Consider the following 57,671-nt stretch of genomic DNA (forward strand, 5'->3'; position numbering starts at 1 on the left):
CTAAAGTTCAACTTATATATATAAGTAGGTTAATAGATCTCAGCGAATGAAGCTGTCCATCTGCACAAGCCATCCTCTCACTCCTTCATAGAGTATAGTATCTGCAATGAAGGAGTGAAACGATCGCCGCAATCAGGCCGGAAGGATAAACTTGAAGTTAATCATAAACACAATTAAAGCGGCGGCTCCCATAGAGAAGGCGATACAACTGGCGCCAAGCACTCTGCGGCGGTCTTTTATAAACTTGAAGCCGAGCGCGCAGACAAGGATGGTGGTACCCGCCAAGACAACAGACATGCCAATCATAGCCACCCAATACAATACCTCGAACAATTGTGCCACTAAGGATCCCTCCTCTTACCGCAATAATACAATGAATTTTAAGATTATTCCAGTCAGTCTGCAGAAGCTCTACATCGAATCATTTCTATTGAATCGTCAAAATAACCGCGCTGTTGCCGTCGAAGAAATGATTGTCGGATGATGCGGATGAATACAGCGCAGTGCGGATAAAGTCCCAGGACATACGGCCCCGGAGCCATATGCCCTTTTTTGCTGTGAACGCCTTCTTACACGGACAATCATACAGGAAGGCGGGGCCGCTCCTGAGTAATGTATAGGGTAGGCTGGGAATCGAAAGGAGCGGGATTAAAATGGCGGGAAGACAACTGGCCAGCAAATGGCTGAAGACCGAAGCGCTGCTTAGCGATGCGCGGGTTGCCGGTTACATTCCGAGAACAAGGGAATACAGTGCTGCCGGGCTGCTTAAAATGCTGAGAAGTTATGGGAATGTTGTGATTAAACCTGTCGTAGGCGGCGGGGGTTACGGGGTAATTAAAGTGTTTCTGGACGGGCGTGGGTACGGCTTCACGTATATGGACAAAACACGCGTGTACCGGGATTTCTCTTCCATGAGGCAGGCGCTTGAGCGTGTGAAGGTAAGACGGAAATATTTGATGCAGCAGGGTATCTCACTGGCCCGGATTGCCGGGCGCCCGATTGATTATCGGGTTAAGGTAGTAAAAAACGGAGCTCGTTGGGAGTTTCGTTCCATGGTTGGAAGATTAGCCCGTCCGGGGCTGTTCGTGACCAACTTGTGCAAGGGCGGAACGATGATGAGCTGCCGTGAAGGGCTGAGAAAATCGTTGCCACGCAACAGAACGGCTACCAAAAAAGCGGAGATGCGGCGACTAACCTTGGTATGTACAGAGCTGATGGAACGTCATTTTCCGGGAATAGGTGAGTTGGGCTTTGATTATGCTATAGATAATTCCGGGAAAATTTGGATTCTGGAAGTAAATACAAGACCACAATAAATAAACATTATTTTAAGAATTGACGATAGTAATAGTAATAAGATAGAATAGCGTTTAGTTATGCCACTCATGAGGTAATATGAGGTAATAAATGTTAAATATTTGAACATAACAAAAATATTTTTGCTGAATATCCTGTGATTTGTTCCTGTGCATAACTATTATCCCCATATTCCACTGCGGAGCATGGGCCTTCGCAACCCTTACTCACATATTATGCACAGGATTTCCACAGTTGGCTGTGGATAATGAGAACGCTTGTTCGAAAAATGATAGTTTGCTATGATAGATTCAGATCCAAATAAAGGAAAGGTAGGTGAACGTTATGGTTGAATTGTCGGATGAGATGTTGTTGGACTCTTATCAGAGAGCTATAGAGCTCCAATTAGAGCATGATTTCATCGCTCTTTTACTCGCTGAAATTCGCAAACGGAACTTACACTCTCCAGTACACGCGGTTTTACATTAAAGATCATAGAATATTTCTGCAGCAGCTGCTTATCTTTAACCGCAAGCGGCACTAAATAGGGTATCTTTTCAAGTTGAAGTGGAATCAACCTGAAAGGATACCCTTTTATTGTGAAAGTATTGGCAGTTGGCTTAGAGCTTAAGATTGCTGCTATGTCCCGGTGAAAGCTTGGCTTCAGGATCGATATATACCTTGGCATTGTTCACAGCGGTAGGCGCCTCGCCGAATCCTACAGCGATCAGCTTCAGCTTGCCCGGATAGGTGGTAATATCGCCGGCAGCGAAGATTCCCGGAATGCTTGTTTCCATACGCGAGTCAACAACGATGGAGTTGCTCTCAATCTTAATGCCCCACTCGGCGATAGGTCCAAGAGAAGAAACGAAGCCGAAATTGACGATTACGCTGTCGACTTCAATTTCCTGTGTCTCTTTGGTCTTAATATGGGACAAGGTGACCTTGGTAATAAATTCTTCACCATGCAGCTCTGTGATCTCCGAAGGGGTAATTACATTCACCTTGGAGGCCATGAGATTCTCTACACTGTGCTCGTGGGCGCGGAATTTATCGCGGCGGTGAATCAGGGTTACCTGCTCGGCGATCGGTTCAAGCATAAGTGCCCAGTCCACTGCAGAATCTCCGCCGCCGCTGATCAGCACCTTTTTGCCTTTAAATGCATTCAAATCGTTTACAAAATAATGCAGATTGGCTTTCTCAAAACGCTGTGCATCTGCTACCTCCAGACGACGCGGTTCAAACGCGCCTACGCCGGCGGTAATGATGACAGCCTTGCTATGGTATTCCGCTTTATCGGTAGTGACGACGAAATGGCGTTCGTCACGTTTCTCGACAGATACGACCTTTTCTTCCAAACAGATGTTAGACTGGAACAGGTCCATTTGCCGTGAAAGGTTGTCAACCAGTTCCTGTCCGGTAACTTTGGGGAATCCTGCCACATCGTAAATATATTTTTCGGGATAAAGAGCAGCGAGCTGCCCTCCCAATTGGGGCATACTTTCAATAAGGGTTACTGATGCCTGACGCATTCCGCCGTAGAAGGCAGCAAACATGCCGGCCGGACCGCCGCCTATAATCAGAAGGTCGCTCATAGGAACGCCGGATTGCTCTAGTGTCACGTAATATTACACCTCCGAGTTGATATATTCAATTTGCCATACTAGGGTACTTACTCATTATAAACATTGTGGGACCACCCTGCAAAGGCTTTAAATGACCTGAAAATTGTGACGTTTTTTTGCATGATTATATTTGATTAAAACGATACTAAGGTTTACAATGGATATGGTTATTTTAGAAATCCTTTAAGTTTAATTGGAAATTCTTCTGAATTTAAGTGTATAAATTCACAAAAGAACGCTAAATATTTTTACAAAAAATAACACATAGACAGATTTACCTGTTGGAAGGAGCCGGAACATGAGCAGTATTCCAAAAATCGTTATCCTAGGCGCGGGATATGGAGGTATTTTAACTGCCCAGCGGCTGCAAAAGGCTTTGAATTACAATGAAGCCGATGTGACGCTAGTTAACCGACATGAGTATCACTATTTCACTACCCACCTGCATATGCCTGCTGCGGGAACGGACAGCATTGAACATACACGCGTATCTATCTCCAAACTGATTGATGAATTTAAGATTGATCTCGTGAAATCTTCCGTGCAGGAAATCCGTACCCAACAGAAAAAAGTCATTCTGGAGGACGGTACGCTCTCGTATGATTATCTTGTGATTGCGCTAGGCGGCGAGCCTGAAACGTTCGGCATTCCGGGACTTGATAAATATGCGCTGACGATTCGCAGCATCAATTCGGTACGGCTGATCCGCGAGCATATCGAATATCAATTTGCCAAATACAAGAATGAGAATAATGCACAGGAGCATATTAATTTCGTTGTGGGCGGCGCGGGTTTCAGCGGCATCGAATTTGTAGCTGAGCTGGCTGACCGTATCCCTGCGCTGTGCAAAGAATATGATGTAGATCCTAGTATGGTGAATATCTACAACGTGGAAGCGGCCCCGACGGCGCTGCCGGGCTTTGCCCCTGAACTGGTTGAGCATGCGATGACGGTGCTTACGAAGAAGGGGGTAACCTTCAAGATCGGAGTAGCCATTAAGGAATGTCTGCCGAATGGCGTTATTCTCGCAACCGGCGAGGAAATCAAGGCTTCCACAATCGTCTGGACCGGCGGAATCCGCGGCAACCGGCTGATCGAAGCAGCCGGTTTTGAAGCGATGCGCGGACGTGTGAAGATAGATGAATATCTGCGCGCACCGGGACATGAGAATATCTTTATTATTGGCGACGGCTCCCTGATGATTAATCCGGAAGGACGCCCGTATCCGCCGACTGCACAAATTGCCATGCAGCAGGGCGAATGTTGCGCATTTAACCTGGTGGCGGCGATCCGCAGCCAGCAGCCGAAGAAGTTCTCCTTCAGCAACAAAGGCACCGTAGCCTCCCTTGGAAAAGGACAAGGCATTGCCGTTGTAGGCGATAAGACGTACAAAGGCTGGACCGCGGCGCAGCTGAAGAAGGTTGTGGATATGCGTTACCTGTTCATTATCGGCGGCATCCCTCTGGTGCTCAAAAAAGGAAGATTCCTTTAAGATGCGCCACTGCAGCGTGCAAGTTCGCGGACTGTTGACGCGTGAAGAGCTGGACCGCTATAACGGCCTGATTGAGGCCGGTTCCTATCTCGAGGATCAAAGCCGGTATGATCTGGCTTATCATGTCCAGAAGGAAATTGATGTGCTCATTCTCCCGGCAATCGAACGCCTGAAGGATAAGGGCCGGGCCCGCGACCGGGCAACGGCTGAATATCTGGAGAGCTTGCGGGAAGATGACGCGGACGAATAGCAACAAGCCTAATATGAAACGGAAAGCTTCCGGTGACGGGGAGTTTTCCGTTTTTTTCTGCGCACTAACAGATTCATGCCAGTGTTAACAATACACCCTATCGTATTTTATTCTCTCCTGATGTTCAGCACATAAGATGTACCCTATGAGATTGTCCGAATTTAGACATAATGCGACAACCACTGGGAGGGTATAACGAAGTGCAAAGACATCTGCGAAAGTTCAATCCGGCAATCATTTTTCTGTTGCTCTTATCTATGTTTCAGCCAGGTGCAATGGCGAATGCTGCAATTGCTGAACTGCCAGCCAGCGAATACGGCACGGTTATGGATATGCGCAAGACGGAGTTGGCACCGGGTGCGATCTATACCTGGATGGATATTAAAGATGAAAGAGGACGGCAAAAAGTACATACTGTGGAGTTCAATCCGCAGAATACAGGGCTGCAGCTGCGGGCCGGAACGAAAAACGGCAAGGTATACGGAATGCAGGGTGTAACAGGTATGGCAACGTATGCGGATGCACCGGGTAACCGTGTAATTGCAGGCATTAACGGTGATTTCTATGAAATATCCGGCTATGCCACCGGTGTTCCGAATGGCCTGTTTATGGATGAGGGGGTTATCCTGAACAGCGGAGGCTCATATGCTTTTGGGTTAAAAGCGGATGGCACCTCCATTTATGGACAGCCGGAGCTGTCAATGAGCGTGACGCTGAACGGGAAAACAACGCCGCTGAACAGTATCAACCGTTACCGGAATACGGATCAGCTTGTACTCTATACGAAGGATTATAACAGCTCAACGAAATCAACTGCTGATGGCGATGAAATCGTACTGGATATCGCTGAAGGCGAAGTCAAAAGCGGACAAACCCTGAAGCTGAAGGTATCGGAGGTCCGGACAAGCCAAGGCGATACTCCGCTTGCCCAAGGCAAGGTGGTGCTGTCCGCACATGGCGCCTCCAGGGCCGTTTTGCAAGGATTGGCACCCGGCGATGAAGTCACCGCCGCATTTGCACTGAAGGGCGAATGGAAGGATGTCGCACTGGCAATCGGCGGGCAGGGACCGCTAATCAAAGACGGGGTTGTACAAACGGGCGTAGGGCCGTCAGGAGTGCATCCGCGGACAGCCATTGGTACGAAAGCAGACGGCAGTGTGGTGCTTTTTGAAATTGACGGCCGTTCTCCCGGGTTCAGCGAAGGGGTGGAAACAGAGGAACTGGCAAGAATCCTCAAGGATCTCGGTGTCGTATACGCCATGAATCTGGATGGGGGAGGATCTTCGACCTTTGTGGCGAGAATGCCGGGGACGAATGGAGTCAAGATGCTGAATCAGGGGTCGGACGGCTTTGAACGGCAGACCGGCAACGGATTGCTGCTCGTCAACACCGCTCCTGAATTGGCCGTGGCCTCGAAGCTGGCGATCCAGCCGAATGCTGAGAGGATTTTGAAAGGTTCCAGCTTTACCTTCACTGCTGCAGGCATGGATGAAAATGGCCACCCTGCTGCGTACACGGGGGCGTTGAATTGGCAGGTTGATCCGGTTCTGGGGACTATTAATGAACAGGGTGTCTTTACTGCCGGCTCTACAGCCGGAGTAGGCAAAATTAGCGCAGGAGCCGGGAATGCGCAGGGAGAAGGCGAGATTGAAGTCGTCGAAACGCTGACGGAGCTGAAATTCCCCGATGAAATCAAGACATACACATCCGGCCAGTCCGCTCAGTTGTCGGTAAAGGCGCTGCGGGGCGGACAGACCATCCAGGCTGACAACCATAGCTTTGAGTGGCGTGTAGAAGGTGAAATTGGCACGGTGGATGAGAACGGGTGGTTTCAGGCAAGCCATGAGAACGGAAAAAATGGTAGGATTTACGTGAAATATGGCAGTGTGGAAACCTCCTTTGAAGTGAATGTCGGTTTGCCGCCAGTTATGCTGGAGAATTTTGAAGCGGGGATCGACAAATATAAGGCAGCCAGTGCGGCAGCCAACAGCGTAACGCTGGAGGAAGTGACAGATCAGGACTTTATCCGCAGCGGAGACAGGGCGCTGAAGCTGGAATATGATTTTATTGGAAAAACAGGCACCTCAGGAGCTTATGTCGCGGCAACGTCGGTAGAGAACAGGATTCAGATACCGGGTTACCCGGAGAAAATCAGTATGTGGATCTATGGAGACGGGCAGAAGCACTGGCTGCGCGGCCAGATCCGCGACGGCAACAATGCCGCGGTTCCGGTAGATTACACTGATCAGGTGAACGGTGTGAATTGGACAGGCTGGAAATATGTCGAAGTGGCGGTGCCTAAAGGTAAAACAACCCCGTTGTCGATGGATATGCCTGTCCGTTATATGGAGACCAGCAATCTGAAAAAAACAAAGGGTGCCATTTATGTGGATGATATCCGTGCCCTCTATGGCCCCTTGGAAGAAGACCAAACACCGCCGGTCATTAAAAATGAGTATCCTGGCGCTAATGAGATGGTCAAGACGGCAACGCCGGCCCTTTCGGTGAACGGAGAGGATGCCGGCTACGATCCGGTTGCGCATCCGGGAACTACTTTAATCGATGCCTCAAAAGTGCGGTTATTTATTGACGACCAGCTCGTAGAGCATGGCTTCTATCCTCCCAAGGGACAAATTACGTACAAGCCCAAGCTTCCGCTTGCGGAAGGCCGGCATAAGGTGAAGCTTGCAATCCGCGACCTCAGCGGCAATCAGACGATTAAGGAATGGTATTTCACAGTGAATCTGGGATCTCCCTTCTATAAATATGTCACGCCTGAGGTTGTATACGCCGGGAATTCGTACACTGTGGATATAACGGCGGAGAAGGCGGATAAGCTGAAGGAGGGTTCAGTTGCTTTTGCCTTTGACCCTGCGGCTGTCCGCGATCTAAAAGTAATTGCAGGCAGCAAGCTGACAGAAGGCCAGCTCGAACCGGTTATCGACGCGGCCAAGGGTACAGTGCTGCTGAAATTAAACCGAATTCATGAAGCAGGGCTTGAAGACAGCGACCTTCTGGGCCAGATTCAATATACGGTCCGCAATGATTATATCGGGCCTTATACATTGGAACAGCTTGGAGGACAGCTAAGTAAACCGCTGACCATTGAGAATACCTCCGGCTCTGTCACCTCGACAGAGGGCAGCGGAACGGCGATCAGCTTCATTGGTGCTTCACTTGTAAGTACAGTGACGGCGCAGCTTAAGCTGACCTGGAATCATTATGAGATCGCCAAAGGCCTGGCGGCTTCCTTCTCGGTAAGTGAAATGGAGGGGGGAGCGGCCTTCCAGGGAGCCGAACTGCTGATCGACGGTGTAGAAGCAGAGGAAGTATCCGGTGAGGATGGACTGCTGACCACGAAGTCCGCTACTGTAGCAGAAGGGACGTTCAAGCTGCAGGCGGTAAAAGGCAACGCCTATAGTCCGGTGATGACGTTTAAGGTAGCGCCTTATGACGGGACAGCAGCCCCGCGCAACATCAATGTGACCATGGGTGAGGATGCCGATACCAGCCGGCGTTTTGCCTGGCAGACTCAGCCGCAGACGGAGGGCAGTGTAGTTGAATTGGTCAAGCAAGCTGAGTTCACCGGCTTTGAAGACAGCAACGTGCTCAGAATTGAAGGCGCGAGCACCATCTACAACAGCAATAACGACGGAACGATGCGTGTGCATAAAGCGGAAGCGGCTAATCTTGAACCGGGAACGGCCTATGTATACCGGGTGGGGGATGGAGCGGCGAATGTAAGTGCCCAGGGTACATTTGTAACGAGCGGTGGAGACCGTGAAGCCACCAAGTTCCTCTTTATTGGAGATTCGCAGGCGGATTCGCAGGCAGGCTTCGAGCTATGGAAGAATACTGCGCAGCAGGCTTTCCAGTACATGCCGGATGCGGAAATGCTTGTGCATGCAGGAGATATGGTCGACAAGGGCTTCGAGCAGGAGCAGTGGAACTGGTGGTTCGGAGCTGCACAGGAACAGCTGCTGCACACTTCGCTTGTGCCGATTATCGGGAACCATGAAGTGATGGGCACGAACGGTGACGGGGATTATCTGGCCCAGTTCAATAACCCGCAGAACGGTGCGGCGGGTGCCCTGGGAACAAATTTTTCATTTGATATCAAAGACACCCATTTTGTGGTGATGAACACGGAGCATGGCGAGGCGGAGTATAAGGAGCAGGCCCAGTGGCTCGATCAGGATCTGTCAGCCACGGACAAGAAGTGGAAGATCATTTTCTTCCATCAGGGACCTTACGGCAGCATCTATGCCAATGAACGGGTGCAGCAGGTCTGGGTGCCGGTATTTGACAAGCATAAAGTAGATCTTGTGATGAACGGACATGATCACATCTATATGCGCTCCTATCCGATGAATGGAGGGCAGCAGGCTGCCGAAGGCGAGGGCACCCGGTATGTCATCGGCGGATCATCCGGTCCCAAATTCTATGCGCTGACCGAAAGGTTCTGGCAGGAGAAAATTTATGACGAGGACGAGCAAATCTTTACTGCGGTTGAAATAAAAAATGACGGGATTACCGTCACTGCCCGAACGGTTGACGGACAGGAGATTGATCAACTGGTCATTGCTAAAGTGGCTCCGGAATCCGTTACACTGGACCGTACGGAAGCATTGCTTGAGCCTGGACAAAGTATGCAGCTGCATGCGCAGGTGCTTCCTGCCAATGCCTCCAAGGTAAAAATCCATTGGTCTGTTGTTTCCGGGCAGCCGGAGAACACGGTAACGGTTAATACTTACGGATTAGTGACCGCCCTTAAGCCGGGGACGGCAGTCGTAAGGGCAGCCGTTGAAGGCTACCCTGCTATATATGCGGAGAGCAAGATAGACGTGGATGCTCTAGAGTCGCTCTCTCTGCAAGGCAAGCAAGTATTACAGGCGGGAGATACCGATCAGACGGTAACTGAAGCTGTGTATGCCTCCGGAAAGCGGATAGCCGTAGTTGAAGGGCTGAGTTATTCCAGCCAGAATACTGATGTGGCCACGGTTGACGATCGAGGACAGGTTCAGGCGCATGCTGTTGGTTCAACTGTGATCTCGGTAACGTACAGAGAACTGGCCGCCCAGTACAAACTTACGGTGTCAACGGACGGTGCGCCAGTGTTGATCGGTCTGAAGATTGAAGGCCCGGAAACACTGGAACAGGGAAGCAAGGGCGTTGCAGTAGTTCAAGCCGTGTACAGTGACGGCAGCCTTGTGAAGCTGGCCAAGGGGGTTCTGTTCGAAACCTCTGATTCTAAAGTGGCGGAAATTAGCGAGTCTGGGGAAATACACGCGCTAAGTGCAGGAACAGTAAAAGTCCGTGGGGAGTATAACGGGATGAGTGCAGAGTACGGGCTGGTGGTGACCGCTGCCGGACAAGAGCCGACGCCAGTACCAACGCCGATACCGACGCCGATACCGACGCCGATACCGACGCCAACACCAATGCCGAGCTCACCCCCGGCACCTGGCGCGGTGATCTCCCCTACTCCTTCTCCGACAGCTGCGGCAACGCTGGAACCCGGAGTCGTGGAGATTGCAGCTGCCCGGTTATCCGGAGAGCGGAATGCGCAAGGGGAAGTTGTAATTACGGCTGATCCAGCCTGGACGGAATTGATCCTGCCAGGGAATGCCGGTGAGTTGCTTGGCAAGGCTCCGCTTAGAGTCCAATCGGCCGCCTTGTCCGTGGTGATTCCCGCCGGAGTGCTCGCCGAATTAAGCAGCAAGGTACCCGAAGGAGCAATCCCTGGCAGCACCATCTCATTGGCTGCTGAAGCGGTTGGCAGCGATAGCGCACAGGCCTTGATCACCCGTGCAGCGCAAATGTCGGGAGCACGGCTGGAAGCGGCAAGTGAAGTGAGGGAATGGAAGCTTAGCCTTACAACGAAGCAGGGTCAGGAATATGTCTTATCGCAATTTGCACAACCGGTTACTATTGCTTATGAGGCAATTCCACAGGGGAATAAAGAGCTGCTGGGTATTTACTATATTGGAGAAGACGGGGCGCTTGTGTATGCCGGCGGTAGATGGACCGAAGGCAGGCTGAGCGCAGCCGTGAGCCATTTCAGTAAATATGCCGTTCTGCATTACGACAGAAGCTTTAGTGATTTGCCTGCAGAGCACTGGGCAACCGGTGCAGTGAAGCAGCTGTCTGCCAAACAGCTTGTGCAGGGAGTGTCTAGAGAACGGTTCGATCCGAACCGGGCGGTTACCCGCGCAGAGTTCACAGCAATGCTGGTGCGTTCACTGGGACTCAGCGGGCATACGGCTACAGGGTTTGCCGATGTGCAGCCGGACAAGTGGTACGCAGAGGCAATTTCTGCGGCGCAGCAGGCCGGAATTGTGAACGGTTTGTCGGGTTCCGTCTTTGGGCCGGAAGCTGAAATTACCCGTCAGGAAATGGCAGTTATGCTCATTCGCGCTTACGGGTATGCAGCGGAGACACAGGTGACCACAGCCTCGACTGCGGCAGTTTTTGCCGATACAGCAGACGCTCCGAAATGGGCCAAGACGGCTATTGAAGAGGCCGTGCACCTAGGTCTTTTGCAGGGTCGTGCCGCAGGACGCTTCGAGCCGAAGCAGAACGGTACACGTGCCGAAAGTGCACAAATGATTATGAATCTGCTCCAGTATATGAAATAGGCAGTAACAGAAAGCAAACACACAAACAGACCGCAGCGGTTAGGCTGCGGTCTGTTTGTGTGTTTCTATGAACCCGGCATAAAAGCCATGATATGAAATACAGTGTGCGGCTGTCCGCGGGATTACAGCTTCAGCATCTCTTCGAAGCTCTCCGGAGTCAGCAGATTGCCGACATAGAAAGGGCCGAATTCACCGTAGCGGGCACTGACTTCGTCGAAACGCATTTCGTAGACCAGCTTCTTGAATTGAAGCGCATCCTCGGCGAACAGTGTAACGCCCCATTCCCAATCATCAAAACCGACGGAGCCGGTAATAATCTGTTTTACCTTGCCGGCGTAGCCGCGTCCGATTAGGCCGTGGGAATACATAAGCTCACGGCGTTTCTCCATATCGAGCATGTACCAGTTGTCAGCAAGCTCGCGTTTCTTGTTCATCGGATAGAAGCAGATATGCTTGGCTTGCGGCAGAATCGGCTTCAGGCGGGCTGCCACATGCGGATTCAGCATGGGATCACTGCCATCCCCGGCGCTTCCGCCGGCAGCATAGTTGCTAAGTTCAACAATACTGACGTAAGAGTAGGACTTGGTCGTATATTGGGCAAAGGCGATTTTGTTGAAGGCGGTCTCAAGGCTATTCAAAGCTTCCAGGCTTTCGCGCAGAAACATCATCACGAAATCAGCCTTCTGGCCGACAATGGCGTATACAGCGGAGCTTCCTTCCTTGGCTTCTTCAACCGGGCCCCATTCCTGCATAAAAGCATGCAGCTCCTCCAGGGCAACGGCACGCTCTTCATCGTCGGCAGCCGTCCAGGCCGTCCAGTTCAGCGAGCGGAAGTCATGCAGTGCATACCAGCCTTCCAGTGTCAAAGCGGCTTCGTTCATGTTCTCACTCCTTAAAAGTAGAAATAACTTTGCTTAAAACCAGCTTCGAAAGCATACGCTTCTATGTATGATCCGATTGATCTATTTGCATTGTATCGCATGCGGGAGGCCCAGAGCAAACCCTGACACCGGCATTTGAGTTGAATGGAGCGTGAGCTGCAATAATGTTCATTGCTTCGTTACATTTTTTCTAGTAAACTTACTATTAATTAAGGCTTAGTGTGCGGTTCTTTATAGAGAGAGGGGATGGCGGTACGATGGGATTTATTCCTGTGTTGGTTCTGGCCGTTTTATTCTTTGTCATGATGTTCGGCATTGGCTTTATCCTCAATATGTTAATGAAGACCACCTGGTTTCCTGCATATCTGTTCGTGATTGTCATTCTGCCGATCGTAATTTATTCTATCTGGGATAGAAGCGCCATGACGCTCTGGGAGCATTTGTCCACCTTTCATATTGTGGATTATCTTACGGGGATTGCCGGACTTGCGGGTGCGGTGCTCAGCGGCTGGACGATCCAGAAACTGCGGCTTGGCGGCTATAAAATGTTCTGATAAAGATTACATCACACAGAAACGGCTGCACTCAGGCCGTTTTTTCTTTTTTGCCCGCTATCGCCAGCAAGTGTTCATAAGGGGACGATAATGCGGCGAAATGCGCCTTATTTGGTTCTTTTTTTACATTTCCGGCCGGGTGTTTTGTGATAGAATAGAAATCTATATGAATTCGTGTAGAAAAGGGGGAGGTATCCGCAGATGCGTATGAGCAACTTGCATCATTTCACCGAACATCATCGGTACTGCGTTTCCCGCGAATTCGGTCTAAGCAGTGTGGATGGACGTATGCTGGGTTCGGTCTATCAGCCGATGGTCGGAGCCTTTGCAATCAGCCTTTACAGGCTGTTGTTTGAACATATTCCGGCTGAAGCAATCGGCTACTCCACAGTGGAGCAGCAGCGCAGGCTGTTTATGACGCTTGGAGTTGAACCGAATGAGAAGGGCCGCAAATATTTAGTGGATCAGGCTTCCCGGCTGGAAGCGGTGGGGCTGCTTCAGACCTGCCGGATCTATGTAGGGGAAACCGAGGATTATATGTATGAATACGAGCTGCTGCCGCCGCTGTCGCCGGCTGACTTTTTTGCAACTCAGCATTTGACGCTGCTCCTGCGGGACAAGATCGGCAAATTCGCTGTGCTGTCGCTGCGCGAGCAGTTCTGGAACCGCGAGCCGGAGGAATGGAGCCGCCGGTCGATTGGCAAAGAGAATATTTCCCTGCCCTTTTATGATATCTTTCAATTGAATACCCATGTGATAGATTATGAGCTGGAGCAGGCGCTGGCCGAGGTAGCTACAGTCCGCCAGCCGGGGACGCGCGAAAGCGGCGAGCCGGCCATCGGCTACAGCGATATTATTTTGCGGTTCCCCAGGGAATCGGTCAACCGGGTTCATGTTGAGAAGCTGCGTTTTGATCATACCCAGATGGGTGTCATTAATTATGTGGCCCATAAGTATGAGCTGAGTCCCCAGGATTTAAGCCGTCTGCTGGATGAGGACGGGGTCTTTACGCCGGACGGCGAGGTCATTCTTGATACGCTGCAATACAAGGCGAGCCAGCATTTCCGCCAGGATATGAAGCGGCAGGAGAAACGGGAGATCGCTGCGGCCAAGGTAGTCTCGCTGCGCTCAGCAGCGGCTGAGGAAGGCGATGATTCCATTGCTCCGCCGGAACAGTCGGTTGAGATGGAATATTATGTGGAGGTTCCTCCGCAATTCATGTCCAAATGCGATATTCACCAATATAATATGATGCTGCGCAACGAGCCTTATACACGACTGCTGCAAACCTTTTTTCCGGGTGCGGTGCCGGGCCAGCTGATGGATATTTTTGAGAAAATAGATCTGAACTACAAACTCAGCGGTGAAGTCATCAATGTGCTGATTCACTATCTGATGACGATGGTGGCTTCGGGCGGCGATCAGCGGATGAACCGCAATTTCGTTGAGGCTATCGCCTCCAATATGCTGGTGAAGCAGGTGAACACTTATGAGAAGGCGGTGCGCTACATCCGTGACCAGTCGAAGGTCAAGGGCAAAGGTGCGGCATCCGGCTCCACCGGCGCGTCCGGGACACGCCAGCGTTCTTATGCGAAGAACGGGCGCTCCGCCAAGCCGGAAATTCCGATGGTGCTGGATGACGGCAGTGCCGGAACCGTATCGGAAGAGGAATTCGCGGCGATGATGAAGAAAGCTGCAGAGATTAAGGCCAGTAAGAAAAAGGGCGTTTCGAAGACGCCGTAAAGAAAGCGAGGTGCGGAAATGGCAATGGAGTCTATGGGCGAAGTGCTGCGTTCGATGAACAATTCCGCTCTGCGCCAGCGTTCGCGCGATCTTGAGCAGAATCTGCTGAACCATCCTTTGGTGAAGCAGCTGCAGGCTGAGCATCCGGAGCTGGAGGAGTCGCGGCTCAAGGTTCACTTGAGCCGGTTATATCAATATGTCGAGGAGAGCCGCCACTGTGCAAACTGTCCCGGCCTGGAGAAATGCCCGAACGATTTCCCCGGGCACTACAGCAAGCTTACAGTTGAGACCGTTAACGGCTCGTCGGATCTATATGAACGCAAGACAGCCTGTAATCTTAAGGTGGCACAGGATAATCAGGACAGCATCCGCAAACGGATCCGCAGCTTCTATGTAGACGAACGGGTGCTGAACGGCGGTTATGACGAGATGGATATTATGGGCAAGGACCCGCGCAGGGCCTCAGCCGTGAATAAAATATTTGATTATATTGAAAGAATCAAAGAAAACGGACTTACTTCGCAGGGGATTTACCTGCACGGCACTTTCGGAACAGGCAAAACGTTCCTGATGTGTTACCTGCTCCATGAGCTGGCGGTTGCAGGGTATAGCGGCGTAATTGTATACATGCCCGATTTTATCGAGGATCTGAAGTCGATTATGCTGGACGGCCAGAAATTGAAGGAAACCGTCGATACCCTGAAGAATTGCGATTTGCTTATTTTTGATGACATCGGTGCGGAGAACCTGAATCCGTGGGCACGCGACCATGTGCTCGGGGCAATCCTCAACTACCGGATGAACCGTAAACCTACCTTCTATACCTCAAATTATCCGCTGGACGGTCTGGAGAAGCATTTGAGCTTCACCAGCAAGGACGGCGAAGAGCTCTACAAAGGCCAGCGGCTGATGGACCGCATCGCTCCGTTTGTGGAGGTTATTCCCCTGCACGGGGAGAATCAGCGCGGAACAGGCCGATAAGGCGAAGAGCCAGCTTTATAATAAACATACAAACAGCGGCAACCTGGGACGTTAAGTCCAAGGCGCCGCTGTTTTTTTGAAAATATATGAATTAATATGTTTCACACGGTAACTTATCCTTCTATTTCCCGCTGAAACGGTACAGTCCTTAAAAAGGACGGCAAAGCCGTTTCCGCTTGGGCCCTAAACCGGATTGACGCAAACAAACCTCCAGCGTTTCCTTGTGGGAAAGGCTGGAGGTTTGCGCTGTGATAAAACCTGCCTGTCTATTCGGAGAGAATGAATTTGACGATTACCATTCCGAAGAAAACAAGCGTCATAAATCCCGTCATTCCAAAAAAACCGGCCAATAAATCACCTAAATCGTTGCGGGGCTCCTCATTGAAGTGCTCCCGCGGGTCCCGGACCTTAGCATTGACATCCATAGCTTGCTCCTCCTTGCGGTTGCATGCCTGCACTTAAATAGGTTACAGTTATACATGTGAGAGAAGTCATTGACAATTAATGCGCTTTCCTCAAGTATACGAACTCAGCGGTGAGATGTAAAGATGAGTTTCTCTTACAAAAAATAGATTTTATACAATGTAATTGTCTAAAACATTTCCCAAAAGCATTGTATATATGTTATACTGTTGATGTGTCGGTAAATGGTAATTTGGTTATCATATTACATGAAACATTTTTATCCCGCTAACATTTCGGAGTGAATTCGCTCGAACTAGCGTACGCTATAGAAGCGGATATTGCTTCGCAAAACTTAAAGGAGGAACAATATCATGGCTATCGTGAACGTGTCTGACCAATCCTTCGTCGGCGAAGTGGAAGGTCAAGGTACTGTTGTAGTAGATTTCTGGGCACCTTGGTGCGGCCCTTGCAAAATGCTTGCCCCTATTCTGGAGGAATTGTCCACCGAGCTGGGAGACAGCGTTAAAATTGCTAAATTGAATGTAGATGAGAATCCGGAAACGGCTTCCCGTTTTGGAGTAATGAGCATTCCTACGCTGATTTTCTTCAAAGACGGCCAACCTGTGGATAAAGTTGTAGGACTGAACTCCAAGGATTCCCTTAAGAATATCGTAGCTAAACATCAATAATTTCATTTGATGCTGCTGTACTTGGGCCGTTTTCGGCCCAATCGCCAAAGCGCCTCCGGTTTATCCGGAGGCGCTTTGTGTGCTAAACTTACCTTATAAGCTGCAGCCAAGTCTAGGTGGGGGAGAAATCATGGACTATAACGATAATATCCGCAATAAGCTGGCACTGCTGCCCGACCTGCCCGGGTGCTATCTGATGAAGAATGAAGAAGGCACCATCATTTATGTGGGCAAGGCCAAAGTGCTGAAGAACCGCGTCCGCTCTTATTTTACAGGCAGCCATAATGGTAAAACCCAGCGGCTTGTCGCCAATATTGTTGATTTTGAATACATTGTGACCTCCAGCAATATGGAAGCGCTCATTCTGGAGTGCAACCTGATTAAGAAGCATATGCCGCGTTACAATGTGCTTTTGAAGGACGACAAGACGTTCCCGTATTTGAAAATAACGAATGAAGCTCATCCGCGCCTTGAGGTTACGCGCCGGGTGATTAAAGATAAAGCGAAATATTTCGGGCCCTATCCGAATGCTTATGCGGCCCATCAGACAAAAAAGCTTCTGGACCGGATGTATCCGCTGCGCAAATGCGGAGTAATGCCGAAAGAGGTCTGTCTCTATTATCATATGGGCCAGTGCCTGGCACCTTGCGAGAAGGAAGTGCCCAAATCCGCCTACGAGGAAATCACGCAGAATATTGCCGCTTTTCTCGGGGGCGGCCATGAAGCGGTTAAGAAGGATTTGCAGCAAAAGATGCAGGAAGCCGCAGAGGAGCTGTACTTCGAGCGGGCCAAGGAATTGCGTGACCAGATCATCCACATTGATGCCCTGATGGAGAAGCAGAAGATCAACACTGCGGATACCAAAGACCGCGACGTCTTCGGCTATGCTGTGGATAAAGGCTGGATGTGTGTGCAGATTCTGTACATACGGCAGGGTAAAATGATTCAGCGCCATTCGTCTGCTTTTCCGTTCTACGGAGAGGCATACAGTGACTTTATGTCTTATGTGACGCAGTATTACAGCGACAATCCGGCGTTGCCGCAGGAGATCCTGCTGCCGGATAAGCTGGAGGAAAACACGGATAAACCGGCTCAGGCCACGGCTTCCGGTGACATTGGGATGACCGGTGCGGGTGCGTTCACAGCGCTTGTTGCCGAGGCGGCCTCCGCTGATGAAGCTGCGGCGGAGACTGGTCAGGTAACGGCGCAGGATATGGCAGAGGATGCAGAAGAGCGTGAAGCCGCAGCGGCCGAAGCTGCTGCAGCCGGCACCGTGGATGCGGCCGGAGGAGCGGCGGCCTTGCAGGAATGGCTGAACGTCAAGGTGCTTGTGCCGCAGCGCGGGCTCAAGAAGCAGATGGTCGGCATGGCCTGCCAGAACAGCCGTGTGGCGCTTGACGAGAAGTTCCGTCTCATTGAACGGGACGAGGAACGGACCTCTGGAGCGGCCCTCAGCCTCGGCCAGAGCCTGGGTCTGGAATCGCTCAGCCGGATAGAAGCCTTCGATAACTCGAATATTCAGGGAACCAATCCGGTGTCGGCGATGGTGGTATTCATTGACGGCAAGCCTGCCCGGAAGGAATACCGCAAATACAAGGTCCGCACGGTCCAGGGACCGGATGACTATGAAACGATGCGCGAGGTGATCCGGCGGCGTTATGAGCGGGTGCTGAAGGAAGATTTGCCGCAGCCTGATCTGATTGTGGTCGACGGCGGGAAGGGGCAGATCTCCTCGGCTATCGACATCCTGCAGAACGAGCTCGGTCTTTACATCCCCGTCTGCGGTCTGGTCAAGGATGACAAGCACAAAACCGCCCAGCTGCTGATCGGCGACTCTGCCGAGCCGGTGCCGCTGGCGCGGGACAGCCAGGAATTCTATCTGCTGCAGCGTATCCAGGATGAAGTCCACCGCTTCGCGATCACCTTCCACCGCGAGCAGCGCGGCAAGTCGATGGTCACCTCGAAGCTGGACTCCATTCCGGGCATCGGTGATAAGCGGCGGAAGCTGCTGCTGAAGCATTTCGGCTCACTCAAGAAAATTAAGGAGGCCTCGATTGAGGATTTCCGCCCCCTCTCCATTGGCGAAAAGCTGGCGGGGCAGATTCTTGAGGCGCTTAAGGACGAGGAAACGTCCGTGTAGGTGTGCCGCTTCCATTACAGCGGACTCCAGGCTGACCCCTACGGGTCGGCCTTTTTTTGAGGGTTCAGATAAGGGTTGCGTCTCGGGGAGAGCCGAGCAACGGCGGGCATTTGCGCGCCATCTTTTTATCGAATAACATCATGACTTGATGTATTATGTATTTAGTTGTTTTTTATAGAAATGAGGAGGGTTATCGTTTGTTTACAGTAAGAAGGGCCGAACTGTGTCCTAGTAAAAAAATCAGTCTCACATGGCTGCTTACGGGCCTGGTGACGCTGGTGGTTCTGCTAACCTCAAGCATTCTGCTGATTGGCTCTTACGAGTCCAAGAAACAATCTTTGATAGAGACGACACTCCAGCTGAATTACTCCAGCGCTGAACGAATGTCTAAGACGATGGATTCCTTATTCCTGTCCATGCGCAATAGCCTGAAATACAATGCTGGTGTACTCTCTGATTTTGATGCCATGGCTCCGAAACGAGTGGATAATTATTTGGAACTGATACGCAACAGCAGCAATTTCTTCAATTCCATCTCCTTAGTTGATGTCGACGGGGTGATCCGCAACGTAGTTCCTGCAAAAGTGGGAACGGCCGGCAAGCTTCTTACCTCCAAAGCCGGTCAGGAGGCTCTGGCGCTACAGAAACCATATCTCTCCTCCCCTTACCTAACCCCAAACACTAAGCGGTTAATCGTATTTATGAGTCAACCGGTTTTTAGCAGGAACGGAACATATCTCGGTATTTTGAGCGGGACGCTTTATCTGCAGGAGGACAATATCCTGTCTATGATTTATGGGAATAACAACGTGGACGAGTACGGTTCTTATTTTTATATTGTGGATTCCAAGGGGCGGCGGCTGTACCATCCAAACAAGCAGTTTATCGGGAGAGATATCAGCACCAACAAGGTTGTGCAGAAGCTCATGAAGGGAGAGCACGGAAAAGAGCGAGTAATTAATACCATCGGCATTGAGGTGCTTGCGGGGTACTCCAGTGTTCCAGCCAATGGATGGGGGATTGCGGTCGTATCGCCGATTAGTATCATCCATCAAAAGCTGATGGGCCATCTCCGGACAATTATCGCGTATTCGATCTTCCCGTTTCTTATGCTGCTGATGGGCGTTATTTTCATAGCATACAAGCTGGCCCGGCCGTTTGTGCATCTGGCAAATTTGGTGAGCAGGATAGGCAAGGAGAACATTGTAATTCCGGAGGTAAGGCCACAATGGAGCCGGGAGGCAAAGTTGCTGACCGATGCTGTATTGCTTGCTGTAACAGATATTCAGAAACAGACGGATCAGCTTACTCAGGAGGCCGCGACGGATGCGCTGACGGGCTTAATGAACCGGAGGTCGCTTAAATATCAGATGGGTCATTGGATTGACTCCGGGCTGCCGTTTTCGCTCATTGTACTGGATGTAGACAGATTCAAACTCGTAAATGATACCTATGGCCATGTTACTGGTGACGAAGTACTGAAACACGTTGCCGGAATTATAGTATCCTCGCTTCGCCCAAGTGATGTCTGCTACCGCTACGGAGGTGAAGAGTTCGTCATTCTGCTGGCTGAAACAAGACCAGAGGAAGCTTTTAATGTAGCCGAAAGAGTCCGGCTGGCCCTTGAACAAAGCGTGGCTCCCATTCCAACACGGCTTACGGTCTCTCAAGGTGTAGCGCACTATCCTTTACATGCGTCAGAGCAAGAAGCGCTGCTGGAGATGGCGGATCGGGCGCTGTATCTGGCCAAGAAAGGGGGGAGAAACAGGACTGTGATTGCTGAGCCTAACGATTGAAGATTATAGTGAAATTTACCGGTTTGCGAAGATAAGGGGAATCCGGGAATCATGCAGAAATGTTATATATTATTAAATGTTATTATAATCAGTAGGGGCAGTTTCTAATTCAGGTGTTTACCATATTGGTTGCATTGGTGCTCTATGACCGCTTCTTTAAAAGGAGATAAAACGAGGTGTTCCGCAGGCTGATGGCAGCCAGTTGGAACACCTCATTTTATTATTGAAAGCTTAATTTAAGTTGCCAGCAGGCTGAAGCGATTCTTCGGGTTCCCGTGGTTTCGGTTGACCTGGCTTGTTCGGGGGGTTAAACCGGTACACGATGTAACCGACCACGAATGGCAGGATGAGCGTCACGATTCCGGCACCTACATTTACGCTCTCCTTCATGAAGATCAGCGTGGCTCCCATCAGAATGCTGTCAAACACGACATGGCTGAACATGACGGCGATAAAGCCGTAGCGCAGGAAAATATAGCTGAACAGCAGCCCGATCACTGTCAGCTCGATCGGACGCGAGCTGATCGGGTAAATCGGATACAGTGTATGGCCGAAAGCCCAAATGAGCGTCGTGATCAGCGAGGCGATGAAGGTGTTGCGGACGATTTTTTTGAGCATCCGGATGCCGAATAGGCGGTAGACGGCTTCCTCGGACAGGCCGGCAAGCCAAGCGACGATCGGCAGCAGCCAGGCATATCTCATATTGTAGGGAGATTGGCTGGCGTCCGTGGTGGACCAGTTATGCAGCGTGAGCGACAAGATGATGAACATAATTGTCTGCACACCAAGCAGGATAAAAGCCCAGATATAACCGGTACGCATGCTGTCGAGCACATATTTGCCGTATCCCGGCTCCTTGGCGCGGGGCCAGGGATTCAGGCCTTCCTCCTTGCGCCATAAGCCGTTGCCTCCAACGAGCGAGAAGTAGAGCAGGGAGGACATCAGCAGGCTGTACAAGGCGTAAATGACGAACAAGATGGCAGCGGTTATCCGGGCCTCAGGACTGTCGCCGGATTCCGGCAGCATATTGTAAGTGCTGACCATCATGATTACAAAATGGGCCAAACTTAAGAAGATGCCGCGCACAAAGGAAGTATGGCCTCTTCGCAGAATGCTGTAGATCAAGGCGAGAATGCCAAGAGCCAGTGTCGGCAGGCCGTAGCCAAAGCGCGTCAGCGTTTGGGCCAGCGAGGTCTGGTCCTCTACATACGAAGTATGCCAGGAGGGAGCGGAAAATCCGGCCCGGAAGTAAGAAACCTCACCATCCTGGAAATTAAAGTTATAACGCAGCAGAGTTTCTCCGACTTTGACCGAATGGTCTGTATAGACAAGCCCGTATTCATTTGTACCGGCTTCGATCTGCAGCTTGGCGGGATTTACTCCCCATTGCTTGAGCCACGGGCGGGCGAGCTCCTCCTTTTTATCCAGAGAAAGCGAGGAATCACTGTTTGCACGGGCAGCAGCCGGAGCGCTTCCATAACTGGATCCGTCCCCGGATTTGATGCTGGCACCGCGGGCAAAGGCCACAACCTCTCCGGTGTACATATTGAGATCAACGGCGAGCTGGGCGTCTTTTTCTCCGGAAGCTTGAAGCACAGCATGATAGACGTCAAAGGGATAACGCTGATCCAGCTTGTTCTTGGAGTAGTCCTGCAGGAGCTTCTCCCGGGACATATATCCGTAGAAGTCCGAGTCAGTCTGATAAGTGACGGTCCAATGATCCTTTGCTGTCTCCGTATGGCCAAGCTGCTGGGCTGCGAATGCGGCGGCATGTGAACGGGCTTCGTTCTTGCTGATGACGGTGGTATCTTCTCCATTAGTACCCGAAAGGAGCTGGGGAGCTACCTGGAACATAATAAATACGATAAGACCCAGAATGCCCGATACGATAAGTTTGATGGAAAGAGGCCGCTGCTGTAAGGGCTGGCCGACGGAATTCATGAAACGCCTCCTTGTGATGGATTGATCCTGCTCTTTTCCTTAAGCTTCGTGCTTTTCTTATTATAGTATCACTTGGCGTGCAGTTACAGGAAATTTCCTGTTGTCCCTTTACGTTTACGTGAAGATTGCCAAGCTTATGCTTGTTTTGTTTGGGCTGCAGCCTTCTTCTGCGGAGTTAAGATGAGATGATAATATTTGGCTCCCGCAAAAATACAGCATGCCGCAAGGGGCAGGCCAATGGCCGCAATCCAGCCCAGCAGGCTCCAGTCCGGCATCATGCCGCTGTGTATATCCTCAGGGATCATAAATCTATTGATCAGGACGCTATGCAGGGTGCCCAGCAGCACGATCGGAAGCAGAAGTAAGGACAGTGCCGATGATTTCATCAGATAGTATTCGGCCTGCATCAGGCCCAAGGTTAGTGTCAGTGTAAGTGTATAAAGAAGAAATGAAAAGAGCAGCCATGTCAGGGCGTAAGACAGATTGTGCGGATCGGTCTTGCCTGTAATTAAGCCTATAATACTCCCTGCAATAGCGGAAAGCGCCAGAACAATGATGATCCGCATAACGGTAACCCATACAGCAGCAACTCCGGCCAGCAGTACAGTCAACCGGCTTTGCGGGAGGCCGAGCAACCAGGGCAGCTGTTTGCGTTCGAGGCTGCTGCGGCTCATCATCCACAGGAAACCGAACAGAACGGGCATCATAAACAGCGCTCTTGAGACGGACTGGATAGCTAATCCGTCTGTTGATCCGTAATAACCGGCCGCAATGATGAGCAGCGGCACTGCCAGCTTCAGGGTGACTATGACCGGATGTTTTTCTATCCGTTGTACGCGGCTGGTATGTAACCGGTACAGAGTGGTGAATGGCGCTTTGCGGATGGTAAATGTGTTTATTTTCGCGTTCTTTCCCCATCTTGAATTTGCAGATGAGGGAAGAGCGGTTGATCGGAGTTCCCCCATTGCTCCCAGTCCGTTGCGGGCGATAAGCGGCATCAGGAAGTAACAGAAGGGCCACCCGATTAGAATCAGAGCAAGTGCATACATCAACACTGCATTCGGAGAGGCATATTCCACCCCTTCCAGACCAAGAGTGGATGAGCTTAGCAAGCCGGCATAAATAAGCGGCAGCAGCCACAGTAAATTATATGGAATAACCAGCAGCACAGCAGCTTTTCGTGCACGCATAAGCAGGGTGATTGCTAGCCCCCAGACTACTGCTAAAGGCAGTGTGGCTATGATGAACAACGTATAGGAGGCAAGCGTGTAGATTAGCTCCACAGCCGGAAGCGGGGCATACCGGCCGGCAAGAGCGGAAAGGGCATATACGGCAATGGCAGATGCCATCACCAAAAAGGTGATGTTCAGGCTGTGCTTCAGCAGGCTGGCCACTTTGGCATAGAGCAGTGTAAGCCGGGAATGTGGAAAGGATAAAAACCATTCTCTGTGCTGTTGACCTTGGAATGCCAGGATGTGAAGCGTGGACAGGCCCAGCGTAACGGTCCATAGCAGCAGTGCTGCAAAGATAAACGGCGAACGCTGCGTTGCTCTGGTGGCGGGAAGATACATGCCGACCAGCACCATCACACAGAACAGCGATAAGCCAATCAGAATGCTCTTAGATTTCCCCTGTCTGGAAGGGCTGAAACGGCTGTACTCCAACTGAACAAGTGTCTTCAGCGCTGTCATGCGAACACTTCCCTGTAACGAGATTCTACCGATTTGCCGGACTGGCGGAGCAGTTCGACATCTTCGATGCTCTGGATTTGGCCTTCACCGATCAGGATCAACCGGTCAAACAGCAGCTCCATCTCGCGGATATCATGGGTTGCGATCAAGAAGGTACGGGCGCCGTCCGCCAGCTCACCCACGACCGCCGAAGCGATCCGTTCTCTGGAGATTAGATCCACTCCGGTGAATGGCTCATCGAGTATAACCAGCGGTGCCTGGCGCGACAGACAGGTCAGCAGCTGCAGCCTGGCTTCCTCGCCCCGGGACATCGCGGATATCTGCGATTCCGGTGAGACCGAAAGCTCACGGAGCAATTCCTGTGCTTTGGCTTCATCCCAGTCCGGGTAGATGCCTCCGGCAAAGCCGAGCCACTCGCGGACGGTCAGCCAGCCGGGCAGGTTGCTGCGGTCCGGCAGCATGGACAGTTCGCCGAGACACTGAACGCCTGCCGGTTTTCCGAATATGTGAGCCGAGCCGGAATCTGCTGCCGTAAGTCCGGATATGATGCGAAGCAGAGAGGATTTGCCTGCTCCGTTAGGCCCCAGAAGGCCCGTTAAGCTGCCTTGGGGAATTTGAAAGCTGATTCCGTCCAGAATTATTTTCTTCTTTACCTTAAGTTTTAAATTATTGCATTCTACTGCCGGAGCTTTCGCTGACAATCCGGCAGCCTTATTATGATTCACTGGCATTTGAATCCTCCTTATCGAAATTCAACATTTGTTCAGCAGAGATGCCGAGCGTCCCGGCAACAGCCTTGAACTCCCGGATTGCCTTGCGCATAATGGCTTTGCGCGCCTCGCCGATGACCTCTTCCTCACGGGTAACAAAAGTGCCTTGGCCCCGGTAGGTGACAATCAGCCCCACCCTCTCCAGCTCCTGGTAGGTTCTGGCGGCGGTAGTCGGATTAACTCCCCGTCCGGCGGCCAGCTCTCTGACTGAGGGCAGGCGCGAGCCGGGGGGGATAAGGCCGCTGACAATCCGTCCCTGTATGGCTTCGACAAATTGCTCGTAAATCGGAAGCGAGGGGTTGATTTGGAATTGCTCCGGCAAAAGCTCAATAGATGGGTCCATGGGGTCCTCCCCTCATAGTGGTGTTATTGGTGTATGGATACATGCCATACACTTGATGAATGAAGTGTACCACTACACACCATACAATATCAAGTGGAAAATCTCACATCCGTAAATCGCCTTTGTGAAGTTGGACAATAACGTATATAATTTGTATGTTTATTTAGTGTTTAATTTCATTTGCAGAAGCGAATATGAGAGGATGAGGAATTTGGCTTCCCCGTTTCCCAAAATTTCCAAATTCAGATTCTTGAAGCTTTCCCCGCCTCAAATACTGGTGTTAGGCTTTGCAGCCGTCATTCTGATCGGCACCCTGCTTCTGATGCTGCCCATTTCAAGTGCATCGGGTCACTCGCTAAGGTTCATTGATGCGTTGTTCACCGCAACGTCGGCTACCTGCGTGACCGGACTTGTGGTGGTAGACACGGGGACCTATTTCAGCGTTTTTGGTCAAATTACCATACTGGTGCTGATTCAAATTGGCGGCCTCGGATTCATGACGATGGCGACCTTATTCGCACTCTTGCTGAAACGCAAAATTTCGCTGCGAGACCGGCTTATCCTTCAGGAAGCCATGAATCAGAGCTCGATGGAGGGCATTGTCCGGCTGATCCGCAAGGTGCTGCTCTATTCACTTGTTATTGAGGCAAGTTGTGCAGCGCTGCTAGCGCTGCGTTGGGCGGTGGATATGCCTTTTGGCCGCGCGTTGTATTATGGCATCTTTCATGCTGTCTCGATGTTTAACAATGCCGGGTTTGATATCTTCGGCGGCTACCGCAGCCTGACCGGATACGTCAATGATCCCACTGTGAATATCGTCGTCATGTTCCTTATTGTTTCCGGCGGTATCGGGTTTATTGTCATGTCGGATCTGATGGATTACCGTAAGAGCCGCAGGCTGCTGCTGCACACCAAGGTTGTCCTGTCGATGACGGCGGCGCTGATTCTAATTGGAACAGTAGTCATTTTTGTTTTCGAGTTCACCAACTCACGCACGCTGGGTCCGCTGAACCTTGACGGCAAACTTTGGGCCTCCTTCTTTCAGTCGGTAACGCCGCGAACCGCCGGTGCCAATACGGTGGATATCGCCGGGTTGCGCCAGGCTTCGCAGTTTTTCATCGTAATTCTGATGTTTATCGGGGCTTCCCCGGGCTCGACTGGCGGCGGGATTAAGACAACAACGTTCACCCTGATGATCGGGGCGGTAGTTTCGATGCTGCGCGGACGTGAGGATATCGTGCTGTTCCGCTACCGGGTGGCGCAGGAGCGTGTGTTCAAGGCGCTGACAATTACGCTGCTTGCTTTACTGCTGATTGTTTCCGTATCGATGGTGTTGTCCACCACGGAAGGACGCCCCTTCCTGATGATTCTGTTCGAAACGACCTCGGCCTTCGCCACTGTGGGCCTCAGCATGGGATTGACACCGGAATTAACGGAAGCCGGCAAGATTCTGATCAGCCTGACCATGTTCGCCGGAAGGCTGGGTCTGCTGACCCTGGCGTATGCGCTTGGCCCGAAACAGGGTAAAGCATTGTATAAGTATCCGGAAGGCAAAATGATAATTGGATAAGGGGCTAAACGAATTATGAAACCACAGCAGTTTGTCGTAATCGGTCTCGGCCGTTTTGGCTCAAGCCTTGCGCTTGAACTGATGGCCATGGGCTATGAGGTGCTTGGGATTGACCATCAGGAGGACCGGGTTGAAGAGATGAGCGGCCGGCTGACCCATGCCGTAATGGCGGATGCTACAGATGAAGGAATTATGCGTTCGCTGGGGGTGCGTAATTTTGACTGCGGTATTGTGGCAATTGGAGATAACATGGAGCGCAGCATACTGGCGGCGATCCTGCTCAAGGAGCTTGGTGTAAAGCAGGTGGTTGGCAAAGCGATAACGATTCTTCACGGGCGGGCGTTGTCCAAGCTGGGGGTCGACCGGGTTATTTTCCCCGAGCGGGATATGGGTGTCCGTGTGGCACATCAACTGGTGACGCCCAATCTTCTGGACTATATCGAAATCTCCAAGGATTATAAAATTGTCGAGCTGACCGTGCCTTCCTGCATGAATGGCAAAAGCCTCTCGGAGCTGAACACCCGGGCCAGATACGGCTGCAGCATCATTGCCCTGAACCGCGAGGACGGGATCATCGTTGCTCCTACCGCGCATGACCATGTGAATGAGGGTGATATTATGGTGGTCATTGGCTCCAATCAGAGTATTGAAGAGTTCGAGGACGGAGCTGTAAATGTGGATTAGTGCTATATGCCCGTCTGCGTAGAATTATAAAAGGAATATAAAAACGCCCGGATGCGTATCCGGGCGTTTTGCTATGTGAAAGCGAGGAAATGGTAGTGAATATCTGTGAATAGCCTGTAGTAAATGTCTGGTGACAAATCCGCGCCTTTTTTTAACTCATCTAAGGTATCTCTTTGAATGTGATGTAGCAGTATATTTTTCTGGGGCAGAACCTGTATCTAATCTACATACGAACGGGAGCGCGGCGGTAAATCAGCCAGCCGATTAGCACCAGTGCCAGAATAGCTGCCCAAAGCATGAGCGAGCTCTCGGCGGGAAGGGTTTCGGGGGAAAGCGGAAGCAGTCCGGACTCATCGGTGATCGGAAGAGAAGGCATCAGGTTTACGGCCAAATTTAGGAGTCCGACATAGAGAATTAAAGAGAAGATGCCTTTTATGGTTCCGAGCCGGTGAAAGCAGGCGATAATCACAAAGAGGGCAAGCGAAACGGCAATTAGGCCCACCGCAAATAAATACCAATGAAGCAGAAAAGGCTTGCCGCTGCTGATTTCCATGCCAAGGGAGGGCATTAAAGCTTTGCCGATTTCCGACAGCACAGTTTCCGCAAATGCGGCAGAAACGCAAAAGATTGCGGAGGCCAGAATCGTGCTGAAATAGAAGTTCTTGCGGGTTACACTAAATCCGCTCATCAGCGGAAACGTTAGATTGGCGTTCACTACCACATTGATTAAGGTGAATATCACAATCACATTGCGGCTGAGCCCGAAGATATTGTGCTCCGTTATGGTGACCAGTGAAGGCAGGAAGAGCTTCAACAGTAATTGTGCAGTGTTGACCAGCAATAGTACACAGAAGAGGATGATTGTGGCTCTGCGGTAATCCTTCAAATGGAATTTCGTCAAATTGCGTAAGCTCATAGGTTACCTCCTCCTTGGCCGTTGGCAGTATCTCTAAGTGTCATATACACGAACAGCTTTTGCAGGGGGATTGGAGACAGCTCCACACCTTGTTCCTGCAGTGTTCTGCGTTCAGTCGGATCTGTGAGGTCTTCCAATGCCAGCATAAGCTTGCCGCCCAGCCGTTCAGTGTGCAGGTTCCGAACATCCCCGGACAGCTTCTCAAGCACTGCGGCGGGGCCGGTAGCATAAGAAGCTTTGGCGGCAAATTCCTCCACGGGACCGTTGTAAGCGATGGTGCCTTTTTTGACATAAGCTATTTGTTCAAATAAATTTTCGGCCTCATCAATGAGATGGGTCGAAATCACGAAGGTGCGGGGATATTTGCCATAATCCTCAAGAAGTATCCGGTAAAAGATTTCCCGCATCGAGGCATCCAGCCCAAGGACAGGTTCATCCAGCAAGGTCATTGGAGCACGGCTTGCCAGTCCTTTGATGATTCCGGCCATTGATTGACCGCCGCGCGAAAGCTGTTTGTACTTCTTGCTGCCGCCAAGTTGGAATTTGTTCATCAGGTCTTCGGCCAGAGTTGCATCCCAATAGGGATAGAACAGTGAGGCATAACTATAGATTTGCTTAAGAGAGTACTCGTTCCAGGACCGTTCATAGGTCTTAACCATACAGATACTGCTTAGAACTGAAGGGTTTTCATGTACCGGCATGCCGCCGTAGGTAATAGTTCCGCTGTCTGGAAACAACAGGCCGGCGATTAGTGCAAGTAAAGTGGTTTTGCCGCTTCCATTGGCACCAATAAGTCCGTGAATCGTCTCCGGTTTCAATATAAGCGAAGCATCTTGTACCCCCTGGCCTCCGTGGAAGATCTTTCTGACATGATTCAGCTCAAGCTCTGCCTCGGGCAGTGCTGCCTTCGCCTCAATCGTCTTCCTGGTGATCATCATCGGTTCTCATCCCCCTTGCGGATCATTTCAGACAGTTGCCCAGCCGTAATGCCGAGCTTGCCGGCTTCACGGATCATGGCCACCACATACTGCTCATAAAACTGCTGCCTGCGCTTATCCGTCAAGTCCGCACGCGCACCTGCTGCCACAAACATCCCAATTCCCCTCTTCTTGTACAATATTCCTTGCTCCACGAGCAGATTCACGCCTTTGGCCGCTGTCGCCGGATTGATGCCATAAAACGAAGCGAACTGATTCGTGGAAGGCACCTGAGATTCTTCCGGTATGGTTCCATCTATGATGTCATTTTCTATTCGCTCTGCGATCTGTACGAATATTGGCCGGGTGTCATCCATTTGAAATCCCAATGCTTCACCACCTAACTGGTTGATTACTTATGTAACTAACCATAGAGGATAATAGATCCGATGTCAAGGAGGGGATGGCTATAGCATCGTCAATTTTCCTGATTTGTTTGAAAATTTTTCCTATACATATATTTAAAATGTTTTTTATAATGATAAAATAACAATAGCCGGGTTATCTGTTTTGAATTAAAATGTAAGCGGTAACAGTAAATACTGCTACTGGTGCTGGTGTGAATACCGGATTTGCCATGGAGTACGTCCACAGAAGTATTGTTCAATCTACGTATCTACAGAAATCATAAGGGGAGCAAATATGAAAAAAACACCGATGCTGCTGCAGCTGGCATTGATTCTATTCTGCGTCATGGCCATTCCGACAGCCATCCTGACGTGGTACAGCGGGGCACAGCTTTTACAGAACTCAGAGGAGGCTATCGGAGAATCCACACTCGCCGGGCTGAATGCCAACCGCAAGCTGAACGAAAGCGCGCTCTCTAACCTGGCGCAGGATACGGCACGTTCGGCTGCAACTAACGTTTTTGACCGCATTCGCAATTTCGAGACGTTCGAAGAACTCAACTCCAATTACAATAACGTGAGCAGCGCGCTGATAGTGATGAAGGAGTTGATGAATTTGAACCGCCGGGTAGATGGGGCGGAATCCTCCTACTTCTACTTGAATGATTCGGATTATGTTATTTCTACTGACAACGGGATCACGAAGCTGGAGCGGTATGAGTCGATCAGCTGGACAACAGAAGCCCTTGAGGGGCGGAGAGGAATCAGCGGCGTATGGGTTCCCCGCAAGCTGGACTCGGGCGTCAATGTTGTATCGTATGTGTATCCTCTCAATCGTCTGTCTTCCACCACGCACGGATTAATCATCGTTAACATAAGCGAGAGCCAGATCGGTAAATATTTGCATGAAACAGAAGTCGGAGACAGCAACCACCTGCTTCTGGCATCGGACGGCACAATAATATCCTACAAGGACAAGTCGAAGCTGCTCACTGACGGTTATGAGCTGCCCTTTATTCGGGATATGCTGACTCAGGATCCAAGTGAAGGTTATACATTCCGTGAGCTTGATGGCAAACGGATGGTTTACGCCTGGAGCCGCTCTTCATTGTCCGGATGGTGGAATGTGAGCTGGAGTTCTATGGATGAGCTGATGACCAAATCACGTGATATGCAGGGGAATATCATTTTGCTTACGGGTGCTATTATATTGCTGGGCACGGTTATGGCTGTCGTTCTCGCAACTTGGCTGTCTAGACCGGTAAGGCAGCTGGTGCGGACGATACGCTCCAAAAGCGATTTGGGTATGGTGAATAAGAATGAGCTTGCCTTCCTGGATATGGCGTTCAAACGAATGCAGGAGGAAGAGGACAGTCTGTTCCAGCTGCTGCAGGAGCGTGAGCAGGATACCCGCAGTCTCGCTGTTCACCGTCTTTTGCGCGGAGAGATTCCGCCCCGGATCACGGAGGTTTTTCCGGAAGCGTGTTACAGAATCGCCGTTGTCTCCATCGACCAGTATAGAGTATATGTGGGCAATACCAATGTGGAGACACGCAGCTACCACCGGTATCTGCTTAATACGAAGTACGAAAGCTTCTTTCCAGAGGGGATTCTGGCCCGTTCTGTCTATCATAACGACGGCTGTATTGTGATTGTGATGAACTTTGCTCCGGGTGAGGATGAGCGGAGCAGCGGGCTGATCCATCAGGCCCTGGAAAAGGTCGGGGATCAGTCGCTTGCGCTGCTGGAACATTCGGTCACGATCGGATTAAGTAATTTGGCTGATACACCCCTAATGGTTGCCCAGCGGTTGTTTGAAGCGATGGAATTGATTAAGCAGCGGATGATTAATGGTGCCGGCAGCATTATGTACTGGGAGGATGAGGGGGAGAACAGCCGTAAATATATCGACTTCGACAGCAGTGAGCGACGGATTCTTAATTTCCTGGACGCCGGCAACCTGGACGGGATATTCAAAGAGCTTCAGAGCATCCGCTGTCAGATCAGCTCGGAAGAGAATATTTCCTATGATAATATCATGTTCATTTATCACCAGCTGATAGGTGCGACCATCAAGCATCTTCGTGAGAATCATATCGGTACCGGAAGAATGTTTATGGGTAAAGGCAACATATACACCATTCTGGCTGCGATGGATACGCTTGATGAGCTTGAGGAGTATTTGCATGAAATTTTCCGTGAAATTGTACAGAGTCTGGACCGCAGCACGGGTGAAACCAATCATGGAGAACGGATCATTCAATATTTGAAGGAAAATTACCGTGAAGAAATTGTATTTGAGGATATGGCTAAAGAAATCGGCATCAGCTACTCTTATATGCGCAAGATCGTATATGAGCTAACCGGAAACAGCATGATTGATTATCTTAATCAGCTGCGTATCGAGAAGGCCAAGGAACTGCTGCTGGATACCGACCTGACGATCAAGCAGATTGCAGCAGAGGTGGGCTATCATAATGTCCAGAGCTTCAACCGGTTTTTCCGCAAGTACGAAGGCATGCCGCCGAGCAGCTACAAGTCGGCCAAGAGCAAGAGCTCCTAGGAGCCTGCTTCTGGCCGGCAGACGGCGGCTTTTTTTGTTAATGAAAGCGTTTTATTTTTGGGAATACCTATCATAATTGATCATCAGGATGCTGCAGATGCCGCTAAAACCGCGGCCTGATCAAATTTGATGGGGTTCATCAATACTCATGATTTTCAAAACCGGGCAAAGGGGATAGCATTGAACTCGAGCTGGTGAACACAACCGGCAAGGAGATAATTTGGTGGAGGAGGTGAAAGTTTGAAAGTTGCAAGCGCTTCAAAAACAAATGGAACCGCCTTATTAAGAAACAAACAGGGACTCGGGTATTTCTTACAGCGTGACTGGCAGCTCTATTTACTATTATTGATTCCGTTATCTTTTGTAATCGTATTCAAATATCTGCCGATGACAGGACTCGTGCTTGCTTTTAAAGACTACAAGATTGCAAGAGGGGTTTGGGGCAGTGAATGGGTTGGTTTTGAAGTATTCCGGGATATTTTCTCCAAACCAGACTTCACCCGTGCTGTCCGCAATACGCTGATGCTCAATATTCTTGATCTCGTCTTCAGCTTCACGATGCCGATCGTACTGGCTCTGCTGCTGAATGAAGTCAAAAGCGTAAGGTTCAAACGCGTAAACCAAACCATGCTGTACTTGCCGCACTTCCTGTCCTGGGTCATTATCGGGGCGATCGCTTATCAGCTGCTTAGTCAAGGAAACGGTGTCGTCAATAATTTGATTGAGCTTATGGGCGGTAATCGTATTCCGTTCCTCCAGGAAGATACGAATTGGCTGATCAGCTATCTGGCAATCGGTGTGTGGTCGAGCATGGGGTGGGGGACCATCATCTATTTGGCGGCCATTAGCGGTATTAACCCGGAGATGTATGAAGCAGCTACCGTTGATGGAGCAGGTCGCTGGAGAAAGGTATGGAATATCACAGTTCCTTCCATCCGTGCAACCATTGTAACCTTGCTGATCATGAACCTGGGGAAGATAATGGAGGGCTCGTTCGAGCGTATATTCGTTCTGCAGAACAAGGCCACGACAGAGTACACAACGACCATACCGGTTCTGGTGTACCGTTGGGGGATCGAAAGCGGCAATTTCAGCCGGGCGACAGCGATAGGACTCTTCCAATCCGTCATTGGTATTCTTCTTGTAATAACGGCTGACCGCGTGGCTAAAAAGCTCGGCGAGGATGGAATATTATAGAAAGGAGAGAAACCATGAGAGCATTAACCGGCAACCCTGCCGCACCACGTAAAGGGCGTTTGGACATCTGGGAATTGCTGATCCGCCTCGTTCTGATCATTGCTTCGCTAGCGTGCTTGTTGCCGTTTCTTCATGTGGTGTCGAAATCCCTGAGCGCAGACTCCTTTGTCATTGCAAATAAGGTCTTTCTGTGGCCGCAGGGCTTCACCATAGAAGCGTACAAGAAAATCTTCGCGGATGCCAGTATACTCCGGTCACTGTACATCTCAGTTATAGTGACAGTGCTGTTCACCATTCTGGGGATGGTTCTGACCATCTGCGCCGCGTACCCGCTGTCCAGATCTCAGCTGAAGGGCCGTAGAGTAATCACCTTCATCTTTTTGTTCACGATGTACTTTAGTGGAGGTATCATCCCGGACTATATGAACATTAACAATCTGGGACTGATGGATACGATATGGTCACTGATTTTACCATTGTCGTTCAGCGCCTTCAATCTGCTGATTATGAAGACTTCTCTAACGAGCGGTATTCCCGTAAGTCTGGAAGAATCTGCACGGATCGACGGTGCCGGGCATTTTCGGATCCTGCTCAGCATTGTCATCCCGTTGTCCAAACCGATTATCGCGACACTCTCTCTCTTCTACGCGGTTGGACGCTGGAATGTTTACCAGGATGCATTGTTCTATATCAAGCATGAGATCTCACTTCGGCCTCTGCAGCTCAAGCTGTATTATCTGGTCATTCAGGCCAGTGAGAGCTTTCAACTGGAAGCAACCCAGGTATCTCTTAGTAATCCGGAAGTATTAAAGGCATCAGTCGTTGTATTTGCAACCCTGCCCATTCTTTGCGTCTATCCCTTTGTTCAGAAATACTTCGTTCAGGGCGTTATGCTCGGAGCAGTCAAGGAGTAATCTTGTGTTCCAGAATAGTAATTCTACAGTCCGAAAATTTAAATTGGGGGAATTGCGATGAACAAAAAAAGAGTTGTTTCGTTAATGATGGCATCTGTCATGACGGCCGGTATGCTGGCCGGGTGCTCCGGGGGAAATAACAATAATCAGAGTGCTCAGCCTAACAGTCCTGCTGAGACGGCGGCAGCCAATAATCAGAGCGAAGGAAGCTATCCTGATTATACGAAGGGTTTTGAGAAGAAGGTTAGTCTGGATATCCCGGTTTATGAGCGGGCGTTCGAGGGCTGGAATGTAACCGACAACTATTATACCCGCTGGGTTCAAGCGGAATTCGGTGACAAATACAATATCGAAGTCAATTACGTGCCGATTACCCGTAACAGCGAAGTGACCGATTACGAGCAGCTTCTGGCGTCACATAAGGCCCCTGATATTATTTTCCACTATGATATGCCACAGGCACTTACCTATTACGGCGAGGATGTTATGCAGCCGCTGGACTATGCTGAAATCGAGAATTATGCACCGACATATTGGAAAAGTATGGGCGAAACGATCAAGCAATATGGTGTTGTAGACGATAAGAATACCTTCTTCTTCGCCGCCCGTCCCGAAGCTGACAATTTCACATCCATCATCCGCAAAGACTGGGTGGAGAAGGTTGGCATGAAGGTTGAAGATTTGACTTCTCTTGAGAAGTACAATGAGATGCTGGTGAAATGGAAAGAAGCCGGACTGGGAGTAACTGGCGGCAGCTTGCTTCAAAACAATTTCAACTACAATTACGCCTTCCGCGATTGGCCAGTCGATCCGAAATACCGCGCGCTTTATTCAGATCTGAGCGTTGCGGATTTGACCAGCGCCGATACTGAGCGTTTCTTGCGTAATATGAACTATCAATACAATAACGGCCTCCTTGATAAGGAATTCTATCTGCGAAACGATGATAATAAGATTAAATCCGAATTCGTTGCCGGAAAAACAGGCAACTACGGATTCTATCTCACGAACAATACAGACGTCTTTGCTGCTACCCTGGCGAACAACCCGGATGCCGAATTTGCCATAGTGCCTCCTTTTGCAGGTGTTCCTGAGGGGCTCAAGCCTCAAGGACGCGCTTACTGGCCGTTTGGCTTCATCATGGGTATCAACTATGAAACCTCGCCTGAGGAGCGTGCTGCAGTCTGGATGTATCTCGAATGGCTCAGTCAGCCGGAAAATCTGTTCAAGTTCCAAAACGGTGTTGAAGGCGAAAACTATACGCTTGACGCAGACGGTATCGCTGTAAAAAAAGCAGACTATAAGGGCGAATCCGTCCTGGCACAGAACAATAACAAGGACTACTGGGGCCTAGTGACTGAAATCGCGCAATATCCGGAAGCTGACAAGACCCTCAAAGCGAATCTCCGCAACTGGGCACCGGCCGGCTACGAGAATCTCGCCGATGATATGGTGAAATACTACAACGAGGTTGCGGAATTCCGCACACCGGATGCCATGTTCACCGTTGTGCTTGAGAAGGTAAATGAGTATAAAGCCGATCTGAACTCACTCTTCCAGGATCTGTACGTGAAGTGCGTGCTTGCTCCGGAGGCTGAATTCGATGCGACCTATGCAGCAGCCAAGAAGACTTACCTGGAAGCAGGCTACCAGGAAATTCTCGACGAGAAGCAAAAGGCGATCGACGCAGGAAAATTCCGTTAATTCCAGCATCTGCGGGCCTGTATTCAAACTGAATTACAAGCTGGCGCTCAATATAGCAGAATAACTGCCCGTGTACGCGCAAATACCTGGCAAAGCCGATCCATAGCAATATGGGGGCTTGCCGGGTATTTGCTCGTTATTCGTGTCCAGGCAGAAATACTTCCTCCGTAACCTGCACAAGGCAGCGTGCCGCCGTGCTCAGGCTGCCGCTTCCCTGGTAGATCAGGCAGGTGGTCCGCTGGGTCTGCTCCAGTTCCTTAATATGGAGAGAGACCAGCCCGCCTCCGTTCAGCAGCTCCGGACGAAGATACGACTTCGGCAGCAGCGCTGCAGCCTTGATGGTAGGCAGCAGCCGGACGATGGCTTCGAAGGAGTCGATCTCCATGCGCACATCCGGCTCCACGCCGCAGCGCTGGAACAGCTCATCGGTCATGCGGCGGTACCAGGTTCCCTTGGAGAACAGAATCATCGGCAGCCGCGCGAGATGGTCCATCGTCAGCTTCGCCGGCAGGGTCAGCGGATGATGACTGGAGACGACCAGCCGCAGCTGGTCCTCGAACAGCGGGATGCAGCGCAGCCCCGGCTCCTGTATGGAGGAGGCGATAATACCGACATCGCATTTGCCTTCGCTGACCGAGGAGACGATTTCATGTGTTTTTCCGGTAATCAGCTTCAGCTCGGCTGCCGGATATTTCTCCGTGTAGGCGTTCACAAGCGGCGGCAGTGTGGTCTGCAGTGTCGTTAGACTGGCGCCAAGTGTCACGAACTGCGGCTCACCTTCCCTGAATTTGGACAATGCCTCCAGAAATTTGGACCGTTGCTGGCGTTGCTCCAGCGCATAAGTATAGGTGAGACGGCCAACCTCGGTCAGCTCCAGCCGTTTGCCGAACCGGTTGAACAGGGCGACGCCCAGCCGTTCCTCCAGCTTGGAGATTTTACGGGAGAGCGCGGGCTGGGACAGATTAAGCTGGCGTGAAGCCCGGTTAAGGCTGGAATGCTCCACAACTGCAGCAAAAATATCCAAATCGTCGAACATAACAGAGGTCTCCTTTCATCCAACTTGTAGTAATGCTGATAACTTTATATCAGTGTCCCTGTAGTGAAAGTGATAAAAGGCATAGCCGCTACGGATAGCTCTTCTTGAAAAAGGTTGAAGGACCGGCGAAATCTATGGAATCACCGTTATAAATGAGAATTATTATCATATTAAAAATATTCTTATGCAATTATTGTATAACGTTTAATAATTAGATTGCAATTCCCTTATAAGAGAAAAAAGAGTAACATGAAAAGTGACACAAGATATTCACATATTGTGAATAATAAAGCAAAGTCCGGGAAAGCAATGGATAGTGGTGAAAATAGAGATTCAGGTGATGGTTTTAAACCTTAGTTCCCCTGTTTCAACTGTACTCCCGGCGGTGTATGCTCATTAATGAAAACGCTGTTTTTTATTCGGAAAGGGGACACTTTGCATGAGAGGATTTTATTCCAGAAAGATTCATTCCTTGCTCGGCATTATCCCGCTTGGGGGCTTTTTCCTTGAGCACATGCTGACGAATTTCGCGGCAGTGGAGGGTGGCGCTTCCGGCTTCACAGACAGTGTGCTATGGCTCAACAGCCTGCCGCTAGTCTTCTTCCTGGAATTGTTCGGCATATGGCTGCCGCTGCTGTACCACGGGGTTTATGGGCTATACATCGCCTATCAGTCCAAGCCAAACTTGAACCGGTACAATCTGGAAAGAAACTGGCGGTATACGCTGCAGCGTGTAAGTGGAGTCATCACTTTCGTGTTCATCGTCTGGCATGTGTTCGAAACCCGGTTCCAGGTGGCGCTCGGGAATGTGGAGCATGAGGAACTTGGCAGTGTAATGCATAATATCGTTACCCAGCCGCTTCTTCTAGCCGTGTATATAATTGGGATTCTGGCGGCCTGCTTCCACTTTTCCAATGGCCTATGGTCATTCCTGATCAGCTGGGGGATTACCGTGGGGCCGCGTTCACAAAGAGTGTCCTCTATTCTTTGTCTCGGACTTTTCGTCCTTGTCAGTTTCATGTTCCTGCTGTCGCTGGTCACTTTCCGTGACAGTGAATTCCAGGCTACAGCCTCTGCGCTGCAATCCCTGCGGACTTTTATTTAAGAATAGTTGGCATATACTCCAGTGTGGAGCGAACTGCCATTTATGCAAATATCCACAAGGCTGATTTACAGCTGACATCATTACATGTTTGACAGCCTATGCTTCCGAGGCCGGTTTGAACGAAGCTTTTCAGGAAGTGTATGCTCACAAAACTAAAGCATATGCTTCCGAAGCCAGTTTTGTACGAGGCGGATACTCAGAAGTCTATGCTCACAAAACTTTAGGAGTGAACAATCATGGCATCAGCCGATATCATTATCGTGGGCGGCGGGCTGGCCGGCCTGATGGCTACCATCAAGGCGGCGGAATCCGGCGCACATGTGCATTTGTTCTCACTGGTTCCAGTCAAAAGATCGCACTCGGTCTGTGCGCAGGGCGGCATCAACGGCGCTGTAAATACGAAGGGCGAGGGGGATTCGCCCTGGGAGCATTTTGATGACACCGTCTACGGCGGTGACTTCCTGGCGAACCAGCCGCCGGTTAAGGCGATGTGTGAAGCCGCACCGGGCATCATCCATCTGATGGACCGGATGGGCGTAATGTTCAACCGTACCCCGGAGGGGCTGCTCGATTTCCGCCGGTTTGGCGGAACGAAACGGCACCGTACCGCTTTTGCCGGGGCTACAACCGGCCAGCAATTGCTGTATGCGCTGGATGAACAGGTTCGCCGCTGGGAAGCGGAAGGCCTGGTGACCAAGAGCGAGAACTGGGAATTCCTTTCCGTCGTCCTTGATGATGAGCGCGTCTGCCGCGGCATCAGCGCCCAGAACCTGAAGACGATGGAGATCCAGACCTTCCCTGCGGACGCGGTCATTCTGGCCAGCGGCGGTCCGGGAATCATTTTCGGCAAAACGACCAACTCCGTGATCAACACAGGGACGGCAGCCAGTGCTGTATATCAACAGGGTGTGCATTATGCCAACGGAGAATTCATCCAGATTCACCCGACCGCAATCCCCGGCGACGACAAGCTGCGGCTGATGTCGGAATCGGCACGCGGCGAAGGCGGACGTATCTGGACCTATAAGGACGGTAAGCCGTGGTACTTCCTGGAAGAGAAATACCCGTCTTACGGAAATCTGGTGCCGCGCGATATCGCAACCCGGGAAATCTTTAATGTCTGTGTGGACCAGGGGCTCGGGATTAACGGCGAGAACATGGTGTATCTGGATCTCTCCCACAAGGATCCTAAGGAGCTTGACGTCAAGCTGGGCGGCATTATTGAAATTTATGAGAAATTCATGGGCGATGATCCCCGTAAAATACCGATGAAAATCTTCCCTGCCGTGCATTACTCCATGGGCGGCATGTGGGTAGATTACAATCAGATGACCAACATTCCCGGCCTGTTCGCGGCAGGGGAATGCGAATACCAATACCACGGTGCGAACCGGCTCGGCGCGAACTCGCTGGTCTCGGCGATTTATGGCGGCATGGTCTCGGGGCCGAAGGCCGTTGAATATATTAAAGGCCTGAAGAAATCGGTGCAGGACATTTCTTCCACCGTGTTCGACAGCTTCCACAAGAAGCAGACGGACAAATATGAGTCACTGCTGGCGATGTCCGGCACGGAGAACGCCTATGTGATTCATAAGGAACTGGGCGAATGGATGACCGCAAATATGACCGTTGTGCGTGACAACGTCAAGCTGGAAGCGACCATCGGCAAAATTAAAGAGCTCAAGGAGCGTTACCGCAACATCAACATGAATGATACTTCGCGCTGGAACAACCAGGGTGTGGCCTTCACCCGCCAGCTCTGGAACATGCTGGAGCTGTCCGAGGCGATGACACTCGGGGCGCTGCTGCGGAACGAAAGCCGTGGAGCGCACTACAAGCCGGAATTCCCGACACGCAACGACGAGGAGTTCCTGAAGACGACTAAAGCGACATGGAGCGCGGATGGCCCGCAGATCTCTTATGAAGCAGTAGATGTCTCACTGATTCCTCCGCGGGTACGGGATTATTCGAAGGACTAACCGGTTAATGGTGCCGCTTGAATGAGCCCTGAACCTATGAGGAATATGGGAATTCGATTCAGGCTGGCTGAAGCCTACGGAAACAAGCAATTCTGGCCGGAGAAATAATCGGAAATATAGCAGTTATGGCACGAAGAAATACGTTCAAGTAATGCTTACCAAACTTTTAGGAGGTAACTGATATGGCGGAAACTGCTGCAGCTCCCAAAAACGTAAAGTTTATAATTACCCGCCAGGACGAGCCGGAGAGCTCACCGTATGTCGAGGAATTTGAGCTGGCCTACCGTCCGGGGATGAACGTGATCAGCGCTTTGATGGAAATCCAGCGTAATCCGGTTAACGCCAAGGGTGACGGTACGGTTCCGGTATGCTGGGATTCCAACTGTCTGGAGGAAGTGTGCGGTGCATGCTCCATGGTGATAAACGGCAAACCGCGCCAGGCCTGTGCGGCGCTGATCGACAATCTGGAGCAGCCGGTGCGCATCGAGCCGATGAAGACGTTCCCTGTGGTACGTGATCTGGTGATCGACCGCAGCCGGATGTTTAATGCGCTCAAACGCGTCAAGGCATGGATTCCGATTGACGGAACCTATGACTTGGGTCCGGGGCCGCGGATGGCGGAGAAGAAACGCCAGTGGGCCTACGAATTGTCTAAATGCATGACCTGCGGCGTCTGCCTGGAGGCTTGCCCCAATGTCAATGAGAAGACCAATTTCATCGGGCCGGCGGCCATTTCCCAGGTGCGCCTGTTCAACGCCCATCCTACGGGTGAGATGAACGCCGATGACCGTCTGGATGCGTTGATGGAAGACGGCGGCATCGACGGCTGCGGCAACTCGCAGAACTGTGTGAGGGCCTGCCCGAAAGGCATCCCGCTTACAACCTCCATCGCGGAGATCAACAAACAGACAACCAAGCATATGTTCAAGCGTTGGCTGGGAGTGTAAATTGTAAATTTACTCTTTTCCCCCTCCATTTTTGATTTACTGCTATCTATCTTTCCTGAGCCACTTTCGCGGTGCTATTTTGCCGCAGGGAGTGGCTTTTTCGCATTCAGTGGCTGCATATCCTGATGAAGCTCCAGAAGGAATCGGGAGGACGGGTGAGTGTTATTACTTCTGCATTCAGGGGCATAAGCACTTAAGGGTTGCCTGTTTCTTTTGGCGGTATAAATGGGTACATTTTTAGACAGTCCCTTCTTAACGAGCAGAAGGTGTATGAATAGCCAAACTCAAACAAATATAGATGGATATGTTATAATCTCCTTAGTTGAGCCAACACCAGGCAGTGGAGAATCGGGGAGGAATTACGTTGATTTGTAGGGAACAGGACGGAGTATTTGTAATGGTTAAGCAGCATGAGCACGGGCGGCTGGCCGGAGAATTTGCGCAATGGTTCAAGGAAGAACATGTACCCGAGGGAAACCGGCGTGCAGAGGTGCTGCGTGCGGTCAGCAACCATGACAGGGGCTGGATTGATCTCGATGAAACGCCTTTCTGGAATGATGCGGCAGGAGCACCTTACAGCTTCATAGATTTTCCCGTAGTGCCGAAGCTTACGTTCTACAAACGTGGACTTAATGAGATTGAAGCGGACACACCGTACGGTGCGCTGCTGTGCAGTCTGCATTTTGAACGGCTGATTGAGGTATCCGGGGAAGAATGTCCGGAGCTGAGCGCCTATCTTAAAGATGAGGAGGAGCGCAGGGCCCGCATCCACCGCGATCTCGAGAAAAACCAGCCGATCGGAGAAGGTGAGCTGTATTATGATGCCAGGCTGCTGCAGTTTTCTGACGATCTCTCATTGTATCTGGCTCTGAATGAGCCGGGAAGCCCCAAATCGGAAGAACATCCGTGGTGGAAGGACGGCTTCTCCGGAAGTGAGGATTTCAGCTTTACGTCAGGACGTCTGATTTCGGCGGAATGGCAGGATGCATCCACACTAATGCTCGACCCTTTCCCGTTTACAAGGGATGTCGAGGTGGCAATGGTACTGCGTAAGGTCAGCAAGAAAGAAATCGCCAGCAAGGGAATTGCTGCTGCATACAGCTCTGCACCGGAAGAAGAATGCCGGATTACCGTCACCAGCAGGCCTAGGGCGGATTAATCAAACGGCACGGAAAGCGGACCACTCAGGAATGAATCAGCGGCTGCTTATCTTACCGCTACCCATTGCCCGTACCTTAGAACAGGAGTGTAATGGCTATGGCTTGGTGGGTATGGACCCTCAATATAGCAGTGATTATACTGCTGTCGTTTTGGTTTTTCCGGATGAAGCTGAGCTGGATGGGAAAAGGGGTTCTATTGGCCCCCGTTCTAATCTATGCGCTAATTTCGGTTGAGGATTTGCTGAACTGGATTGACCTGGGCTCCATCGTACCGGGCAACCGGGGATTAAGGGGACTGATTTTACTCTTTGCCCTGGCCTCGGTGCTTTTCTACATTCTGTTCATTTTTCATGAAATCAAGGAATCGAACAGCAAGGAAGTCAGGCTGCAGCAGACACTGGTCCGTATCAGTATTGCTGCTTTTACCTGCATTATTTTTTTTACAGTCGTATATACATCCATATATAAGCTATTTGGACAGTCCTCTTTTCAGGGCAAAGGAATAGGGGATGATCTGCTCAGCCAGCTGATTACCTTTCTATATTTCAGCGTGGCCACCTTTACGACTGTCGGCTATGGAGATGTGGCTCCGGTAGACAATACTTCGCGGCTCGTGGTCATCATGCAGATCAGCTTCAGCTTCATTACTGTAGCCTATGCCCTGTCCATGCTGGGCTTGTTCCGCAAGATTCTCGGCCCCGGTACGGAAGCAGAGGTTGAGGCGTCCATCGAGGTGAATATTGATGATGAAGTGGACAAAGCGGTAGAAGATGTAAAAGATGAGATCAAGTGAATTTAACAGTTAGCGGAGCGGATTGTATTGTATTTCAAGCTCCTGCAAGGAAGGAGGGTCTCCCTATGAATAAAAAAGCGTCCGGGGGTTCTCCCAATGATGGTCCACCTCTTGTTGCCGGCGGCGGTTACAACACTCCACTACCACCCGGGAAGGGCAGCGGCCGCAAAATTACCCGCCGCCAGTTCCTGACCCGCGGAGCGGCTACTATGTTTGGTGCCGCGCTGCTCGGCGGCGGATATGTGTGGCAGGGAGAACCCAACTGGCTTGATATCACGAGGCTGGAAATTCCGCTGAAGAATCTCCCTTCCGCGTTTGCCGGTACCCGGCTGGTTCATTTCAGTGATGTGCATCTGGGCTTCAACAAGGATGCTCATGATTTGGCCCGGCTGATTAAGCACATTGAGGCCGCAGAGCCGGATATCATTTGCTTTACCGGGGATATTGTAGACAGCTATGCAGAGGACCTGAAAGAATCCGTAGCGCTGCTCGCGGAACTTCATGCCCCGCTGGGGAAATATGCGATATTCGGCAACCATGATTATAAGAACACGGAATTGCTTGCGCAGCTGCTGCAGTCTGCCGGGTTCACATTGCTGAGGAATCAGTCATATCTTATCAAGCAAGGCGGTGCAGTGATGGCGGTTGCTGGCCTGGAAGACATGCTGCACAGCCGTCCCGATCCGGAAGCTGCACTCAAAGGCATCCCAAAGGGGACATGTACGGTGCTGATGATGCATGAGCCGGATTATGCTGACACGGCGGAAAATTATCCCTTCGATCTTCAGTTGTCGGGGCACAGCCATGGAGGGCAGATCCGTCTTCCTTTTGTTGGCGCAGCCTACACCCCATACGGGGCAGTTAAATACATAAGCGGACTGTATCATACAGAGAATAAAGCCATGCCGGTCTATGTTAACAGAGGCTTCGGCGAGACTTATATGCCGTTTCGCCTGTTATGCCGGCCGGAGCTTACTGTGATTACGCTGCGCCGGGCGTAAGTAGCAATATATTTGAAATTCCCAAATTAAGCTGCAAGGGAAGAGGAGTGCGAATGATCACTTACGAGTCTGCAGGATTCATGGCTCAGCAAGGAGCCGCAGTGGAACTCCGGACGATGTTGCCTGCCGAAGGTGACAGGCTTAAGATGCTGCTCTCTCACCCGGATGTGCAGCGCCACATTTTGCATCGCAGTACAGCGGGTTCACAGCCAGCCCATCTGGATCAACTGGTGAACCGTATGCTGTATCCCTACGATCCTTGCGCGCTGCATGTCGGGATCTATTGCAAAGATGCGCCGGAGCTGATCGGCACCGCCTCACTTCAGAGCTGGAACCGTCATGAAGGCAAAGCCGTACTAGGCTACATGCTCGATCCCGTATGGTGGGGGCAGGGCCTTGCTACAGAGGCCATTGGATTGTTGCTGGGCTACGGCATGCGGGAGCTTCGCTTGACCCATGTGGAGGGACGCTGCCGCGGTGATAACCTCAGGTCCGAACGGGTTATGCTCAAAAACGGTCTGACGCTGGAACGGATCATGCCAATGGCCGATGGCTCGGGCGATGTAATGAAAGTATTCACATTGTTACACAATTGAAATAATGCCGTTATCAAACTCTAACAGTGTCCGGTTAAACTAAGTACATGACCCCCTTTTGAAAATATAACTGCTGTTGGGACCCGATGATTCGGGTCCATTTTTTTTGTTCTGGTGCCAATCCATTGGGGAACCGGAAGCGGGGAGGGACTGGAAGCTCCCGCAGCTGTTAGTATATGATGGTTGTACAATTATAGAGATTTTAGGAGGATGTAATCTTGAATGAAGTGCTGAAGACATTAAACAATCACCGGTCTTTCCGGAAATACGCGCTGCAGCCTGTTGAGCCGGATAAGCTGCAGATGATTATTGAGGCCGCTCAATCGGCCCCATCCTGGGTGAACGGGCAGCAGGTCAGCATTATTGCTGTGCAGAATGAGCAGCGCAAGGCACAGCTTTCGGTCTTAAGCGGGAATCAGAAGCATGTGGCCGACGCCCCGGTATTTTTGATCTTCTGCATGGATTTTTACCGGGCCAAGCTGGCCGCCGAGCTGGAAGGGCAGCCCTTTGAGGCTGTGCACGATGTGGATGCGCTGCTGGTCGGTGCGGTGGATGTGGGAATCGCTTTGGAGAGTGCGGTTGCCGCTGCGGAATCCATGGGGCTGGGCATCATTCCTATCGGTGGAATCCGCCGCAATACTGGAGGCGTAATTGAATTGCTGGACTTGCCGGAGTATGTATTCCCGGTGGTCGGCTTATGCGTAGGATATCCTGCCGAGGAGCTGCCAAAGAAGCCGCGTCTTCCGCTGGGGGCGGTTTTTCACGAGGAGCGTTATAACCTTGATCAGAAGGGATTTATACAGGAGTACAATCAGGCGTACCGCGGGTATCTAAAAGCTCTCGAAATGACGGAGAGGGATTGGAGCGCTACGATCGCCCATTTCTACGCTCTTAATCCTCAGTATGGAGATGCGCAGCATACGCTGAAGAAGCAGGGGTTTACCTGTGATAATCTGCAGAAACCGGGAGAATAACAAAATGCACCGCAGCGTTAACGTAATGGATGTCATGCTGTCCATCGACCGTTGAGCACTGCGGTGCATTTTTTTGTAAAGTCACAGGGTGTCACTGCAGCGGAACTGTAATCTTCCCGCGCCGTTTGTAGTATACCCAGTGAGTGAACCCGATTTCTTTAAGGCGTGCAACCACAGCCTCCCGCTGGTCAGCAACCCGGGACGGCAGATGTGCATCAGAGCCAAAGGTGACTTCCACTCCGTAATGCAGTGCACGTGCCAGAATATCATCCGAGGGATACCAGCCGCCGCACAGCTTGGTGCATCCGGAGGTGTTGATCTCGATGGCGACGCCGCATTCGCCGATTACGCGCAGGCATTCGTCGGTTTCTGCAGGCGTAGAGATTTCCGCAAATTGCGGATAGTTTCCTTTCATGGCATCAATATGGCCAAGGATCTGAAACATGCCGGTACGCGCGGATTCGGAGATCAGCCGGTAGTATTCGGCTTTTGCCGCGGCTTTCTCCCGGCGGTCAAGTCCTTTCCAGCGCCCCTTATTAAAGATGCTTACACCCTTGACACTATGTACCGAGCCAATGATGTAATCAAAGGGATAAGCGGAAAGGGTTTGGCGGTAGAGTTCGGCATGTTCCGGGAAATAATCGGATTCAATGCCGAGCAGCACATCAATTTTGCCTTCGTATTCTTTCTGCAGGGAGAGCACTTCTTCTACGTAATGGACAAGCTCCGATTTGGCCATGGCGATTTTGGGAAAGGCCTGCTCGGACGGACTGCCGAAATAAGGAGTGTGATCAGATATGCCGATGACGCCCAGACCGGCGTTGATGCCGGCTTCAATATAGTCCCTGATGCTTCCGTCGGCATGGCCACAGCGGAAATGGTGGGTGTGTAGGTCAAATTTCATGGATATATTTCTCCTTTAGGCCAAATTTTACGAAAACAGTTCATGAAGTATCGGACTTTGGGAACAGCTCCGACAGATGGATTCAAAGCTCTGCGAGGCTCTACTCCGAGCCGATAAATTGGGTTTCCGGCATGCCCTTTAGATCGCTTAAGAATTGCCTCATGGCCGAATTGACATATTTGCCGGACTTGGTAATGACACCTACGGGATGCGTGACCTCTAGTTCGATAATCGGCACGATTTTGAGTGTGCCGCTGCGGACCTCTGCTGTAACTGACTGTTTGGAGATAATGGCTGCGCCGAGATCAAGCTCGACCATCCGCTTAACCTCCTCGCTGCTGGTCAGCTCCATGATGACCTGCGGCTGGATGCCGTGTTTTGCGAACACCTCATCGGCGAATTTGCGGCCGACCGTGTCGGGAGACAGGAGGATGAGCGGTGTTTTACCCAGGGCTTCAATCCCGGCCGATTTGACCTGGGCCAAAGGATGCCTTGGGGAAACAACCAGTTCAAAAGTATCATAATACAGCACAGAAGTGGTCATGGCAGGACTCCGTCCAATCAGATAACCGATGCCGACATCGACCAGGCCGTTTTCGACATGCTGATAGATTTGTGATGAAGACATCGAGGAAATCGAAGTTTTGATATGCGGAAACTGGTCTTGAAAATAGGACAGGATACGCGGCAGGATTTGAATGGCAATGGAGGTGGTCGTTCCGAGAATAATATGCCCTTGGGGATTCTCATCAAGATCCGCAAGGCGCTGCTTAAGCTCTTCGACAATACTCACGATCTGCTCTGCATGCGTAAGGAACACTTTGCCTCTGTCCGTCAAGGTAACGGGCTGGTTACGGTCAACGAGCTGAGTCTTGAACTCTTCTTCCAGACTTTTGATTTGTGCCGAAACTGCAGGCTGGGTCAGGTTAAGCAACTCACCTGCCTTGCGGAAGCTCATCGTTTTGGAGATCGTAATCAGCGTTTCGAGCTGGCTGATGTTCATGGACTTGCCCCCCTTTTTGACTACCGGATAATGCTGCCGCTTCGCCCTGTAATGGGAACAACGGACGATTTTCCCGGGACGGCATAGCTGATTGGTGCCTGATCAATAAGACTTTTATAGGTGCTCGGGTCTCCGCAATAATGCAGGAATTCACTTCGGTCCATAGCCGGATTGAATGTGGATATGCAGTTATATCTTACGCCGGTTGTTGGCATTTGATTAAATTATAGGAGATTCCTTCCGGCAGAGCAATGTTGCCAGGCAAACTATCTTGTGATTTCCTTAGACACCCCCATTAATTTTTGGTGAATAATGCCGATATATGAAGTATAATTATAAATTATTGAATAGGACTTTCGGTATATGACTAAAGACTGGTAGAGGGGGGACACATCTTAATGAAAGCAGAAGTAATTAATCCGTTTTTAGAGTCTGCACGCATTGTAATTGAGCAGGTTATACAAGTCTCGCCATCCACCGGTAATCTGGGCATTAAGGATATTGAACTTATCGATAATCATATATGGATTCAAGTGGGTATGACGGGTCAATTAAGCGGAAATATTATCTTTGGGATTGCAGAGCAGGTTGCACTGAAAATGGTATCGGCCATGATGGGCGGTTACGTGATTACAGAGATGGACGAGATGGGGCAGAGCGCGATTTCGGAACTGGGCAACATGATCAGCGGAAATGCCAGTACGATTCTTTCCAACCAAGGTGTAACTGTGGATATTACTCCGCCCAAGCTAATGAAGAGTGAGGGCATGTCTGTACTGCCGCGCAGAGCACTGAGCATCCCGCTCTTGATGGAAGGCATCGGGGAACTTGATATCCAAGTGATGATCTCTTAGGCGGACAATTGGGAGCTGAAGATTTTCATGCAACTTAAAGACAAGATTGTTGTTATAACAGGGGCTTCAAGCGGGATCGGGGCGCTGACAGCGCAAATGCTCAGCAAGCGTGGGGCTGTCCCTATTCTTCTGGCCCGTTCGGAAGATAAACTGAAAGAAACGGCGGCCGGTATTCCGGGCGTTTTTGGACTGTACACCTGCGATGTCAGAGATGAGGCGGAAGTGAAGCGGACCTTTGGCGAAATTCTGGCGGTGTACGGCAGGATCGATATCCTGCTCAACAACGCCGGATACGGCAAATTCGCCGGTTTTACCGAGATGGAACCCCAGGAATTCGATGATATGATGGATGTAAACTATATGGGCATTGTACGTTGTACGAAGGCTGTAGTTCCGCATATGCTGCAGCGGGGAAGCGGGCAGATTGTTAATGTGGCTTCCATGGCCGGCAAGATTGGTACAGCCCGTGCCGTTGCTTACACAGCAACCAAACATGCGGTTCTCGGTTTCACGAATGCGCTTCGCCAGGAACTCCGGAAGAGCGGGATTATCGTTTCGGCGGTGAACCCGGGGCCGATTGCCACCGACTTTTTCAAAACGGCTGATCCATCAGGTAAATACGAGAAAAGTGTAGCCCGGATGATGATGACACCACAGCATGTGTCCTCCAAGATCGTCAAGCTGATGGAGAAAGGCAAAGAGGAAGTAGACCTGCCCGGTCTGGCGGGCTTCGGCATCCGGCTGTATGCTTTGTTTCCACGGCTGGCGGATAAGCTGACCTATAACGTTATGAACAGAAAATAAAGGTTTCATCAGCGGGTGTCTGTCGTCATTCTGCAGGGCGGCAGTCATTTTTGCAGGTCTAGCCTGCGCTAATTACAGCTTATCCTTGCATAGACGGCCTTCCATTTGGTGGAGAGGCCTTTTTGGCATATAATGAAGATATTAACTTAAGCGAAAAGGATGAATTACAATTATGAATAAAGCTTCTTTTGCGGCCATCGGCATCCAGGAGGACCTTGTTGCCAGATTGTCGGAATTCGGCATTACTGATCCATCTCCGGTACAGGAGCAGACGATCCCGCTTCTGCTGGAGGGGAGGGATGTGTTGGCTGCTTCCCAGACAGGTACCGGCAAAACCTTGGCGTACCTGCTGCCGCTGATTCAAGGGATTAACCCGGAGCACCGGGTAGTCCAAAAGCTGGTGCTGGCACCAACCCAGGAGCTGGCGATGCAAATCCTCCGTGAGGCCGAGCGCTATGGGTCCCACCGGGGGATTAAGGCGATGGGCCTGATCGGCGGAGCGGCGATCAAACGCCAGATTGACAAGCTGCGCGAGCATCCCCAGCTCGTAGTGGGCACTCCTGGACGCGTACGGGAGCTGATCGGCCTCCGCAAGCTGAAAATGCATGAGGTCAGCACGATCATCATCGATGAGGCGGACCAGATGTTCCAGCTCAGCGGAGCCGGTGAAGTGGCGAAGATCGTCAGCAGCGCGCTGCGCACGCGCCAATTGGTCATGCTGTCTGCGACCATCGGACCGGAGACCCAGGCGCTAGCTGCACGGGAGATGAAGAACCCGGCTGAGGTCGGCATTGATCCCGGAGTGATGACGGCACAGAGCCTTGAGCATCACTATGTGGTGGCTGAGGAACGGAACAAGATTGATATGCTGCGCCGGGTCATCCGCCATTACAACCCGCAGCGGGCGATAGTGTTCGTGAATGCTACCGAGGACATTGCCGAGGTGGAAGCAAAGCTGAACCATCTTGGGCTTACGGCGGCGGCGATCTATGGGGATGCGGATAAGGTGACACGCAGCAATGTGCTTACCCGGTTCCGTGACGGCAAGTTCCGCGTGCTGGTGGCGAGCGATGTGGCGGCCCGTGGCCTGGATATCGAGAATCTGACGCTGGTAGTGAGCTTTGATCCGGCGTTTGACTCGGAGCATTATGTGCACCGGGCAGGGCGTACGGGACGTATGGGACGCCGCGGACTGTCGGTCTCCATTGTAACGGAGCAGCAGACGTTCATTATGCGCAAATTCGCCCGAGAGCTGAATATCACGCTTGAGGAGAAGGAAATGGTCGCCGGCAAGGTTATGGCGGCTGATGAAGCCCGCAGCCCGCTGGGCGGCGGCGAACGCGGGCGCGGGGAAAGTGCCACCCCGCGCAAGGAAGGCGCCGCACCGCGCAGCGGCAAGCCGCCTGTACGGACATCGGCTGTGCAGGCCGATGCGGCCATCAAACCGGCCTTGCCGCGGCAGGGCCAGGCGGGAACTGCCGCAGGCGGAGAAATGCGGCGCGAAGGGCACCACGGTACGGGCCCGGCTGCAGGCGGGCGCGGCGGTTCAGCTCCTGCGGGTAAACCGCGCAGCAGCAGTGCGGAACGTGAGAAGAACCGCAAGAACAAGGGAGCCCCGAAATGGCTCAAGAACAAAACCCCGAGAGGTGACGGTCAATGAATACAGCCCCCGTACTCGAGATTACGGGCTTAAGTGGTGGGTATAGCCTGAACAAGCCGGTGCTTCATGATATCGGCCTTCAGGTGCAGCCCGGTGAAATGGTTGGACTGATCGGTTTGAACGGAGCCGGAAAAAGTACGACAATGAAACATATCCTCGGCCTGATGTCGCCCCATAAAGGTGAAATTACCGTGAAGGGCAAAACCCGCAGTGCTGACCCGGAGGGGTATCACAGCGCATTGTCATTTGTGCCGGAATCTCCTCTGCTTTACGAGGAAATGACGGTCCGCGAGCATGTTGAATTCACTGCCAGAGCCTACAGCGTGGAGCGCAGCGACTATGAATCCCGCAGCGGGCAGCTGGCCGCACTCTTTAATATGGAGGACAAGATGGATACATTGTCCTCCCATTTATCCAAAGGCATGAAGCAGAAAGTGATGATTATGTGCGCTTTCGTGGCACGTCCGGCACTGTATGTCATTGATGAGCCCTTTCTTGGCCTGGATCCGCTGGGCATCCGCTCTCTGCTCGACTTCATGCTGGATTTGAAAAAAACGGGGGCGTCGATCCTGCTGAGCTCCCATATCCTTTCCACAATCGAGAACTACTGCGACCGCTTTATCGTGCTGCACCGCGGCAAGGTTATTGCCGAAGGCACGCTTGCAGAGATGACCGCAGCTGCAGGGCTGCAGGGCTTGAACTTGGAGCAGCTGTTCTACGAATTGGTTCAGGGAGGGAAATGATATGGATTTAAAGGAGCTGCGCCGGCAGCGGCGCAGCCGGTTTATGGGAAGCATGCTGCCTTATGTGGGGTATGTCATTAAGAGCGGTGTAGCGATGCTCTTGCTTCTGCTGCTGATTGTCTTCTCGGCCTGGTATACTTCGCTGCTTCGGGATACTCCGTCAGGGATTCCGATCCGCTGGGTTATGCTGGTCCTGCTGCTGCCTGCGGCAGTGCACAGCAGCTTCCGGACGTATCTGCAGAGTCCGGATACTATATTTCTGCTTCCGCAGGGACACCGGATGAAGGAATATTTTGCCCGTAGCTGGGTAAGCGGTAATGTGTGGAAAATTGTGCGCCTGCTGTTTGTACTGATCACCGTCTGGCCCTTGTACATACGTACGGATGAATCGCCTAGGAGTCTATTTGCTACCGTCCTCATTCTGATTCTGGTGAAATTGCTGTCCAGCTACGGGCTATGGCGGGAAACCGCAATGATATCCCGCCCGGCCGCAGCGGCCTACAACCTGCTGCGCTGGGCAGTAGGCGGATTAATGATTGCGGCATGGCTGTGGCAGCCGTCTCTCCGGGCCCTGATCTTCATATTGATCCTGGCGGCGGCATATTTGGCTGCATGCTCTGTTCCCGGACGGCATTCCGTTCCCTGGGAGCGTCTGATTGCCATGGAGAAGAACCAGGGGTCGAGGGCCTTGATGATTCTCGGCTGGTTCGTGGATGTGCCGGGACGTGAGCAGCGGGTATACGCCCGGCGTTACCTGTCACGCTGGGGGAGCGGTATCGCATGGCGGAGTAACGCTGCTTACCGCTTCCTGCTGACCAAAAGCTTTGCCCGGGGCGATGTCTTCGCCATTGTGATGCGGATCGCTGTCCTGGCGTTGCTGCTGGTCTGGTGGAATCGCGGCAGCTATGTGGGAAGCGGCATTTACTTGTTCTTCCTGTTCATCATGGGCATTCAGCTGTCGGCTTTGCGCAAGCTGCATAGCGAGTCGTTCTGGCTGTCGGTGTATCCTCTGCCAGAGGGCAGCAAGGGTGAAAGCACGAACCAGTTCATCTTCCGCGCCCTTTTGCTGCTAGCCTTGCTGACCGGCCTGCCATTTCTGGCCACAGCGGGTGAACGTCCGCTGCCTGTTCTAGGCACCTTCCTTGCCGGAGTGCTATTGGCCTACGTGTTCAAGGAATACTTGAAGCGCAAAGAGGCCGCGGTGGACGAGGATTTCTAACTTTTGGTGAGACCCGAGTGGAATGCCGGCAGGCCTGTATTCTGCTCCAAGCACAAAGACGCCTTGATAAGAGCGGATGCTCCCGTCAAGGCGTCTTTGTTTATATGTTTCACGCTATAAATTATCCTTCTATTTCTCGCTGAAACGGATACCGTCCTTTTGAGGACGGCAAAGCCGTTTCCACTTGTGATTAGCAGAATAGGGAATGCTGCCACGCGGGAACGGGAGAGAGCCCGAGGCTCCCTCCCGGGAGAGTCATTCCCGGTTAGACAAAGAGTGAACGGCTGATGATAACCAGCAGGATAAAAAGAACTAAAATTGCACCTGTGCTGGTAAATCCAGGGTATCCGTATCCGCCTCTTACTTCTTCGCTCATGTTCATTCCCCTTTCGAATGTGTTTGCTGTACTTGAGTACATCGTATTGTATGTGCGGATAGATTAACGTGTATAGGCCAATGTCGCAGGGAAAGCCAAAAAAAATCAGCTCCGGGTACCCGGAGCTGATTTCGAGATCAATGGTTTTGGGGTCAGGCTTTTTCCAAATCGCGGATTCCCGCATAAACCAGGTCGAACAAATCTTCAAGCTGCTCCTCTTCAATACAGGAGAAGGCGATGCGCAGATCGGTTTCGCCCAGGGCGATTGTGCCCAGGCCATAATTGTGGATCAGATGCAGCCGCAGGTCTTCAGCTGATACAGTGTGCAGCTTCAGACACATAAAGTAGCCGGAGTTGAAAGGATAATACGTCCATACGTCATCGCCGTATTTCCCGCTGTCCAGCAGCGCCTTCACTTTGTTGGCACGGCCTTTCATGATCTGGAACTTTTCTTCCTTCTGTTCGGCGAACTGCGGGGCCTTCAGTGCATCCAGCACAAACGTCTGAGACGGGTGTGCACCGCTGGAAATAGTGGCGCGGATAATGCCGAGCGTTTTCTGTTCCAGTGCTGCAAGCAGCTCCTTGTTCTCGGAAGCGTAAGTGATGAAGCCGACGCGGAAGCCCCAGACAAATTCCTCTTTGGTGGCCCCGTCAATCTTGACGGCCAGCACGCGCGGATGGAGATTGGCCAGACGGCCGAACAACGATTCCTTGAGAGAATCCTCGAAGAAAAGTCCGAAATACGCGTCATCGCTGACGACTACGACATTGATGCCTTCCTCGGCAGCGCGCAGAATCGCGGCAACGATGGCTTCTCCTTCTTTTAGGCCGGGAGTATAGCCTGTAGGGTTATTAGGGAAGTTGAGCAGGACAATAGCTTTGCCGCGTCCCTTCTGGGCGAGCAGCGCTTCCAGCAGTCCTTCACTATTGAATTTCATATCTTCAGTGAAAAGCGGATAGTTGACGATTTCGCTGAGCCGGCGGATGCCGAAGGTCAGCTCGTAATTCTCCCAGTTCTTGTCCGGATAGATGATGGCATCGCCTTGTTCTGCGAACAGATCGGCAACTATGCTGAGCCCGTGCGTCAGGGCATTGGTAACGATAGGGTTGCCGAAGGATTTGTCTTCGAGCGATGGATTTTCACGGAGCATTTTTTCCCGCCATACAGTTCGCAGCTCTGGTTTGCCTGCAGGAGGAGCATAGCCGTACAAGTCTTTGGGACTGTAAGCAGAGAGCTTATCCTGAATGACACCAAGGTGCATAGGCATGCCATTCTCGGTAGCAATACCGATGGTTGCATTGTATTTCTTGGCGTGAGCTGTTGCTTCTGCGGATTGGCTCAGGATGCCCTCTTTAGGAAAATAGATCGCCTTGCCAAGATCGGAGAGCATATCGTACACATGTTCATTGCCTGCCTTGATGCTTTCGTTTAATTGTCCAGCCAGTGGATTCATCAGTTTCATCCTTCCGGTATTCTTCTGGGATATATACGTTAACATTGCCTAACATTATATCACCGTGATTCCCTGCCGTCACTGATGAAATTGACGCCTGACATCCTTCTGGGCAAGAAACAGAAATCACCGGGGAAACAGCAGAATCCGGTTCTTCCCAGCCAGCCTCTCTTCAAACTGGAAGATCTCTGGGGAAGCAGCGGATTTAGTAATGAAAGTAGGGTAAAGTAGGGCCCCTAAAAGCCCGCAGCGGGTTCGTTTACTCGAGGGACGGACTCAGGAGACTCTATGGAGAGTAGAAACCCTGTTTATTCTCTTTTGCGGACCCAGACGGCCTTATCTGCTCTGCATTCTATCTAAAGGCGGCCATCAGGGGAAAATAACTGCGCTGGAGTCCGTTTTCCTGCTTTAACAGGCTAAAAGCTCAAAATAGGTGCAACTCGGTCCGTTTGTACTCAGATCAAGGAATACACTTCCCGGACGCACACACGTCTTCGGAAGAAGAGCGAAGTCTCTGAAACACCGAGACATATGCCTCCGCCGAAAAAACTGCCTATTAGCGAAATGCCTTTCTCCGCCTGTGATCAGAAAATGGTATTGTACCCATGATTCCTTGGGTATACAGCAGTAGGTTTTGGCGGGAAAGCGGTTCGAAGACATGTCCTAGTTCAACTTTTAAAGTTTCTTGCGGTTAACCGGTTTAGGTGCTTTTTTTACGAGTTTGGTCGGTAATGCCGTCAGGACATTTTTTCGCTTAGCTTTTCTTAGGGTGCTGCTTGTAATAAGGTTGATTGTAAAGTTAACAACGCCCTCTTCTATATTAATTCTTCTAAATCTGAGTCTTCTGCAATTAGCGCATAAGCTTCCGGGTACATCCCGGCTCCAACATCCATTGTGGCCATTATTAGGAACATCTATAGGAAAACTACCTGACCATACAAGAGTTCTTGACACATTCTCAGCATAATAATAAAATGTGCTCCCCCCTACCCTACCACTAACAACTCGTCTCGTTTGACCAGGCTCCAAACGGTACCAGGCAGCCAATATACCTCTCTCTCCTATTATGGGTATCCCGCATCTATTCATATCGGGAAAATAAATCGCCACACGCAGAGCAGAATTGGTGCTATTGTGAAAAAAAAGACTCATTTTTCTCCCTCCTCCTCTTAATGGCTGTACCACAATCCACTATATGCAAAAGATTGCTGACGGGAGTGGACAAAGATGAAGGAGTATTTTCATATAAAAATAGCTCTTAAGAAATTTCGATTACTTAAGTCAGCTATGGTGGGGGCAGTATTTTTTCATCATTTCTATCGTTTCAGCATCGCGTTCTCCGTTTCTCTCCGCCAGACCCCGGGTGATGCCGGCCCGTTCCTCTTCTTTCAGATTCTGTCCAAACTTAAATTTGGCTGTCAGCTCATCCGGAACAATTCGTACGACCGCAACACCCTTCAGCCGCGAGCGGTATTTCGGATCTTCGGCATCAATAGGATCAAAGCCGCCCTCGGGCTGCAGCTTGTTCATAAACCGGGACAATACAGCAGCCTTCTCGGCGGACGCCTCCACAAGTTCTGCCACTCCATAAGCAGTTACGCTTTTAAAATAGGCCGTGGCAGGGCAAGCGAGATGGGGATCGCTGAAATAAGAGGGGATTAGCGCGTATTCGTCGGCAACGGTAAAGCAGACCCGCGCCTGCTGGCGGATGCTCTCCATTTTGCCTCCGGCATGACTGCCGTGGAAATAGAAGCAGCCCTCCATATAGACGAAATTCAGCGGAGTGACCCGCGGCTGTCCCTGTTCATCGCTTGTACCGAGAAAACCAAAGCTCATTTCTTGCAAAAATTGGGCCACTTCTTCTTCCTGCTCTATCTTAAATTCTTTTCTGCGCATAATACACGTCCTTTTCATCATAGTGGCGGAGTACTTACCTTGAGTAATTGTTTACTTAGAATAGTTGATAAATTGACAATGAAAAAGGACCGGTTTAGAGTTATTTTATTAGTCCACTTTTGAGGAAAGGGTGGGGAGATGAATTTCACACTGCCATATGACCAGTACCTGGCCATCCACCGTTATAAATATCTGGCGTTATATCATGCGCTCCGGGCAGCGATCCTGGAGGGGATACTTCCCGGGGGGACAAGGCTGCCGTCAACAAGACGGCTTGCCGAGCTGTATCTTGTGTCGCGCGGTTCAGCATCACAGGTATATGACATGCTGCTGGCTGACGGTTACATCAAGACTGAGAAGGGCCGGGGTACCTTTGTTTCAGATGACAGCTTTTTTCCTGCTGCCGGGGGAGAGCCGGTATACAGGGAGGATTCAACCGATCATCAGGTGGTTGATTCACCAAGGGCCGGTGCTGGATTCAATCCGGCCGGTGAGGAAATTCGCACACCTGATCGGGAATTCCTTGAACCTGGAGCGGTCCCGCTTTCCTCTTGGGGTGAGCGCCTGATGGATCGCCAAGTTTCCATCTACGGGCAGGCTGGTGAAGATGCCATCAGCTTTCGCAGCAGTGGCATGCGGATCGAGCATTTTCCTTACGGCGAGTGGCGGAGCGCACTGAATTATGCCGGAGGCAAGGGAGGCGGGATGCTGGAGGGCTATTGTCCGCCGCAAGGGGAGGAGAGCTTGCGGCGGGCAATAGCTGCCCATTTGCGGATTACCCGGGGAATCCGAGCCGATGCGGAGCAGATCGTGCTGTTCAGCGGCTCGATGCAGGGCATTGTACTTCTGGTGCAGCTGCTGCTGGAACCGGGGGAAACTGCCGTTGTGGAAGATCCCGGATTTCATGGCATCCGCCGGGCAGTGGAGATTGGCGGCGGTAAGCTGCTGCCGGGACGGGTTGACGAGAGCGGGCTTGTGCCCGAGGATTGGGCAGCCCGGCTGCTGTTTGTGACGCCGAGCCGCCAATTTCCCACCGGAGCGGTACTGCCGCTCGACCGGC

49 protein-coding genes (1 of these 49 cut by a window edge) are annotated in these 57,671 nt (G+C 51.2%); 31 read left to right on the top strand and 18 right to left on the bottom strand.

Features of this window, described 5'->3' with window-relative positions; all coding sequences use genetic code 11:
* Positions 1-132: 132 nt before the first annotated feature.
* Complete coding sequence (locus AC3WT9_RS19510; RefSeq protein ID WP_076112514.1) at positions 133-342, bottom strand: hypothetical protein; 210 nt, start codon at positions 340-342, stop codon at positions 133-135.
* A 311-nt stretch (positions 343-653) separates the two neighbouring features.
* On the opposite strand from AC3WT9_RS19510, the gene AC3WT9_RS19515 reads away from it, so the two are divergent.
* Together AC3WT9_RS19515 and AC3WT9_RS19520 are read left to right on the top strand one after the other, a co-directional pair.
* Positions 654-1,316, top strand: coding sequence for a YheC/YheD family protein (locus tag AC3WT9_RS19515; protein WP_341096077.1), 663 nt, complete (start codon positions 654-656; stop codon positions 1,314-1,316).
* A gap of 325 nt (positions 1,317-1,641) precedes the next feature.
* Positions 1,642-1,785 carry a sporulation histidine kinase inhibitor Sda gene (locus tag AC3WT9_RS19520; protein ID WP_076112513.1) on the top strand — a complete coding sequence of 48 codons (144 nt, stop codon included), beginning with the start codon at positions 1,642-1,644 and terminating at the stop codon, positions 1,783-1,785.
* A 131-nt stretch (positions 1,786-1,916) separates the two neighbouring features.
* Here the strand turns inward: AC3WT9_RS19520 and AC3WT9_RS19525 are convergent, their stop codons facing one another.
* Entirely contained in the window at positions 1,917-2,891 is a 975-nt protein-coding gene (locus AC3WT9_RS19525) for an NAD(P)/FAD-dependent oxidoreductase (protein WP_445745049.1), read from the bottom strand.
* A 328-nt stretch (positions 2,892-3,219) separates the two neighbouring features.
* Here AC3WT9_RS19525 and AC3WT9_RS19530 point away from each other — a divergent pair, with 328 nt between their 5' ends.
* The 3 genes from AC3WT9_RS19530 to AC3WT9_RS19540 all read left to right on the top strand — a co-directional run bounded on the left by AC3WT9_RS19530 (position 3,220) and on the right by AC3WT9_RS19540 (position 11,301).
* Positions 3,220-4,413 (top strand): NAD(P)/FAD-dependent oxidoreductase, encoded by a 1,194-nt coding sequence (locus tag AC3WT9_RS19530; protein ID WP_038596116.1) that lies wholly within the window; start codon positions 3,220-3,222, stop codon positions 4,411-4,413.
* A gap of 1 nt (position 4,414) precedes the next feature.
* Positions 4,415-4,663 carry a hypothetical protein gene (locus tag AC3WT9_RS19535; RefSeq protein ID WP_340896714.1) on the top strand — a complete coding sequence of 83 codons (249 nt, stop codon included), beginning with the start codon at positions 4,415-4,417 and terminating at the stop codon, positions 4,661-4,663.
* A 200-nt stretch (positions 4,664-4,863) separates the two neighbouring features.
* On the top strand, positions 4,864-11,301 hold the full coding sequence (locus tag AC3WT9_RS19540; protein ID WP_492407802.1) for a phosphodiester glycosidase family protein: 6,438 nt from the start codon (positions 4,864-4,866) through the stop codon (positions 11,299-11,301).
* Between the two features lie 122 nt (positions 11,302-11,423).
* Here the strand turns inward: AC3WT9_RS19540 and hemQ are convergent, their stop codons facing one another.
* Entirely contained in the window at positions 11,424-12,182 is a 759-nt protein-coding gene (gene hemQ / locus AC3WT9_RS19545; RefSeq protein WP_038596109.1) for a hydrogen peroxide-dependent heme synthase, read from the bottom strand.
* Between the two features lie 257 nt (positions 12,183-12,439).
* Between hemQ and AC3WT9_RS19550 the strand changes: the two genes are divergently transcribed.
* From AC3WT9_RS19550 to dnaI, 3 genes are all read left to right on the top strand, one after another.
* Positions 12,440-12,736, top strand: a complete 297-nt coding sequence (locus AC3WT9_RS19550) for a YuiB family protein (protein ID WP_038596106.1) — start codon at positions 12,440-12,442, stop codon at positions 12,734-12,736.
* A gap of 201 nt (positions 12,737-12,937) precedes the next feature.
* Positions 12,938-14,479: a replication initiation and membrane attachment family protein gene (locus AC3WT9_RS19555; protein ID WP_038596104.1), complete on the top strand. Its 1,542-nt coding sequence runs from the start codon at positions 12,938-12,940 to the stop codon at positions 14,477-14,479.
* Positions 14,480-14,503: 24 nt separating this feature from the next.
* A complete protein-coding gene (dnaI, locus tag AC3WT9_RS19560; protein WP_038600668.1) occupies positions 14,504-15,460 on the top strand; it encodes a primosomal protein DnaI in 957 nt (318 codons plus the stop codon).
* Between the two features lie 266 nt (positions 15,461-15,726).
* Here dnaI and AC3WT9_RS19565 read toward each other — a convergent pair whose 3' ends face one another.
* On the bottom strand, positions 15,727-15,885 hold the full coding sequence (locus AC3WT9_RS19565) for a YqzM family protein (protein ID WP_144024388.1): 159 nt from the start codon (positions 15,883-15,885) through the stop codon (positions 15,727-15,729).
* Positions 15,886-16,236: 351 nt separating this feature from the next.
* Between AC3WT9_RS19565 and trxA the strand changes: the two genes are divergently transcribed.
* The 3 genes from trxA to AC3WT9_RS19580 all read left to right on the top strand — a co-directional run bounded on the left by trxA (position 16,237) and on the right by AC3WT9_RS19580 (position 20,490).
* Positions 16,237-16,554, top strand: a complete 318-nt coding sequence (trxA, locus tag AC3WT9_RS19570; protein ID WP_038596102.1) for a thioredoxin — start codon at positions 16,237-16,239, stop codon at positions 16,552-16,554.
* A 130-nt stretch (positions 16,555-16,684) separates the two neighbouring features.
* A complete protein-coding gene (gene uvrC, locus AC3WT9_RS19575; RefSeq protein ID WP_492407803.1) occupies positions 16,685-18,694 on the top strand; it encodes an excinuclease ABC subunit UvrC in 2,010 nt (669 codons plus the stop codon).
* A 197-nt stretch (positions 18,695-18,891) separates the two neighbouring features.
* Positions 18,892-20,490, top strand: coding sequence for a sensor domain-containing diguanylate cyclase (locus tag AC3WT9_RS19580; protein WP_492407804.1), 1,599 nt, complete (start codon positions 18,892-18,894; stop codon positions 20,488-20,490).
* Positions 20,491-20,721: 231 nt separating this feature from the next.
* On the opposite strand, the gene AC3WT9_RS19585 is transcribed toward AC3WT9_RS19580, so the two are convergent.
* From AC3WT9_RS19585 to AC3WT9_RS19600, 4 genes are all read right to left on the bottom strand, one after another.
* Positions 20,722-22,431 (bottom strand): CPBP family intramembrane glutamic endopeptidase, encoded by a 1,710-nt coding sequence (locus AC3WT9_RS19585; RefSeq protein ID WP_492407805.1) that lies wholly within the window; start codon positions 22,429-22,431, stop codon positions 20,722-20,724.
* Positions 22,432-22,565: 134 nt separating this feature from the next.
* Complete coding sequence (locus AC3WT9_RS19590; RefSeq protein WP_342480616.1) at positions 22,566-24,122, bottom strand: hypothetical protein; 1,557 nt, start codon at positions 24,120-24,122, stop codon at positions 22,566-22,568.
* On the bottom strand, positions 24,119-24,853 hold the full coding sequence (locus AC3WT9_RS19595; RefSeq protein WP_342480615.1) for an ATP-binding cassette domain-containing protein: 735 nt from the start codon (positions 24,851-24,853) through the stop codon (positions 24,119-24,121). The genes AC3WT9_RS19590 and AC3WT9_RS19595 overlap by 4 nt, the downstream gene beginning before the upstream one ends.
* Positions 24,837-25,235, bottom strand: coding sequence for a GntR family transcriptional regulator (locus AC3WT9_RS19600; RefSeq protein ID WP_341096062.1), 399 nt, complete (start codon positions 25,233-25,235; stop codon positions 24,837-24,839). Before AC3WT9_RS19600 ends, AC3WT9_RS19595 begins: the two co-directional genes overlap by 17 nt.
* A gap of 202 nt (positions 25,236-25,437) precedes the next feature.
* Between AC3WT9_RS19600 and AC3WT9_RS19605 the strand changes: the two genes are divergently transcribed.
* Both AC3WT9_RS19605 and AC3WT9_RS19610 read left to right on the top strand, forming a co-directional pair.
* A complete protein-coding gene (locus AC3WT9_RS19605) occupies positions 25,438-26,805 on the top strand; it encodes a TrkH family potassium uptake protein (protein ID WP_492407806.1) in 1,368 nt (455 codons plus the stop codon).
* 15 nt (positions 26,806-26,820) lie between these two features.
* Complete coding sequence (locus tag AC3WT9_RS19610; protein ID WP_341096059.1) at positions 26,821-27,489, top strand: potassium channel family protein; 669 nt, start codon at positions 26,821-26,823, stop codon at positions 27,487-27,489.
* 223 nt (positions 27,490-27,712) lie between these two features.
* Here AC3WT9_RS19610 and AC3WT9_RS19615 read toward each other — a convergent pair whose 3' ends face one another.
* From AC3WT9_RS19615 to AC3WT9_RS19625, 3 genes are read right to left on the bottom strand one after another with little or no spacing between them, the layout of a single operon-like run.
* Positions 27,713-28,405, bottom strand: a complete 693-nt coding sequence (locus tag AC3WT9_RS19615) for a hypothetical protein (protein WP_341096058.1) — start codon at positions 28,403-28,405, stop codon at positions 27,713-27,715.
* Positions 28,402-29,343: an ATP-binding cassette domain-containing protein gene (locus tag AC3WT9_RS19620; protein ID WP_341096056.1), complete on the bottom strand. Its 942-nt coding sequence runs from the start codon at positions 29,341-29,343 to the stop codon at positions 28,402-28,404. Before AC3WT9_RS19620 ends, AC3WT9_RS19615 begins: the two co-directional genes overlap by 4 nt.
* Complete coding sequence (locus AC3WT9_RS19625; RefSeq protein WP_445745048.1) at positions 29,340-29,699, bottom strand: GntR family transcriptional regulator; 360 nt, start codon at positions 29,697-29,699, stop codon at positions 29,340-29,342. The genes AC3WT9_RS19620 and AC3WT9_RS19625 overlap by 4 nt, the downstream gene beginning before the upstream one ends.
* Positions 29,700-30,024: 325 nt before the next feature.
* Here AC3WT9_RS19625 and AC3WT9_RS19630 point away from each other — a divergent pair, with 325 nt between their 5' ends.
* The 4 genes from AC3WT9_RS19630 to AC3WT9_RS19645 all read left to right on the top strand — a co-directional run bounded on the left by AC3WT9_RS19630 (position 30,025) and on the right by AC3WT9_RS19645 (position 36,107).
* Positions 30,025-32,292, top strand: a complete 2,268-nt coding sequence (locus AC3WT9_RS19630; RefSeq protein WP_492407807.1) for a helix-turn-helix domain-containing protein — start codon at positions 30,025-30,027, stop codon at positions 32,290-32,292.
* 240 nt (positions 32,293-32,532) lie between these two features.
* Positions 32,533-33,489 carry an ABC transporter permease gene (locus AC3WT9_RS19635; protein ID WP_492407808.1) on the top strand — a complete coding sequence of 319 codons (957 nt, stop codon included), beginning with the start codon at positions 32,533-32,535 and terminating at the stop codon, positions 33,487-33,489.
* Between the two features lie 14 nt (positions 33,490-33,503).
* Entirely contained in the window at positions 33,504-34,403 is a 900-nt protein-coding gene (locus AC3WT9_RS19640; protein WP_492407809.1) for a carbohydrate ABC transporter permease, read from the top strand.
* Between the two features lie 57 nt (positions 34,404-34,460).
* Positions 34,461-36,107: a type 2 periplasmic-binding domain-containing protein gene (locus AC3WT9_RS19645; protein ID WP_492407810.1), complete on the top strand. Its 1,647-nt coding sequence runs from the start codon at positions 34,461-34,463 to the stop codon at positions 36,105-36,107.
* Positions 36,108-36,243: 136 nt separating this feature from the next.
* Here AC3WT9_RS19645 and AC3WT9_RS19650 read toward each other — a convergent pair whose 3' ends face one another.
* Positions 36,244-37,143, bottom strand: a complete 900-nt coding sequence (locus AC3WT9_RS19650; protein WP_492407811.1) for a LysR family transcriptional regulator — start codon at positions 37,141-37,143, stop codon at positions 36,244-36,246.
* 439 nt (positions 37,144-37,582) lie between these two features.
* Here AC3WT9_RS19650 and AC3WT9_RS19655 point away from each other — a divergent pair, with 439 nt between their 5' ends.
* The 8 genes from AC3WT9_RS19655 (at position 37,583) to AC3WT9_RS19690 (ending at position 45,698) form a co-directional block, all read left to right on the top strand.
* The gene (locus AC3WT9_RS19655) at positions 37,583-38,248 is read left to right on the top strand and encodes a succinate dehydrogenase cytochrome b558 subunit (RefSeq protein ID WP_492407812.1); all 666 of its coding nucleotides are present in this window, start codon (positions 37,583-37,585) and stop codon (positions 38,246-38,248) included.
* A 236-nt stretch (positions 38,249-38,484) separates the two neighbouring features.
* Positions 38,485-40,227, top strand: a complete 1,743-nt coding sequence (gene sdhA / locus AC3WT9_RS19660; protein ID WP_038596075.1) for a succinate dehydrogenase flavoprotein subunit — start codon at positions 38,485-38,487, stop codon at positions 40,225-40,227.
* A 182-nt stretch (positions 40,228-40,409) separates the two neighbouring features.
* Positions 40,410-41,174 carry a succinate dehydrogenase iron-sulfur subunit gene (gene sdhB / locus AC3WT9_RS19665; protein ID WP_038596073.1) on the top strand — a complete coding sequence of 255 codons (765 nt, stop codon included), beginning with the start codon at positions 40,410-40,412 and terminating at the stop codon, positions 41,172-41,174.
* Between the two features lie 364 nt (positions 41,175-41,538).
* A complete protein-coding gene (locus tag AC3WT9_RS19670; RefSeq protein ID WP_341096044.1) occupies positions 41,539-42,333 on the top strand; it encodes a DUF3891 family protein in 795 nt (264 codons plus the stop codon).
* A gap of 98 nt (positions 42,334-42,431) precedes the next feature.
* Positions 42,432-43,127 carry an ion channel gene (locus AC3WT9_RS19675; protein WP_341096043.1) on the top strand — a complete coding sequence of 232 codons (696 nt, stop codon included), beginning with the start codon at positions 42,432-42,434 and terminating at the stop codon, positions 43,125-43,127.
* A 65-nt stretch (positions 43,128-43,192) separates the two neighbouring features.
* The gene (locus AC3WT9_RS19680) at positions 43,193-44,128 is read left to right on the top strand and encodes a metallophosphoesterase (protein ID WP_341096041.1); all 936 of its coding nucleotides are present in this window, start codon (positions 43,193-43,195) and stop codon (positions 44,126-44,128) included.
* Between the two features lie 53 nt (positions 44,129-44,181).
* On the top strand, positions 44,182-44,724 hold the full coding sequence (locus AC3WT9_RS19685) for a GNAT family N-acetyltransferase (RefSeq protein WP_341096039.1): 543 nt from the start codon (positions 44,182-44,184) through the stop codon (positions 44,722-44,724).
* A 227-nt stretch (positions 44,725-44,951) separates the two neighbouring features.
* Positions 44,952-45,698, top strand: a complete 747-nt coding sequence (locus tag AC3WT9_RS19690; protein WP_341097776.1) for an NADPH-dependent oxidoreductase — start codon at positions 44,952-44,954, stop codon at positions 45,696-45,698.
* A 91-nt stretch (positions 45,699-45,789) separates the two neighbouring features.
* Here AC3WT9_RS19690 and AC3WT9_RS19695 read toward each other — a convergent pair whose 3' ends face one another.
* Together AC3WT9_RS19695 and AC3WT9_RS19700 are read right to left on the bottom strand one after the other, a co-directional pair.
* On the bottom strand, positions 45,790-46,602 hold the full coding sequence (locus tag AC3WT9_RS19695) for a histidinol-phosphatase (protein WP_341096037.1): 813 nt from the start codon (positions 46,600-46,602) through the stop codon (positions 45,790-45,792).
* Positions 46,603-46,702: 100 nt separating this feature from the next.
* Positions 46,703-47,605 (bottom strand): LysR family transcriptional regulator, encoded by a 903-nt coding sequence (locus AC3WT9_RS19700; RefSeq protein ID WP_340896738.1) that lies wholly within the window; start codon positions 47,603-47,605, stop codon positions 46,703-46,705.
* Between the two features lie 398 nt (positions 47,606-48,003).
* On the opposite strand from AC3WT9_RS19700, the gene AC3WT9_RS19705 reads away from it, so the two are divergent.
* The 5 genes from AC3WT9_RS19705 to AC3WT9_RS19725 all read left to right on the top strand — a co-directional run bounded on the left by AC3WT9_RS19705 (position 48,004) and on the right by AC3WT9_RS19725 (position 52,885).
* Complete coding sequence (locus AC3WT9_RS19705; protein WP_341096034.1) at positions 48,004-48,459, top strand: chemotaxis protein CheX; 456 nt, start codon at positions 48,004-48,006, stop codon at positions 48,457-48,459.
* A gap of 27 nt (positions 48,460-48,486) precedes the next feature.
* The gene (locus AC3WT9_RS19710) at positions 48,487-49,263 is read left to right on the top strand and encodes an SDR family NAD(P)-dependent oxidoreductase (protein WP_341096032.1); all 777 of its coding nucleotides are present in this window, start codon (positions 48,487-48,489) and stop codon (positions 49,261-49,263) included.
* A gap of 172 nt (positions 49,264-49,435) precedes the next feature.
* Entirely contained in the window at positions 49,436-50,923 is a 1,488-nt protein-coding gene (locus AC3WT9_RS19715; protein ID WP_341096030.1) for a DEAD/DEAH box helicase, read from the top strand.
* Positions 50,920-51,666: an ABC transporter ATP-binding protein gene (locus tag AC3WT9_RS19720; protein ID WP_341096029.1), complete on the top strand. Its 747-nt coding sequence runs from the start codon at positions 50,920-50,922 to the stop codon at positions 51,664-51,666. The genes AC3WT9_RS19715 and AC3WT9_RS19720 overlap by 4 nt, the downstream gene beginning before the upstream one ends.
* 1 nt (position 51,667) lies before the next feature.
* Positions 51,668-52,885, top strand: a complete 1,218-nt coding sequence (locus tag AC3WT9_RS19725) for an ABC transporter permease (protein WP_341379716.1) — start codon at positions 51,668-51,670, stop codon at positions 52,883-52,885.
* Positions 52,886-53,150: 265 nt separating this feature from the next.
* Here AC3WT9_RS19725 and AC3WT9_RS19730 read toward each other — a convergent pair whose 3' ends face one another.
* The 4 genes from AC3WT9_RS19730 to AC3WT9_RS19745 all read right to left on the bottom strand — a co-directional run bounded on the left by AC3WT9_RS19730 (position 53,151) and on the right by AC3WT9_RS19745 (position 56,611).
* The gene (locus AC3WT9_RS19730) at positions 53,151-53,261 is read right to left on the bottom strand and encodes a hypothetical protein (RefSeq protein ID WP_020429695.1); all 111 of its coding nucleotides are present in this window, start codon (positions 53,259-53,261) and stop codon (positions 53,151-53,153) included.
* Positions 53,262-53,413: 152 nt separating this feature from the next.
* The gene (locus AC3WT9_RS19735; protein WP_341096027.1) at positions 53,414-54,715 is read right to left on the bottom strand and encodes an aminotransferase class I/II-fold pyridoxal phosphate-dependent enzyme; all 1,302 of its coding nucleotides are present in this window, start codon (positions 54,713-54,715) and stop codon (positions 53,414-53,416) included.
* Positions 54,716-55,390: 675 nt separating this feature from the next.
* A complete protein-coding gene (locus AC3WT9_RS19740; RefSeq protein ID WP_341096026.1) occupies positions 55,391-55,867 on the bottom strand; it encodes a DUF1036 domain-containing protein in 477 nt (158 codons plus the stop codon).
* A gap of 129 nt (positions 55,868-55,996) precedes the next feature.
* The gene (locus tag AC3WT9_RS19745) at positions 55,997-56,611 is read right to left on the bottom strand and encodes a pyridoxamine 5'-phosphate oxidase family protein (RefSeq protein ID WP_341096025.1); all 615 of its coding nucleotides are present in this window, start codon (positions 56,609-56,611) and stop codon (positions 55,997-55,999) included.
* Between the two features lie 138 nt (positions 56,612-56,749).
* On the opposite strand from AC3WT9_RS19745, the gene pdxR reads away from it, so the two are divergent.
* A protein-coding gene (gene pdxR, locus AC3WT9_RS19750; RefSeq protein ID WP_341096023.1) for a MocR-like pyridoxine biosynthesis transcription factor PdxR crosses the window boundary here: on the top strand, positions 56,750-57,671 show its 5' portion. It continues 638 nt past the right edge of the window; 922 of the gene's 1,560 nt are visible here — the first part of the coding sequence; its start codon is at positions 56,750-56,752; its stop codon lies beyond the right edge, outside the window.

The organism is Paenibacillus sp. EB106-06-01-XG199, from assembly GCF_058791575.1.

Bases quoted from the DNA above. Each gene is read 5' to 3' on its own strand.
- AC3WT9_RS19565 (WP_144024388.1), bottom strand. From the start codon at position 15,885: ATGGATGTCAATGCTAAGGTCCGGGACCCGCGGGAGCACTTCAATGAG.
- sdhB (WP_038596073.1), top strand. From the start codon at position 40,410: ATGGCGGAAACTGCTGCAGCTCCCAAAAACGTAAAGTTTATAATTACC.
- AC3WT9_RS19595 (WP_342480615.1), bottom strand. From the start codon at position 24,853: ATGCCAGTGAATCATAATAAGGCTGCCGGATTGTCAGCGAAAGCTCCG.
- AC3WT9_RS19710 (WP_341096032.1), top strand. From the start codon at position 48,487: ATGCAACTTAAAGACAAGATTGTTGTTATAACAGGGGCTTCAAGCGGG.
- AC3WT9_RS19675 (WP_341096043.1), top strand. From the start codon at position 42,432: ATGGCTTGGTGGGTATGGACCCTCAATATAGCAGTGATTATACTGCTG.
- AC3WT9_RS19515 (WP_341096077.1), top strand. From the start codon at position 654: ATGGCGGGAAGACAACTGGCCAGCAAATGGCTGAAGACCGAAGCGCTG.
- AC3WT9_RS19730 (WP_020429695.1), bottom strand. From the start codon at position 53,261: ATGAGCGAAGAAGTAAGAGGCGGATACGGATACCCTGGATTTACCAGC.
- AC3WT9_RS19735 (WP_341096027.1), bottom strand. From the start codon at position 54,715: ATGAATCCACTGGCTGGACAATTAAACGAAAGCATCAAGGCAGGCAAT.
- AC3WT9_RS19695 (WP_341096037.1), bottom strand. From the start codon at position 46,602: ATGAAATTTGACCTACACACCCACCATTTCCGCTGTGGCCATGCCGAC.
- AC3WT9_RS19525 (WP_445745049.1), bottom strand. From the start codon at position 2,891: ATGAGCGACCTTCTGATTATAGGCGGCGGTCCGGCCGGCATGTTTGCT.
- AC3WT9_RS19585 (WP_492407805.1), bottom strand. From the start codon at position 22,431: ATGAATTCCGTCGGCCAGCCCTTACAGCAGCGGCCTCTTTCCATCAAA.
- AC3WT9_RS19680 (WP_341096041.1), top strand. From the start codon at position 43,193: ATGAATAAAAAAGCGTCCGGGGGTTCTCCCAATGATGGTCCACCTCTT.
- AC3WT9_RS19655 (WP_492407812.1), top strand. From the start codon at position 37,583: ATGAGAGGATTTTATTCCAGAAAGATTCATTCCTTGCTCGGCATTATC.
- AC3WT9_RS19645 (WP_492407810.1), top strand. From the start codon at position 34,461: ATGAACAAAAAAAGAGTTGTTTCGTTAATGATGGCATCTGTCATGACG.
- AC3WT9_RS19745 (WP_341096025.1), bottom strand. From the start codon at position 56,611: ATGCGCAGAAAAGAATTTAAGATAGAGCAGGAAGAAGAAGTGGCCCAA.
- AC3WT9_RS19610 (WP_341096059.1), top strand. From the start codon at position 26,821: ATGAAACCACAGCAGTTTGTCGTAATCGGTCTCGGCCGTTTTGGCTCA.
- AC3WT9_RS19600 (WP_341096062.1), bottom strand. From the start codon at position 25,235: ATGGACCCATCTATTGAGCTTTTGCCGGAGCAATTCCAAATCAACCCC.
- AC3WT9_RS19685 (WP_341096039.1), top strand. From the start codon at position 44,182: ATGATCACTTACGAGTCTGCAGGATTCATGGCTCAGCAAGGAGCCGCA.
- AC3WT9_RS19740 (WP_341096026.1), bottom strand. From the start codon at position 55,867: ATGAGTCTTTTTTTTCACAATAGCACCAATTCTGCTCTGCGTGTGGCG.
- AC3WT9_RS19625 (WP_445745048.1), bottom strand. From the start codon at position 29,699: ATGGATGACACCCGGCCAATATTCGTACAGATCGCAGAGCGAATAGAA.
- AC3WT9_RS19590 (WP_342480616.1), bottom strand. From the start codon at position 24,122: ATGACAGCGCTGAAGACACTTGTTCAGTTGGAGTACAGCCGTTTCAGC.
- AC3WT9_RS19605 (WP_492407806.1), top strand. From the start codon at position 25,438: ATGAGGAATTTGGCTTCCCCGTTTCCCAAAATTTCCAAATTCAGATTC.
- dnaI (WP_038600668.1), top strand. From the start codon at position 14,504: ATGGAGTCTATGGGCGAAGTGCTGCGTTCGATGAACAATTCCGCTCTG.
- uvrC (WP_492407803.1), top strand. From the start codon at position 16,685: ATGGACTATAACGATAATATCCGCAATAAGCTGGCACTGCTGCCCGAC.
- AC3WT9_RS19705 (WP_341096034.1), top strand. From the start codon at position 48,004: ATGAAAGCAGAAGTAATTAATCCGTTTTTAGAGTCTGCACGCATTGTA.
- AC3WT9_RS19630 (WP_492407807.1), top strand. From the start codon at position 30,025: ATGAAAAAAACACCGATGCTGCTGCAGCTGGCATTGATTCTATTCTGC.
- hemQ (WP_038596109.1), bottom strand. From the start codon at position 12,182: ATGAACGAAGCCGCTTTGACACTGGAAGGCTGGTATGCACTGCATGAC.
- AC3WT9_RS19520 (WP_076112513.1), top strand. From the start codon at position 1,642: ATGGTTGAATTGTCGGATGAGATGTTGTTGGACTCTTATCAGAGAGCT.
- trxA (WP_038596102.1), top strand. From the start codon at position 16,237: ATGGCTATCGTGAACGTGTCTGACCAATCCTTCGTCGGCGAAGTGGAA.
- AC3WT9_RS19555 (WP_038596104.1), top strand. From the start codon at position 12,938: ATGCGTATGAGCAACTTGCATCATTTCACCGAACATCATCGGTACTGC.
- sdhA (WP_038596075.1), top strand. From the start codon at position 38,485: ATGGCATCAGCCGATATCATTATCGTGGGCGGCGGGCTGGCCGGCCTG.
- AC3WT9_RS19530 (WP_038596116.1), top strand. From the start codon at position 3,220: ATGAGCAGTATTCCAAAAATCGTTATCCTAGGCGCGGGATATGGAGGT.
- AC3WT9_RS19715 (WP_341096030.1), top strand. From the start codon at position 49,436: ATGAATAAAGCTTCTTTTGCGGCCATCGGCATCCAGGAGGACCTTGTT.
- AC3WT9_RS19615 (WP_341096058.1), bottom strand. From the start codon at position 28,405: ATGAGCTTACGCAATTTGACGAAATTCCATTTGAAGGATTACCGCAGA.
- AC3WT9_RS19640 (WP_492407809.1), top strand. From the start codon at position 33,504: ATGAGAGCATTAACCGGCAACCCTGCCGCACCACGTAAAGGGCGTTTG.
- AC3WT9_RS19725 (WP_341379716.1), top strand. From the start codon at position 51,668: ATGGATTTAAAGGAGCTGCGCCGGCAGCGGCGCAGCCGGTTTATGGGA.
- AC3WT9_RS19700 (WP_340896738.1), bottom strand. From the start codon at position 47,605: ATGAACATCAGCCAGCTCGAAACGCTGATTACGATCTCCAAAACGATG.
- AC3WT9_RS19550 (WP_038596106.1), top strand. From the start codon at position 12,440: ATGGGATTTATTCCTGTGTTGGTTCTGGCCGTTTTATTCTTTGTCATG.
- AC3WT9_RS19535 (WP_340896714.1), top strand. From the start codon at position 4,415: ATGCGCCACTGCAGCGTGCAAGTTCGCGGACTGTTGACGCGTGAAGAG.
- AC3WT9_RS19620 (WP_341096056.1), bottom strand. From the start codon at position 29,343: ATGATGATCACCAGGAAGACGATTGAGGCGAAGGCAGCACTGCCCGAG.
- AC3WT9_RS19720 (WP_341096029.1), top strand. From the start codon at position 50,920: ATGAATACAGCCCCCGTACTCGAGATTACGGGCTTAAGTGGTGGGTAT.
- AC3WT9_RS19650 (WP_492407811.1), bottom strand. From the start codon at position 37,143: ATGTTCGACGATTTGGATATTTTTGCTGCAGTTGTGGAGCATTCCAGC.